The organism is Moraxella sp. ZY210820 (genome assembly GCF_030674635.1).
Classification (GTDB): domain Bacteria; phylum Pseudomonadota; class Gammaproteobacteria; order Pseudomonadales; family Moraxellaceae; genus Acinetobacter.
This window is the reverse complement of sequence record NZ_CP089978.1, coordinates 1,614,804-1,672,474: the sequence shown is the minus strand read 5'-3', so window position 1 is coordinate 1,672,474 and position 57,671 is coordinate 1,614,804. Positions and strand designations below refer to the sequence as shown.

The following is a 57,671-nucleotide window of genomic DNA, read 5'->3' as shown; positions in this document are numbered from 1 at the left end:
TTTGGCTTGCGTAATGTAACCGATAAAGATGCAGCTTTAGAAGCGATGTATCGTGTTCTTAAACCAGGTGGTCGTTTATTGGTGTTAGAATTTTCTAAACCTGTATTTGAGCCATTTGCAAAACTGTATGATGTTTATTCATTTACAGCATTGCCTGTGATGGGTAAATTAATCGCCAATGATGCGGATAGTTATCGTTACTTAGCAGAAAGTATTCGTATGCACCCTGACCAAGCCACATTAAAAATGATGATGGAGCAAGCTGGATTTATGAATTGTGATTATCATAATTTAACAGGTGGTGTGGTTGCCGTACATCGTGGTTTTAAACTGTAATTGGTGTGGTTTGAGTATGTGGTCAATTTTAGCTTTAGGTTTGGTGGAAAAAACTATCAATCGTGTGATTGATTTAGATGCCATTACACGTGTGCAATGTAATCAATTACAGGGTAAATTATTGCGTATTGTGATTGATATGCCCCAATTATCATTAGATGTACATTTTGATGATGGTAAAATTAGATTAGAGCCAACAGCCACAGGGCAGAGTGAAAAAAAGTCAATTTTTGAGCAACGCCCTTATGAACAAGCACAATATAGTCAAGTGGCGACAACGACTTTACATACGCAAAATTTAGTTGCATTATTTAAATTATTATTGAGTGATGAACAAAATGTAGGGAATATTCCTGTACAAGGCGATTATCAATTATTAATCAAACTCAAGCGTATTTTGCAACAAACGGAATTAGATTTAGCCAGTCATCTTACGCCATTTATGGGGGCAAGTGTGGCACATGAATTAGGTAAATTACAACGCATTCCTAAAAAATTATGGCAACAATCACAAAATACTGCTTTTGCGATACAAGATTATTTAAAAGAAGATAGTGGATTATTTGCTCCACGTTGGCAAATGGAACAAATTGCTCAGCAAACACGCCAACTTAATCAAGAAATTGACCGTTTAGAAGCTAAATTACAACAATTGAAATCACAAGTTGAGTTGCAGTCATGATGCCACATCTTAGTCGTTTATTAGAATTATGGCGGATTGTGGCACATTATCGCCTAGATACTTTGGTTAATGAGCAAGAATTACCACCTAAGGCACGTCATTTACTGAAAATTTTGCGTTTGCACCCTGCAACACGCATTAAAAATGAAAAAGACAATCCGCTTAAACTCAAATGTGCTTTGGAAGACATGGGTGTATTGGGGATTAAATTAGGTCAATTATTATCTACTCGCCGTGATTTAATTCCACCTGAAATTTTATCACAACTGGTACTATTGCAGGACCAAGTAAAGCCATTTGATAGTGAAGTGGCGAAACAACGTATCAGTCAAGCTTTAAAAGCGGATATTAACACGCTTTTTGCTCAGTTTGATGATGAACCATTGGCGGCTGCATCCGTTGCACAAGTACATACTGCTCGTTTGCATGATGGACGTGATGTTGTGGTCAAAGTTACTCGTCCAGATATTCGTGAACAACTCATTCAAGATTTTGAAATTTTGGCATGGTTGGGGCAGTTTTTAGAACAGCGTTTAGAAAGTGCTCGAGCATTACATTTATCAGAAATTATTCAAGATTATCGCACAACGATTTTAAATGAGTTAGATTTAACGTTAGAAGCTGATAACACACGGCGTATGCGACACTATTTTGAAGGTTCAAGTATGATGTATGTGCCTGAAATTTATATGGATAGTGTTGATGTAATGGTAGCAGAACGTATCACAGGTGTACCTATTTCCGATGTAGAAACCTTTGAACGTTTAGGCATGGATAGAGCCGATTTGGCGGAAAAAGGTTTAACGATTTTCTTTACCCAAGTGTTTAGAGATAACTTTTTCCATGCGGATATGCACCCTGGTAATGTCTTTGTGGATACGACCAATCCACAAAATCCACGTTATATCGCCCTTGATTGTGCGATTATGGGGGAATTATCCAAACATGACCAAATGACCGTTGCTCGTATGCTTTTAGCAGTGATGAATAGTAATTTCACACAATTAATACAAGTGGTACATCAAGCAGGGTGGATTCGTCCAGATACTGACCAAGATGCCTTAGCGCGTGAAATGCGAAGAACGGTTGGACCTATGGTGTCTAAGCCAATGCATGAGCTTGATTTTGCAGGTATTTTGCTACAAGTAATGGATATTGCACGCCGTTTCCGTTTAGAAATTCCACCACAATTAATGTTATTACTCAAAACCTTAGTGCATGTAGAAGGCTTGGGGACGGATTTATACCCACATTTAGATATTTGGAAACTGGCAAAACCAATTTTGACGGATTGGGTCAAACAACAAATGCACCCTGTAAAAAATATTAAAGAATTAGGACAACAAATTCCTGATTTATTGTTAGGCGTGCAAGATATTCCAAGTTTGATGATTGACAGCTTAAATGGTCTAAAAAATCAAACAGCGTGGCAGGATAGGCAATATCGTGAACTACAAGAAATTAAATTACAAATGCTTAATCAACAGCGTAAAAACTGGATTTTTGGGTGTTTAATTGCATTTAATTTATGTATTGCCATGATGACGGCTTGGTATATTTCTATTGTATTTATTGCATTAGCAGTGATTTTTGCAATTTGGCGTATTGTAAAATAAATGTTATTCTCAACTTAACTTCATAACTTATTGATATGATTTACATCGTTTAATTTCGTAAGTGCTTAAAATCTTCTGTTTTTTGTTCTGCAAAATGTTCAAGGGCTTGTATGGTGTCTTTTTAGAACTTCACTATTTCATAGTTATTAGATCTTTTTCCAGCCCCTATTTTGTGGGATTAAAAAAACATCAAACCTATAGTTCAATTAAAATAAAAACAGGACATTAGCGTATCGATAAAATTACGTTCACAAGGTAAAATGTTTTGCATATATCTCTTAATATTTGCCCATGTCTGTTCTATGGGATTGAGTTCTGGGGAATAAGGTGCTAGTGCTAAGACTTTATGCCCCAATTTCTGTGCCATTTCATGTAAAATATCCATTCTATGAAAGCGTGCATTATCTTGATTTGACAATTCAAGCTTGAAATTGTTGAACGAGAACGTCCCAATATGTTTGCGATTTTATTCAGCTTTATACCTTGTGCAAGCATTGACATTATCTTTTCTCATTCATTTATGCTAAAATGTGTGTAGGTGTTCATTTTTACTTTCTTTATTTGTGTGGTAACAATATTATAAGCAATTATGAACGCCTTTTCATTTGTTGCACTTAGATTGTATATTCAAGTTTAAAAAAACTTGACCACTACAAAGCAACTCAAGCGAATAAGGCTCATGATAATTATCATAGTGGATTAGGTTGGGGAGAAACTGAAGTAACGGTAAAAGTTCGTATTGATGGTGTAGATTACAATAGAAGATTAGATATTGCTGATACTGACAATTTTAGAGCCATTGAACATAAAACAGGTTATCAGTCTCGCACAGAAGATGTATTGTGGGAGCTGGAAAGAGATAAGGCTTTGGTTAAATCTGGTTGGAATATTGAATGGGTCTTTGAAGGAGAAGCTTCCAAACCTCTAATCGAAAACCTTAAAAAAGCAGGTATTAAAGTTAAATTTAAAAAATAGGTAAATATATGAAACCTCGCAACAAACGCCAACCATTAACTCCAGAGCAAAGAGCTGAACAGCTAGAATTATTTGATTCTTGGCTTTGGGATATGCCCAATGCCTTGGAGCGTTTTAAAAACAGAATGCCAAAAGAAATTCAAGATCAATTGGACTTCTCGATACAATCACTGGATATTGTTGAAAAACATCTTTTGGATAATTATGAAACCATTGAACAAATCAAAAATGAACCTTCTTATATCTTGGATGGTTACGCAGTCTATGTTGGTGAAACATTTAGACATTCACTAAGAGATAGACAGCCAAATCAATGGGAATTAATGTTGGAAGAGGATAATGTATTTTATTTATTACCAGTCATTAAAGTAAGATATTATACTGCTTGCCCACTCACATTATGTACTGCTTGTATAGATAGACGATGGGGAAATTATTGGTCTTGGATATTACAAAATCAATTAGATGAATCGTAATACCACTCCAACTTTTACCACTGATAGAAAACAGATATAATCTTAAACTAAAACTGTTCTAAATAAATACTATTTAGAACTATTTTAGACCTTATTTAATCTATATTTAGTTTATTTTCTACCTATCTACACCTTGACCTAACCCTTGCTCAGCCTCTCTAACTGCAAGATTAATTTCTGTTGTCTGTTGTTCTCGCTGTTCAATTTCTCGACTAACACTTGTAATTGTTTGTTCTGCTCCTGTGCGATGTTTAACTGCTCCAACTGCCACTTGTTTTCGTTCATCAACCACTCGATGAGCTTGTGTTGTTGCTTGGCTATATGTGCTTGTGCGTTGATGTCATATTGATGGCGTTCTAAACCTGCTATCAATCTTGTCTCAAAATTCGTCATAATCTCCTTTTTAATGAAAAAATTTCGTTAAACATATATGAAATGATTTAATCTATGCTAGAATGTTATAATATCGAATTGCATAGGATATTGATAAAATGACAGTTGATAAAATTGCATTTGCAGGTCAAATTGAACCTGAACATGTAGCTCAAATTGCAGAGCAGGGGTTTAAATCGGTAATTTGTAATCGACCTGATTTTGAAGGTGGCGAAGGGCAACCACAAAGTCAAGAAATTCAAGCAGAAGTTGAAAAATTAGGCATGACTTATGTTTATCAACCTATCGTTGCTGGACAAATTACTGAAAAAGATGTACGTCAATTTGCTGAATATTATAATCAGTTAGCAAAACCGATTTTAGTATTTTGTCGTACAGGTAATCGTTCTAACAATTTGTACCAATTAGCGGTGCAAATGGATTTATTAGACGATTAATAGATAAAATTCATAAATAAAAAAGAGCCTTTAGGCTCTTTTTTGCATAGGTTGTGGTAGTTTTAAACACAATTCTAATAAGGCACGTCGATAGACATCTTGTTTAAAATGTACCACCTGATTCAGTGGATACCAATAACTTACCCATTGCCATGCTTCAAATTCTGGTGTTGCAGAGGCATCCAGTTTAATATGTGCTGGCGATGAAATAAGTTTAAGTAAAAACCACTTTTGTTTTTGTCCAATACAGACATTATGTGAATTCATTTGCGAACGAATATAACGATAAGGTAATAGGTAACGTAACCAACCTTGCGTAGTAGCGAGAATTTCAACATGTTGGGGCAGTAACCCTATTTCTTCTTGCAATTCACGATAGAGTGCTTGTTCTGGTGTTTCACCATATTGAATGCCCCCTTGTGGAAATTGCCAAGCATCATGTCCTATACGTTTTGCCCAAAGCACTTGACCATATTCATTCGCCAAAATGATTCCGACATTGGGTCGGAAACCTTCGGCATCTATCATAAAAATTACCTAAAAATATCGTATTATCAAAGTGTTATAAAAAATAAACACAAACACTGTGTTTTGTTTTACAATAAGCACTGATTTTAAAGTTAAAGATAGGTCAATATTACCAATTTTTGCAGTAAAAAGGTAAAATCTTTACACTTTTTTTCCAATTTATTTTATTTTTTGAGAACGATTTAACGATGAAATTAGCATTATTTGATTTAGACCATACTTTACTCAATACCGATTCTGACCATTCATGGGGAGAATTTCTAGTCAATGAAGGTTTGGTTGATGCAGTACGTCATCGCCAAAAAAATGACCAATTTTATGAAGATTATAAAGCAGGGCAACTTGACCCAATTGCTTATAATGAATTTGTATTTGAGTTTTTACATCAGCATGATATGGCTTATTTACAGGAATTACATGAGCGTTTTATGCAAAAAGTGATTCGCCCACAGATGCGTAAACAAGGTTTTCAGGCGATTGAATATCATAAACAGCAAGGGCATACCATTTTAGGTATTACAGCAACGAGTGATTTTATTACCGTGCCAATTTTTAAAGCTTTTGGTATTGATGATGTGTTAGCCACCAATGCTGAAATTATTGATGGGCAATATACGGGGAAGGTTGCAGGCGTACCATGTTATCAACGTGGTAAATTAGAACGTTTGGAAATGTGGCTTAATGGTCGTGAAATTGAAGAAAGCTGGGCATATTCAGATTCGATTAATGACCGTTTTTTATTGGAATATGCGACACATGCGATTGCTGTTACGCCTGATGAAAAATTACAGGCTTTGGCAGAACAACAAGGCTGGGATATTCAAGATTGGCGGATTGTTTGAAAATGATACCGCTTGCTGAATAAGTTTATGCAGATTATTTAAAGGAACATAAACTATGAAAAAATACGTTATTCACCAAGAAAGAATGGCAAGCCTTGACCCTGCTCGCCGTGAACGTATCCAAAATCGTGTAAATAATACACTTGTTGCTATTCGCTTAGCTGAATTGCGTAAAAATGCTAAACTTAGCCAACAAGAACTGGCGAATAAAATTGGTATTTCTCAATCTGCGATTAGTCAAATTGAAAATACTGACAGTTTAGAACTCATAACTTTGTTTACTTATGTTGGGGCATTAGGTGGGAAATTACATTTATCCGTAGAAATGCCAAGTGGTGAAATACTTAATCTGACTTAAAAATATTAAGCATTATTATAAACATGAAATAGACCCCAAAAGTTAGATGAGCTTTTGGGGTCTATTTATTTTAAAGGTGATAGATGTTAATTAATAAACATCTCGTTTATAACGCTGATTTTGACGTAAATCATCAACCACAGTTGCACCTAAAACATCATGCAAGGCATTATCAACATCGGTTGCCATACCATCAATACTACCACAAACATAAATGACTGCACCACGCTCGATCCATGCTTTAAGCAAGTCCGCATTATCACGAATTTTATGCTGTACATAGACTTTTTCTGCTTGGTCTCGAGAGAATGCAACATCTAAATGTTGTAATACACCATTTGCTTGCCAAGTTTCTAACTGTTCACGATAGAAATAATCATGTGCTTGCTGACGTTCACCAAAAATTAACCAGTTTTCATGGTGTTGGCGTTGTTCACGAGCATGAATTAAACTCATTAAACCTGCAATACCAGTACCATTACCAATACAAATAATTGGACGTTCATCATCAATCAAGTGGAATGAGTTATTCGTACGAATATGAGCTGAAATGGTTTGTCCAAGTTCACAATGTGCGGTTAGCCAGCCAGAACCTAAGCCTAATTGACCAAGTTCATCTTTTTGTTGGCGTACTACTAAGCGTAACATTTGTGTTGTTTTATCAATTTGTGGGATATTGGCAATAGAATATTCACGTATTGGTAACATTGGTAATTGTTCAAGTAATTCATCGGCAGTTTTAAATTCATGAATTTCGCCTGTTAAATTACGATAACGTAGGGCATTACCTAATGGTGTGCTATCAAAAATAGGTTCATTGGCATCGGCACCATACTGTAATAAAAATTCATCAATACGTTTTTGTTCATTTTCAGGTTGAATTTCTAAAATATCGCCAGCTTGCCAAGATAAATTATCCGCATTACTCAGTTCAATATTAAATGCTAATTTGCCTTGAGTTTGTGGATTAAGTACTTGGCGTTGGCTTAATGTCCAATTATGAAATGCTTTATCTAATTGAATTTGTTCAAGATTGAGATGGCTTACTTCAGCCAAAGCTGTATTCCAACGTTGGATATCATCAGTATTAACATTATCCACTTCAATGGTATCAAATAATGATGTCGCACCACATTGTTTAAACCATTTATGTACTTCATGACCAAATACACAGAAGGTATCGGCATATTCTTTAGAGCCTAAAGCTAAAACAGCTACTTGTAAATGTGATAAATCAGGAGATTGTTTCATTAACCCATTGACAAAATTAACTGCTAAATCAGGTGCTTCACCTGTACCAAAAGTACTGGCAATGGCTAAAATACGATTTTGTTGTTGTAAATCTTCTAGCGTTAATTGTTGCATAGATTTTACATTAATCGTCTGACCTGCATTTTGTAAACTTCCCGCAGTTTGCCACGCTAATTGTTCTGCTGTACCTGATTGTGTCGCATAAACAATAAACCAATCTACTTTTTCACCATCAGCGACTTGAATTGGTGTACTTAAGGCTTGTTTTGCTTGTTCTGCCAAGATTTTTTGTTCACGGCGTTTAATATATAACATCCAACCTGTAATAAAGAATAATGGCATTGCCAATGATGCTAACATGGCAAAAAATTGATAAATACCACCAAAGAAACTACCACGATGTACGGGTAATAAACTACTCATGATTTTTTCATTGAGTGGCTTTGCTTCATAAATATCATGTTTAATGATTTTATTTTGTTCATAATCAAAAGTTACACTGTTTCTTGCACGTTCATGCTGTACGATTTTATCCGTATAGGAAAATTCAACTTTACCATTCGCTTGTTTTGGAATATTAAAAGTAATCGTTGAAAACTCACGTCCTAGTTGAGTCTGTGCATGATTCCATGTTAAATTTAAAGCTGATAAAATTTGTACATCATCTAGTGGGGGTAACTTTTCTTTAGTTTGTATTTGTTGAGCTTGTGGTTTTTTTAATTCTACACCAATCGCTTGGGCAAAACCTGCACGCCACCAACTATAAGACCAAGTTAGACCTGTAACCGCCATCACGAGATAAAAAATAACGACCCAAGTACCTACAACAGCGTGTAAATCCCATAAAAAATTACGTCCTTTGAGATTACGTTTAACGATAAACCATTGACGGAATGAATGTTTTTTAGGGAAACGTAAATATAAACCACTTAAAATAAAGAAAATCAGCATTAAAGTCGAAGCACCGACAATTTGCTTACCAATTTCACGGTCGCCGATTTTACCTACCGTGAGCCAACGATGTAATGATTGCACACCATTAAAAAAGCCACGCCCTTTAATTTCAGGTAAAACTTCAGCAGTATAAGGATTGACCATCATGGTATAACCACGACGTTCGCCTTCTTTGACAATATTGACTGATGATGATGCTTCAGGATTAATTGATACACTAATATGATTAATTTGAATATCTGGTTGTTGTTGTTTAAAATGTTGATAGAGTTGTTCAGGTGTGAGTTTAGGTCGGTTTTCAACTTGTACCACGTAACTGTCGTGATTAATCCATTTTAAAATTTGTTGGTCATAGGAATAAATTGCTCCTGTAACTCCGACAATTGACAGAATAAATCCTGCCGTAATACCCATAAACCAATGTAGTTGAAAAAGAATATTCTTAAACATGAAATTATTCACAAACATAAATGAAATTGTGTTATTATAATGCAAAATGATGATGAATTAAATAGTGATTACAAAAATATTGATAGTTATTATCATTATTTTTTAAATCATCAGCAATAAAAACGGAAATGTTTATGTTCATTCCCGCTTAAAATAACTTAAAATACTAATCCCATAAATAATAAACTTGCACCTAAAGCTAAATAACTAAAAATACCAACAGTTTCTTGACGTTGTTTTTGTGCTTGAATGTCTGCAATCACGATATAAACAAAACCTAAAGCAATACCAAAGGACGATATATTTACGAGTGTTAATAAATGATTACGTCCAAGTAATAACATCATAGTACAAATGATGAAAATGATAGAAATAATTTGTATTGGTGGTTGCTGTGGTGATTGATTAAACCAATGTTGAATACGTTTAGGTGCTAAATCCATATCATTCATTGATTCAAGCAATTTAATCGTAGAAAGCATAAAACCATTAATACCGCTTAAAATTGCACCAATCATAGCAAGAGCAAGAATAACCATACCCCATGAACCAATTTGATTGCGAATACCTTCGCCAGTTGCCCACATTGAACTGTGAATTGCTGAATAATCAAAATTAAAATTAAGTGCGGTCAAATAATTTACTAAAATATAGCAGAAAAAACCTGAAATAAGTGATAAATAAACAATATATTTGGTTTTACGTTGTGAATCACGAATATTTTTAGCGATATGTGGCGTCGTTTCAAAACCAACATACGCCCAAGGTACAACGGCTAACACGGCTAACCATGATGTACTATTTAAAAATGATAATTCTGTGGAAATATTAGGTAAATATTGACTGTGTGTATCAGCATTAAAAATAGACAAGGTGGTTAGAGAAACAATTGCAATGACCATCAAGAGTGAAATAATCAGTTGTATTGATGCACCAGCTCGTAAACCTTTATAATTAACGAGAGCAAATAAAGCCAAAGTAATTAAAGATGCCAATAATTCATTGAGATAAACGTCCCAACCATTTATTTGATATAAGTGTATGATATTCCAATCATTAGGTAGTAAAGTACGCAATAATAATACAATTGCTGAGGCATTTAGGGCAATAATAGCAATATAACCCGCCAAAACTGCCCAGCTATAAATGCGTGCGTGTGTAATGCCTACATATTTTTTTACCCATGCCACCGCACCGCCTGTGTGTGATGATTCTTTATTCATCAAACGGATATAGGAATGAGCCACCAAAATAATTAATGCTGTTCCTAAAGCAAATGCGAATAATGAGCCAAGAAAATTAGTTTTATTTAAAAATAAATCTCCTGGCATGACAAACGCACCCCAACCAATCATTGACCCTAGACTGATGGCGATGGCTTGAGTGGGAGAAATGGCGTGTTTACTCATATTTATTCCTTTGGCTGATGGGCTATATGGTTTATGATGATGGGGTAGTGCTAAAAATAGGTGAGTGATATTCACTCACCTAAGGGAACAAAAATATTAAGCAGCTTGTTCAAAATATGGCTTTGTTCCATTGACTGTAGCACGACGCATGATACGATGAGCATCACCATAGTCAAATAAGGCTTTATGTTGTGTGCAACGATTATCCCAAATTGCTACATCACCTTCTTGCCATTGCCAACGTACCGTAAATTCTTCACGCACCGAATGTTGGAATAAATAATCTAAAATTTCACGGCTTTCTTCAGTAGAAATACCTTCGATATAATCAGTAAAACCTTCGCTGACAAATAAACCTTTACGACCTGTATCTGGGTGAGTGCGTACGACAGGGTGAGTAACAGGCGGATTTTTAGCAATAATCGCTTCTAATTTTGCTTTTTCTTCTTCGCCTTGAGCAAAACGTTCTTCAGGGAATGACAAACGAATATCATGTACTGCATTTAAACCATCAATACGTTGTTTCCATTCATCATCTAAAGCATCATAAGCTGCGGTAGAAGTTGCCCACAATGTATCGCCGCCTACTGGTGGAATTTTAATCGCATGTAAGACACAACCTAAAGGTGGCGTTTCAGAAAATGTTACATCGGTATGCCATAATTCATTATCACGCAAATCAAGCTGATGACTATCCAGTACAATAATTTCTGGTACACCTTCAACGGTAGGGAAAATTGGGTGAATGTGTAGTGAGCCAAAACTTTTAGCTAAAGCCACTTGTGATGTAGGCTCAAGCTGTTGGTTGCGGAAAAAAATCACATGATGTTGTAATAACAATTGCTGAATTTCTGCTAATTGTTCTGGTGTTGCTTCATTTAAGTTAATACCAGAAATCACAGCACCAATATGTTGTTTAATGGGTTGAACTTGTAAGGTGTTTGACATGATGTTTATCCTGTTGGGTTATAAAATTTTGTTGTAATAAATATAGCAGGATAAAAATAACTTGTTAAATAATAAAACTATCATTATTTATATTGATTTAGTATATAAATTAAACTCATAAACTAATGCATTAATCATGCTAAAGAATTTAGATAGAAAATATCCCCCAAATCATTGAATATTTGGGGGATAATGGTTGATAATCAGCTTAATTTATGGTTTATTTACTGCTTTTTGCAATAACTACACTAATGATAAATGCCACAATTGCAGGTAAAATCCAACCTAAGCCAGAACTATATAACGGTAAAATATTGCTTAATTGAGTATCTAATTGCATGATAAATGCTTCTTTTGAGCCTTCAAACATACCGTGTAAGGTTTTCCAACCATCAATAATTGCAAAAAGTGATGTTACCGCAATAGTTAAAACATAAACAATGCGTTTGCCATCAAATAGTTTATCTAAGAATGCTAAAGCGATAATAGCAATAGTTAATGGATAAAGCAACATTAATGCAGGAATTGAGAATTTGATGATATTTGCTAAACCAAAATTCGCAATAGTAAATGAAATTAAAGTAAAAATAATCACCCATTGATGATATGATAATTTGGGTACTAAACGGTTAAAATATTCACCACAAGCGGTAATTAAACCAACTGATGTAGATAGACACGCTAAGAATACAATTACTGCTAATATAGATTTACCTAATGCACCGAAGTAAAAATCTGCACTGCCCGATAATACTTTTGCACCACTGTCTAATGTACCTAATACGCTAACGCTATTTGCACCCATATAACCAATCAACACATAAACAATTGCTAGACAGCCTGCTGCCACTAAGCCTGCACGAGTGGTTAAACTTAACACTTGTTTGTTATCGGTTACGCCCATATTGCGAATGGCTTCAATGACAATAATGGCAAATACTAATGAAGCTAATGCGTCCATCGTACCGTAACCTTCAATCACACCTTTGGTTAAAGCACCTGCTTGATAAGCTTCTGCTGGTGCTTGTAATTCACCCATTGGTGAAATCAAGGCATAACCTGTTAAAACTAAAATGGTTACTAATAATACAGGTGTTAAGATTTTACCAATACGATCGACTAATTTACCTGGAGAAACTGAAAGCCAATAAGACAAAGCAAAAAAGCCAATAGCATAGACAAATAATGCAGTTTTTTGTGAACTTTCATCAACTTCACCTAAAAATGGTAATACACCAATTTCAAATGAAACGGTTGCGGTACGTGGGGTAGCGAAGAATGGGCCAATCGCCAAATATAACATCACGGCGAACCATATGCCATACCATGGGGCAACACGAGAAGCGAGTTGTTGTACATCACGAGAGCCAGAATAGGCAATAGCGATGACTCCAAGTAAAGGTAAGCCTACACCTGTTAATAAAAATCCTGTTAAAGCTGCGGCGATATTCTCGCCTGCTTGTTGTCCCATACCTGCTGGGAAAATTAAGTTACCCGCACCAAAAAATAGAGCGAACAGCATTAAACCTGTTGCAATAAATGCTGTACGATAAGAAGTCGATTGAGACATTGAATGCCCTCTTAAATTTTTAGCGATAGCGAATATAGACATCATATGTGTTAATACTGCTATGTTGCTGTGAATATGTTCTCAACGCTATACGAATTGTTTTTAAATAAAATCAATCACTTACAATCATTTAAAAATGATAAGATACATATAAAGTTGATGTGAAAAAACCTTAAAATAAATATGATTATTTTCAACAATTTATAGACATGAGTTGAGTGTTCAATGTGAATAATATTACATAATAACTATACAAAACACAATATTTATACCATAAAAAGCGTGAAATTATGAAAATATTTTTACAAGTTTAAATCTATATTGGTAATCTTAAGAAATATGATGTTAGGTTAGAGCCAGATTATAATTTCCCGTCCGATTTATAAGGATAAGATTTTACTCTTATCCTTATTAACAGATTAAATCTTAACGTTTACGATCAAATCGTGGACGATTATCTTCAAACTTACGTTTTGGACGTTCATCAAAATTGTGTTCACGACGTTCAGCACGATTATCATCAAACTTACGTCTTGGACGTTCATCAAAATTGCGTTCACGACGTTCAGCACGATTATCATCAAACTTACGTCTTGGACGTTCATCAAAATTGCGTTCATGGCGTTCAGCACGATTATCATTAAACTTACGTCTTGGACGTTCATCAAAATTGCGTTCACGACGTTTAGCACGATTATCATCAAACTTACGTCTTGGACGGTCGTCAAAACTACGCTCACAACGTTTAGATGATTGTTCAGTTTCAGGCAAGCCTAAGTATTTACCTGTTGGACTATAACGAGTTAATGGGCGGTTTTCGCTGACAAGATTTGTTTCATCAACAATGACTCTAGGTGTTGCACGGCGTTGTTCTACACGTCTTGCTTTCATCGGGTTATCTAACATTTTATCAATACGGCGTTTTTCTTCTTCACTAAATACTGCCGTTTGACGTGCAGATAAATTTACTGATTTAGCAAGCTGGTCAATGGCAAGCTGGTCAAGCTCTAACCAACGACCTGTGCGTAATTCTCGTGGTAAATTGATAATACCATAACGAGTACGCAATAAACGGCTCACTTTTAAACCTTGCGATTCAAATAAACGGCGGACTTCACGGTTACGTCCTTCTTTTACCACCACTTGATACCAACGGTTAATGCCTTCGCCACCTAAATCGGCAAAACTTTCAAATTTCGCAAAACCATCTTCAAGTTCTACGCCACGCAATAAAGTTTGACGGATTTGTTGTGTTACATCGCCCATCACACGCACGGCATATTGGCGTTCAATGCCATTTGATGGGTGCATTAAACGATTGGCTAATTCGCCATCATTGGTAAATAATAATAAACCAGAACTATTAATATCTAAACGTCCGACCATCACCCAACGGTCTTGAGAAATGGTTGGTAAATGGTCAAATACCGTTGGACGACCTTCAGGGTCATGGCGTGAACAAATTTCGCCCTCAGGTTTGTAGTAAATGACGACACGGCGACGTGTATCACGTTCTTTACCAAATTGGATTTTACGACCGTCTAAGCGTAATTCATCGCCAACTTCAACACGTTCGCCTAAAGTTGCCACACGACCGTTAATACTAACACGTCCTTCGCTGATCATTTGTTCCATAGCACGGCGTGAGCCTAAGCCAACACGTGCCAATACTTTTTGTAGTTTTTCAGTCATCTTTGTTACCTAATATCACTTTACGCTATTATAGTGGATTTTCGCTAGAATTGCTTGAGAAACTTTCACTATTTTTTACACGCTCTACGCCATCAAGTGTAATATTCAACTGTAAAAAATCTCGAGCTAACCAGTATCGTCCTGTATAATATTGTTTTACTTCAGCACGGATATGTCCCATATTGCTAATTTCACTTTCCACATCTTCAAAAGCTAAATAACGCCCACTAAAGTGGGTTAAAGCCAAATAGGGAATGTGCTGATGTTGTGCAAACTGAGCGATTTGTTTACTACTGCTATGTTTGGGGTCAAAAGCATTCTCCGTGCGAGATTTAATTTTTTCAGCAATATCATGGGTATAAGTTGCTTCATGCACTAGTAATTGAATATCTGATACATAAGGGGTGAGTAAATCAGGTTGGTCATTATCTCCTGCGATGATGATATTTAAACGCTCAGTTTTTTGTTCACAATAATCATCAGCGAGTAAAATTTCACCATTGTCTAAGGTAACATCAAAACCATGTTGTAATTTGCCCCAAATTGCACTTGGTTGGATATTTTTGGCTAATAATTTATCGCTGTGCAATTTATTGTAATGTAAAGTTTGTGAAATTTTAAACCCCATACACGCAATACGATGTGAAAGGGCAATGGCTTGAATATCAACATGATGATGGTCGCTTATTGCTAATTGAAAGCCATCAAAGCTTTCATGATGAAGATAATCAATTTCAAAATGGCGATGGGCGTGGGTTAGTTGTAAACTTATTTCCACAAAAGTTTGTACATCTTTAGGGCAAATAATGGTGAGTGGTGCGGTACGCCGATTCATAGCCATACTCGATAATAAACCTAATAGGCCATAACAATGGTCGCCGTGTGCATGGGTAATGCAAATCACGCTTAAATCCATCAGCGATAATGATGTTTTTAAAATTTGATGTTGTGTTGCTTCGCCACAATCCACTAAAATCCATGGTGTTTTTTTGCTTTTACTATGCGTATTGATGAGTGAAACTGCAATGGCTGATACATTACGATATTTGCTTGGTGTACCTGCAGATGTGCCTAAAAACTGAACTTGTAGCATGATGGATATTCCATTCTAATTCATTATAAATGATTAATTTGTATGATAAAAAATGCTCTATAAATTGAGCTTAATGTTTAATCTCATTGATATTTTCAAAAGCAGTCGTAAATTCTGCTGTTTCGCTTAAAGGTGGCAAATCGGCTAAACTGGTAACACCGAAGGCATTTAAAAATGTAGGTGTGGTAATCAGTAGTGCAGGGCGACCAGCAATTTCACGATAGCCTGATTCTTTAATCCAATTCCAGTCAAATAACGTGCGTAAAATTTGGCTGTTGTTACTCACGCCACGAATTTGTTCAATATCTGAACGAGTAACAGGCTGATGATAAGCAATTACTGCTAAAATTTCTAAAAGTGCTGGCGAGAGTTTAATTTGGCGTTCAGGTTGTGCTTGTACAATGGCTTGACGATATTTTTCTCGCACTTGAAAACGAAAACCTTGTGCCGTTTCAATTAGTTCAATCGAGCGACCGTGTTGCATTAATGCCACTTGTTGTATAAATTGGCGTAATTGTGTGCTACTAAAACGCTGACCTAAGGCTTGTTTCAAACGTGCTAAACTTACAGGCATTTCACTAGCAAAAATAATTGCTTCAATTTGTAATAAAACATCATGAATATCAATAACTTCTGCACCGTTTTTATCAGTAATATTGTTGTTCATTGTTCTACCTCTGAAATGGTTAATGTTTGTTCAATACCATCATGTACAATCTGAATTTTTTGCTGACGAGTGAGTTCTAAAACCGCCATAAATGTAACCACTAAGCCCATTTTACCTTGTTTGGCATTGAGTAATTGGTAAAAATTAAGGGTTTGATATTGTTGAATTTGTTCTATGATAAAATTTATTTTATCTTCAAGGGAAATTTGTTCAGGTGCAATGGTATGTACAATTGCTTCAGGACGATTAAACACACAAATTAATGCATCTTGTAATAATTGGATATTAAAACCAGAACGCTGTTGTTCAACATCGCCCAATAAAACTTGGGTTTCAAAAGTATCTCGCCCTAAAATTGAGCATTGACCTAAACGTTCAGCCGCTTGTTTAATGCGTAAATAATGCTCTAAACGATTGATTAATTCTTGTTTAGGGTCTTTTTCAATGGTTAAGGTTTGTGGTTTTGGTAACAGTAAACGTGATTTTAAGTCAGCTAATAGGGCAGCCATGACCATATAATCGGCAGTTAGTTCGATGTTGAGCGATTTCATACTGTCGATATAATGTAAATATTGCGTGGCAATCGGTGCAATATCGAGTTGTAATAAATCAAAACCGTTTTTACGAATCAGATAAATCAAAAAATCCAAAGGTCCTTCAAACCGTTCTAATAATACAGCAAAGGCTTCAGGGGGAATATATAAATCATCAGGAATTTCGGTTTGCCATTCATCTAATACACGAATAGTTGGTGTTGATGATTGCATTGCTGATTGGATTTCAGGTTGTGCCACGACTTGCAAATCACTCGTAAAAATGGAAAAATACTCGATTATTTTATGCTATTCTCAATAGACATTAAGTTATTGATTTTATGTAAGGGCGAATTGCAATTCGCCCCTACAAGTTTTAATTAACGTTAATTCGAAGTATTCTAAAATATAACCATTTGATATTTAAGAGTAGATAGATTAAATTGATGAGCAGTAGGTAGGGTGCGTACCACGCACCTTTTTATAACTTTTCATCAAAATGGTGCGTAATACGCACCCTACGTATTCTTTTATTTTCAATTGGTTATAAATATATAGAACCAAACTGCTGATTATTTAAAAGTAATCAATATATTGTCAAAAGATGTTGAGAATGCTATTTATTTTAACATATTATAGAAGGAATATCATGCAAATTTTACGCTTAAAATTATGTAATTTGGCTTCATTAGCAGGAGAACAAGAAATTGATTTTCAGCAACAACCGTTAAAATCAGCAGGTTTAATTGCCATTACAGGACGGACTGGTGCAGGGAAATCAACCTTACTTGATGCGATGTGTTTGGCATTATACGACCAAATTCCACGTTTTAAAGGCTCAACACATGGTACGACTGATGATTTTAGTAAATCTAGCGATACCCGACAGATTTTAACACGTGGTACAGGTTTTGGTTATGCTGAATTGGAATTTATTGGCATAGACCAAAAGCGTTATATTAGCCGTACTGAAATGAGTCGTGTGCGTAAAAAAGCGACTGAAAAATTAAAAGCTAATAGTCGTAGTTTAATGTGTGTTGATGATGATTATCGAGTATTAGCGACTAAAACCAAAGAGTGTGAGCAACTCATTGTTGAAAAAACAGGGTTGAATTTTGAACAATTTACACGAGCGGTTTTATTGGCACAATCTGAAGTAAGTGCATTTTTAAAAGCCAAAGATGACGAACGTGCTCAATTATTGGAGCATTTAACAGGCTCGCATATTTTTAAAAAAATTGGGCAGATGGCGTATGAACAACAAAAAAATGCCAAATCAGCTTATGAACAGGCCCAACAATTAACAGGTATGGTTGAATTATTAGCACCTGAAGAATTTCAACAAAAACAAGAACAATATCAGCAGGTTAAAATAAAATTGCAACAGTTACAACAACAGATTGAGCAAATCAATCAACAACAAAAACAACATTTAGATTATCAACAATTGCAAGCTGAACAACATGATTATCAACAGCAATTAATTGATTTAAAACAACAAAATGTCGAGCAACAACAGCAACGTTTAAATGAGTTACAAGCCTATCAACACATTGCAGGCGAATGGCAATTATGGCAAGCATCGGAATTGACCATTCAGCGTTTACATGGCGAGATTGCACAAGTACAACAACATATTAATACACATCAACAGTCGTTACAGCAGGCTCAATTTGCTTATCAACAAGCAGTAGTACAGCAACAGCAGTTACAACCTGCATTAGAACAACAACTGATTGATATTGATGTGGTATTAGATAAACATCAACGTATGGAGCAGTTGCGAGCAGATTTTAAACAAAAACGTCAAGAATTAACGCTTTTAACAGAGCAACAAGCCGATGATGAACGACAATTACAGCAATTAAATCAACAATATATAGCAGGGCAACAACAGCAACAGGATTATGAAAAAAATATACAATCGTTAAATTATTTACAACAAGAACCAAGTGCATTTTTAGCATTATTAACTGAATATCAGCAATATAATCAAAAGTTTGTAAAATTATTAGCACAGTATGATGAAAAATTGACATCGCCTGTGGATTGGTGGAAAAGTTATCAACAATTACAGCAAAATTTGCATGAGTTTCAACAAAAGTATGAGAGCTTAGAGCGTTTACAACAGCAACAAACGCAACATTACCAACAGATGAGCCAAGTCAATCAACAGAGACAGGCTTTGCAAACTGTTTTGCAACAATGGCAATCTTTAGAGAAAGAGCAACAACAACTCGCTACACTCAAACAGCAAGTTGATGAATTAACACAACATTTGCAACAAGAACAGCAATCAGAACAACAGCGTCAGCAAGATTATCAACGTATAGAACAGCAATGGCAAACTGCATGGGATATTTTACAGCAACAAAAACTTATTCATAGTCAAGATGTGAAATATTTGCGTAGTCAGTTGCAAGAACATCAGCCGTGTATGGTATGTGGTAGTGAACATCATCCTTGGCGTGAAAACTTACAACAAAATTTATTAACATTGCAACAACAGCAAGAACAAGATTATGCACAACAAAAACAGCAAGCATGGGATTTATGGCAACAACAGCAACAGCAAAGCTTGGCGATACAACATCAATTACAACATCATCAGCACAATTTACAGCAATTAGAACAGCAGTATCAACAACATCAAGCAGAATTGACTGTTCAAATACAGCAAGATAAATCTTTAAGTAATGATATGTTGTTAGATGATACGATTGATGAGCAATTATCACAAAAATTACAACACAACCAATATCAATTACAAAAGGTTGAACAGGACTTATCGCAGTTAGAAGGTATAATTGAGCAGTATCATCGCTTACAAAATAAACTCAATCGTGAACATGAATTAGAACAACAATATCGTATTTTACAAATGATTGATGATAAAATTGTACACAAATTATCATCTGAATATCAATCACAATGGAAAAATCAGCATTTAGCTTGTATTGAACAATGGTCTGCCGATTTACAACAACAAATCGATTATGAGCAAAAATTGGCGGAATTACAGCTAAAGCAAACTGATGTATTAAAACAGCAACATTTATTACAACAAAAAAATGAATATTATCAAAAAGATAAAGAAAAATTACAGCAATTGATAGAGCAAGTTAAACAGCAAGGACAGCAACTTAAAACTGAAAATGAACAGATATTTAGCAAGTATCAGAGAGAAGATCAACAAGAATTAGAAAAGCCATTGTTGTGGAAACAGCGTATTTTGGCTGATGTAGAACAGTTAAAAATACATGTGCAACAATCGTTACAATCTCAACAACAAGCAGAGCATCAATATGAAAAATATCAGCAACACTTGCAATTATTGGAGCAACAATTAGTTGAACACCAGCAACAGCAACAAGTGAGCCGTATTAAAATTAATCAATGGCAACAACATCATAAATTTGATGATGGTTGGTTGATACAATTATCGCAAAATCATCAAATTCATGATGAATTAATATTACTAAAACAAACAGTTGAACAACATATACAGCACCTAACAACTGTGCATAGTAAATTAGAGTTGATACAGCAAAAAATGCAAGCTATTGATATTAAAGAACTTGGTGATTTTGCCGAATTAACATCAATTATACAACAACTTCATGACGAGCAAACGCAATATCAACAGCAGTCTGATGAATTGGGTAGTATTTTAAAATTACAACAATCACAACAGGAAAAATATCAAATTTATCAACAACAATTTATACAAGCTGAGCAAGAATATATGCGTTGGAATCGTATTCATCAGTTGATTGGTATTCGTGATGGTGGAGAATTTCAACGTATCGCACAGCAATATTATTTAGATATTTTATTGCAATATGCGAATTATCAACTAGCTCAATTAACACAACGTTATGAATTATGCCGTATTAATGAAAGTTTGAGTTTGTCTATTATTGACCATGACATGAATGATGAGCAACGTGGTGTTTTATCACTTTCGGGTGGGGAAAGCTTTTTAGTGTCATTATCTTTGGCATTAGGTATTGCTCACATGGCATCACATCATTTGAAATTGGAAACCTTATTTATTGATGAAGGTTTTGGCACACTAGACCAAGAATCATTACATATAGTCATGGATACACTTGATCGTTTGCAAGGGCAAGGGCGTAAAGTGATTTTAATCTCGCATATTCAAGAAATTCATGAGCGTATTCCTGTACAAATTAAGGTTGCAACCTGTGGTGAAGGTAAAAGTAAGCTAAATATTGTCTAATTAATAGACAAGCATCTATATAATGATGATAAAATACTTGTGTTTTTAAACGGTTGTATTAAAATATAAAATCATGTCATCTGATGAGTTTATAAATCATGAATGCACCTATATTTACAGAAATATCACCACCGAAATGGTTAAAAGGTGGTCATTTTGATACTGTTTATGCAAAAGCCTTGCAAGCGGAACGCCCTGATTATCGCCGTGAACTATTGGCAGATAGTACAGGAAAAACATTAGTTGCGTATGATTTTGTTGATGCAGATGATAAAGATGCACCTTTAGTGGTGTTATTTCATGGATTGGAAGGTAGTAGTGAAAGTCATTATGCCATTGCATTAATGCACGCTGTGAAACGTTTGGGATGGCATGGTGTGGTAGCACATTTTCGTGGTTGCGGTGGTGTATCGAATACGGCAGGTATTGCCTATCACTCAGGTGATAGTCATGAAGTAGGGTATATGCTAGGTTTACTCAATCAACGTTATGATAAAATTTATGCGGTTGGTGTGTCTTTAGGCGGTAATGTGCTAGCTAAATATTTAGGTGAGCAAGGGAATGAAGCAATTAGTAAAATAAATGTGGTAGTCAGTGCACCTTTAGATTTGATTGATGCATCAAAACGGATGTCGAAAGGATTGAGTAAACGAATTTATATTCCTTATTTTTTACGTACTTTACGTCCTAAAATTTTGAGTGAGGCAGAATATCATGACCCAGAGTTAGTAGAAAAAGTCATGAAAAGTAAAACCTTGACTGAGTTTGATACTTATTTTACAGCACCTAAACATGGATTTAGTAGCCCTGAAGATTATTATCGCCGTAGTTCTGCAAAGCCTTATTTAAAATATATTCAATATCCGACTTTAGTGATTAATGCTATCAATGATCCATTTATGACACCAAAAAGTTTACCTAAAGCACATGAAGTGTCATCAGCAGTACAATTATTACAGCCGAAACGTGGAGGGCATTTAGGTTTTGTGTCTGGCAAAGGTAAGGGTAATATTGATTGGTTACCTGACACGATTTTGCATTTCTTTCAACATTATCATCAATAAGGCTAATGAATATTTAGCCTTTTGCTAATTGTAAATAATGCTGGTGTTGAATAATAAGTTGCTCGTATAGCTGAGTTGTATCTTGGTTGTTTAAAATGACATCATCTGCTAGGGCTAATCTTTGTTGGCGTGAAAATTGTGTATTGATAATTTGTTTAATCTGTTCTAACGTTTGATGATCTCGTTGGCTAGCACGTTGTAATTGTGTTTGTTCATCAACATCAATGAGTAGAGTACGATGTACTAATAAATGTTGTTGTGTTTCAAATAGCAAAGGTGAAACTAGAATATGATAAGCACTTATTGTTGTCTGTTGTAATTGCTCGATAATAGATTGGCGAATGATAGGGTGAGTAATTTGTTCAAGTTGTTTTTTTGCGTCTGGGTTATTAAAAATATGTTTTCTTAAAGCAAGACGATTGAGTTCGCCTTGTTCTGTTAAAACCCAGTCACCAAATTGTTGCTGAATTTGTGTTAGAGCAGGTTGCCCAAGGGCAACGATTTCTCGAGCAACAATATCGGCATCGACGACATAAATTCCTTGTTGTTCAAACCATTGGCTGGCAGTCGTTTTACCGCTACCAATGCCACCTGTTAAACCAATGATTAATTTTTGATGACTCATTTGATAAATAAGCCTAAATAAGATGCCATAATTTGATTACCCCATAATAAAGCAATCCATGCAGCAATAGCAATATATGGGCCAAAAGCAAAAGGACGACTTTCTTTATAAATAGCAAATAAGATACCACCTACAATTGAACCTAATACTGCTGAAGTAAAAATAATAAAGGGTAATAAGCCAGTACCTAGCCACGCACCCACTGCAGCGAGTAATTTAAAATCACCATGCCCCATGCCTTGTTTACTTGTAATCAGTTTGAAAATAACACATACTGACCAAAGAGATAAGAAACCGATTAAAGTTCCCCAAATGGCTTGAGCTGGAGAGATAAATAATCCAAAACTATTTACAGCAAGTCCCAAACCAAGTAATGGATAAACCAAACGGTCTGGTAATAATTGTGTATCAAAATCAATACCAATCAGTGCGATTAATATCCATGTAAAAATCACACCTGCAATCATTGTTAATGATAAGCCAAAATTATAAACTACTACGAGAGAAGCAAGCATAGTAGCTAACTCTACAAATGGATAGCGTGCAGAAATAGGATTTTTACAGCCACTACATTTACCACGTAATAAAACAGCCCAGCTAATCACAGGAATATTTTCATACCAACGAATACGATGTTGGCATTTAGGGCAGGTTGAGGCAGGAACACTTAAGGTAAATTTTTCTTGTTCAGGATAAGGTTGGTCTGGATTTTGGAAATAATGAATTTCTTCTTTCCATTCATTTTCCATGATTTTAGGTAGACGATAAATCACTACATTTAAAAAGCTACCTACACATAAACTCAAAATGCCTACAACTACATAAAGTAGTGCAGGCATTTCGGTAAATAATAGGATTAAGTTTTGCATTAAATTACAGAACCCATGTTGAAAATTGGTAAGTACATCGCAATAACCAAGCCACCAATTAACACACCAAGAATAGCCATAATCAGTGGTTCCATCATAGAGGTTAAACCATCTACAGCCGTATCTACTTCATTTTCAAAGTGTGTTGCAACTTTATCTAACATAGCATCTAATGCACCTGATTCTTCACCAATCGCAACCATTTGAATTGCCATTGCAGGGAACTTATCTGCATTACGCATGGCAAATTGTAATTGCTGACCTGACGCAACATCATCACGAATTTTCATAACCGCTTGTTCATAAATAACGTTATTTGTTGCACCAGCAGTAGATTCTAAAGCATCAATTAAAGGTACACCTGCAGCAAAAGTGGTCGCTAAAGTACGGCTATAACGTGCAATGATAGCTTTATAAATGATATCTCCAAAGATAGGTGCTTTAAGCGATGCTTTATCAAGCAAATCACGGAATTTTTGACTTTTTTCCTTAGCTTTTGTGAATATAAAAATAGTGATTGCTATACCCATAATCAATACAAACCACCATTGCTGCATCCATTTAGACATATTCACTACTAACTGAGTAAATGCAGGTAATTCTGCACCAAAACCTTCAAATAGTTCTTGGAAAACAGGAATTACTTTTACCATCAAAATAATTGTTACAATAATTGCTACTGCAATAACAGTAATGGGATATTTCATTGCACTTTTAATTTTTTGCTTTAAAAGCTCACTTTTTTCTTTATAAAGTGCCACTCGATCCAACATGGTTTCTAAAGCACCAGATTGTTCACCTGATTCAACAAGGGAGCAGAATAAGCGGTCAAAATATTGTGGATATTTTTTTAATGCACCAGCGAAAGTATTACCCCCCTCAACCTCACCTTTAATACCTAGCACCACTTCACGCATTGCAGGATTATCTAAACCTTCAGCTACAATTTCAAAGCTTTGCACTAGAGGTACACCTGCTTTCATCATAGTTGCTAATTGACGTGTGAAAATTGTAATATCAAGTGTTTTAATTTTTGGCTTAAAAAATTTATCTAAAGGATTCGGACGCTTTTCTCGAATACTATCAACAGTAATACCTTGTTTACGTAGTGTTGCTTTAGCAAGTGCCATATTTTTTGCAGGGAATTCCCCTTTAATTTTTACACCTTTACGATCAACACCGACATAGGCAAACATTGGCATCATTTCGGCTTTTTTAACAGACATAATCAATTATCCTTTTATGTTTTATTCAGCAGTTACACGGCTAATTTCTTGTAAGGTTGTAACACCTTGCATGACTTTAAGTAAACCAGAACGGCGTAAATTATTAAAGCCAGCAGCTTCAGAAGCTTCTGCAATTTCAATTGCATTACCATCACGCATAATAATTTTGGAAATTTCAGGAGTCACTTTCATCACTTCATACACACCAACACGTCCTTTAAAGCCTTCACGACATTCAGAGCATCCCACTGGTTCAAATAGTTTAAATTCTGGATTATCTAACTCTTCAGCTTTAAAACCAAGTTCGAGTAAACTAGGGCGCATATTTTCAACATCAGCTTTAGGCATTTCTTTTTTACATTGAGAACAGAGTCGGCGTGCAAGTCGCTGTGCAATCACCAAGTTTACTGAAGTGGCAATGTTAAATGATGGTACACCCATATTACGTAGACGTGTCAAGGTTTCAGGAGCACTGTTGGTGTGTAGGGTGGACATTACCATGTGTCCTGTTTGTGCAGCTTTAATTGCAATTTCAGCAGTCTCTAAATCACGAATCTCACCGACCATGACTACATCAGGGTCTTGACGTAAGAATGATTTGAGTGCTGCAGCGAATGTTAAGCCAACTTTAGGATTAACGTTTACTTGGTTAATGCCTTGTAAGTTGATTTCCACAGGATCTTCAGCTGTTGATATATTAGTATCTTCAGTATTTAAAATATTTAAACCAGTATAGAGAGAAACAGTTTTACCAGAACCTGTAGGACCTGTAATTAATAACATACCTTGAGGTTTTTCAAGTGCTTCTAAAAATAGTGCTTTTTGATCAGGTTCATAACCAAGTGCATCAATACCTAACATGGCACTTGATGGGTCAAGGATACGTAGTACTAATTTCTCACCAAATAAGGTTGGTAATGAGTTTACACGAAAATCAATTGCTTTGGTTTTTGATAATTTAAGCTTAATACGTCCATCTTGTGGAATACGTTTTTCAGAAATGTCCATTTGTGACATAACTTTTAGACGAGCAGCTAAACGTCCTGCTAATTGTAATGGAGGATTAGCAATTTGTCTTAATACACCATCTATACGATAACGTACACGATATACTTTTTCATAAGGTTCAAAGTGTAAGTCAGAAGCACCCATACGAATCGCATCGACTAGGAGTTTATTAATATATTTTACAATAGGTGCTGAATCCTCATCTCCACTATCATCATCTTGCTCTTCTTCTGAACTACTAGCTTCTACATCAAGATCCATATCATCATCAGAAAAAGTAAAATTATCTTCAGCATTATAAAGCTGACCAATTACTTTTTCTAATTTATCATGTTCGACAATAATTGATTCGACATTGAGCTTACTACTAAAGCGAATTGCATCAAAAGCTTCAATATTAGTTGGGTTACTGGTTGCAACATATAAGATATTACCACGTTGTAATAGAGGTAATATTTTGTATTTTGTAATGACTTTTTCTTCTACAATACCTGTAGGAACAACAGAAGTATTATATAAAGAAATATCAAATAATGGCTCACCAAAATCATTAGAAATCGCTTGTGCAATTTGAATAGGTTTAATACGATGATTTTCTATTAAGTATGGTACAATGTCCGTTTGTGCTTTACGAGAAGCTTCAATTGAACTTTGCATATTTTCAGGCGTAATAAGCTCTTCTTCAACAAGACGTCGAAGAAAGCCTGTAAATTTAAAATTTCCTTGAGCAGACATATGTTGCGACACCTAAATGTTTCATTTTGGAAATGTAATATTAGTTGTATATTGTAAATGATTTAAACTATTGTGAAAATACAAAAAAGAGAAATTAAGCATATTTTTTGTTAAAAATGTAGATAATGTAACTTTTTATAGTGTAATTTCACTATATATTTTTATATTAGAGAAAAATATGCTAAAAATTATTTACTATTTAGTAAAAAACCACTATCAATAGATAGTGGTTTTTATATAAATTTGGCGTCCCTACGGGGATTCGAACCCCGGTTACCGCCGTGAAAGGGCGATGTCCTAGGCCTCTAGACGATAGGGACATTTGACTTGGTGTATATTAATGATTTTCTAAGATGTTGTCAAGTACATATGGTGATAGTTTGTTTAAAATATGACAAAATAATTCAGCCGTTTTTTGTGTATCGTATAAAGCAGAGTGAGCTTCACTATTATCAAACTCAATACCTGCAACTTGGCAAGATTTAGCAAGTACAGTTTGACCAAACATTAATGCACTTAATGTAACAGTATCAAATACAGAAAATTGATGAAATGGACTTTGATTTTTAAGTTTAGTACGAGCAATCGCAGCTTGTAAAAAGCTTAAATCAAAATGTGCATTATGTCCAACTAAAATGGTCTTAATGCATTGTTGTGCTTTGCGAACTTCATTTAATTCTTTGAATATACGTTTAAAAGCAGATTTTTCATCTTCTGCCATTGCCATACGAATAGGATTGAAGGGATCAATCCCTGTAAAGCGTAAACTTTCTTGATTAAGATTTGCACCTTCAAATGGTTGTAAATGTGCATGAATCGCAGAACTAGGTACAAATTGACCTTGTTTATCATAGATAATTGGAATACAAGCAATTTCTAATAATGCATCTTTTTGGGCATTAAAACCCGCTGTTTCAACATCAACAACAACAGGTAAATAACCACGAAAACGTTGAGCAATTGGAGAGATATCGGCTTGTATCTCCGATTTTTCAGTCATTGTGTTATTTAAATGAGATGTGTCTTGGCTCATTGTTTTTTCCAATTTAATGTTTGTCCTGCATAAAGCGGAATAATACTTTGCCCATCTAAATAGTCAAATTTTTCAGGAATAGTAAATTCTGTTTTCACTAGCGTAATTGTACTAGTATTGCGTGGTAAGCCATAGAAATCTGCACCAAAATGGCTAGCAAATCCTTCTAACTTATCCAATTTACCAGCATCATCGAAAGCCTGAGCGTAGAGTTCAATAGCAGTTGGAGCAGAGTAACAACCAGCACAACCACACGCATTTTCTTTAGCATTTTGAGCATGTGGGGCTGAATCTGTACCTAAGAAAAATTTAGGATTACCACTTGTTGCGACTTCAATTAAACGTTGCTGATGGTTTTGACGTTTTAAAATTGGTAAACAATAAAAATGTGGTTTAACACCACCAACTAATAAATGATTACGGTTAAATAATAAATGTTGTGGGGTAATGGTTGCAACCACATTTGCACCTTGTTCCCAAACAAAATCTGCGGCATCTGCTGTAGTAATATGTTCCATTACTACTTTAAGCTGTGGAAATTGTTTTAATAATGGGCTAAGTACTTCATCTAAAAAATATTTTTCACGGTCAAAAATATCAACATGATTGTGTGTTACTTCACCGTGCATTAATAATGGTACACCTAGCTCTGCCATTTTTTCAATGACAGGATAAACTTTTATGATGTTTTTAACACCATTTTCAGAATTTGTAGTTGCTCCAGCAGGGTATAGCTTAATGGCATTTACGGTTGTAGATTGGCTAATATCAATGACATCTTGAGTTGTTGTTTGGTCCGTAAAATAAAGCACCATTCTAGGGTCAAATGGATTACCTTCGGGTATATGAGCGATAATTCGCTCACGATAAGCTTCAGCTTCAGCCACAGTTTTCACTGGTGGAACTAGATTAGGCATACAAATAGCACGAGAAAATTGTTTGGCTAAATCAGGGACGGTACGTTTAAGTGCTAAACCATCTCTTAAATGTGCGTGCCAATCATCAGGTTGTAAAAGAGTAATCATTTGCATAGCCTAACCTTTGGAATGATATTTATTATGCGATATTATACTGTAAGTTATTTGTTTTGCAAAATATTCTATTAATCTAAAATAGAAAAGCATGATGATTATTCACCATGCTTAATCTATTAATTAGATGTGGTTTCAATTAGAAACGATACGCACCACCTAAAGTGAATGATTTGATCTCAAAATCACTTTCAATACCAAAATCAGAACTATCTAATTTTTTACGGGTAAATTCTGCACCAAGTTCAATATTATTTACAGGAACATATTTTACACCAACCCCAAAGCCATAGCCATGTAGGTCTTCTTTTGCATTTACATTTGGTTCATCATCTTTAAGATGTACATATTCATAGCTTGCTTTTACATAAGGAAGAAATTTCTCATGAAAACCTGCATAACCTAAGCGGTAGGCAACAGAAGCAGAATAACGTTGCTCTATTTTAATAGATGGAACATTAATTCGTGGAGAAGTTACGCCAGCTTTCACATCAAAGCTACTAACCAAGTCATTTTTATGTACGATACCATAAGAACCAACAACATTAGCATCAGTGATACGTTTATTTTGTGTACCAATTTGATATTCAAATACATCAAGTTCCATACCAACACTTACACCACTAAAGTTAGTATTGGCAAAAGCTGGGGCAGAACAAGCTATAGCAAGTACTAAAATAGATAATTTTTTCATCATTAAATTCCTTAAATAAGAAATAGTTAAATATTATTTATTATATTATAGTTAATATGATGTATTGTACATTTTTTGTAAATAAAAATACCACTAGAATTCTAGTGGTATTTTGTCATACCTATCAAGTGATTAGAAACGATAAGTTAAACCTACATTGATGTTGTGTCCATCACGCTCTGTTTTAATGCTATCAGCACTACGGTCAAGTTTACTATCAATATATTCTACACCTGCTTCAATATTTGGAGTAAACTTATATTTTGCACCTACACCCCAGCCAAAACCTTTAACATTTACATCACCATTATTGACACCATTGACAGTGCCTTCTAATTTAGCAACATTATAGTTCACTTTGGCATAAGGCATAAAGTTTTCATTTAAACCCGTATAACCTAAAGCATAACCTACGCTATAAGATTGTTTTTGTTCAACTTTAATATTATTGCTATCTACAATATCTACTGAACCTAAACCAACTTTTGCATCAATCGTACTGACTAAATTATTTGGGTGTGCAAAGCCATAAGAACCAACTAAATTTGCTCCAACTTCATTATCACCAGTAAATTTGATGTTGCTTTCTGATACATCGTGTTTGTTAATGCTTGCTTCAACGCCAAGACCAAAACCAGCAAAATTTCCAGCGAAAGCAGGGCTAGCTAAAGTTGCAGATGTTAAAGCGATAAGTGCAATTTTTTTCATGATAATTTCTCCGTTAGGAACTTTGGTTAAGATAGATAGAGTATCTATCGTTTCGTTGAAGTCATTTTAGGGAAAAAATATCAGAAAACTAAGGAGAAAATGTAACAAAATATTTAATCGATGTTTTAAAATAAGAAAAATCACTCATAATTCAGTGATTTTTCCTAAAAGTTAGTCCAGATTGTAACAATTCATGTAATAAATTCAAAAATTATTGAGAAATTTCTAAAATTTTCTTAAATAATTCTTTATGCTGTGGGCTGATTTGCATATGTTGTAGAACAGATAATTGGCTCATATCGCCTTGAATTTTGATTTTGCCCATCATAAAACCCATCATAGCCGCTGTCATATCACGTTCAAAAAAGATTTTACGTAATAATTCTTCGCTTAAATTGAGCGTGGTGGTGGCATTAGGGTGTAAACCTTGTACGATTTGCCCATCAGCCAGACTTAATTCGGTTATGCCTTGTGAACCATTGGTAATCAAGTTTATTTTTAAGGCTTTAATATCATTACTAATATTTAAATCACCTGCTTGCGTGGTTAATTCTGCCACTTGATTAAACCAATCTTGACTTAAAAATTGTGCCATGTTGATTCTCTTTAATCTGCCATAAAGCCTAAATTGACCACATCGAGACGATTTTTTTGTTGTTCTGGGTCTTTAAAATCAAATTCACGTTGGCTATCCAACGCTTCAAAGTCGAACAATTCACGGTCAGCCAGTTGCGATGGTGAAACATTTTGTAATGCACCAAAGATACTATGCAAACGTTTTGGGTGTTGTTTATCCCATTCACGTAACATATCATTGATAATCGCACGTTGTAAATTTTCTTGTGAGCCACACAAATTACATGGAATAATTGGGAATTTGCGTAATTCTGCATATTTAATAATATCTTTTTCTTCCACATAAGCCAGTGGGCGAATGAGAATATTTTTCTTATCTGAAGATAATAACTTTGGAGGCATTGCCTTTAAGCTACCGCCGTGAAATAAATTTAAGAAAAATGTAGCTAAAATATCATCACGATGATGTCCTAACGCCACTTTAGTTGCACCAATTTCTTGGGCAAAACCGTATAATGAACCACGTCTTAAACGAGAACACACCGCACAATAAGTTTTGCCTTCAGGTGTTAAACGTTTGGTAATACTATAAGTATCTTTTTCTAAAATATAATAAGGAATGTTATTTTCAGTCAAATACTTAGGTAAAACATCTTCAGGGAAATTCGGTTGTTTTTGGTCTAAATTGACTGCCACAACATCGAAGTTAATCGGTGCGATACGTTTAAATTGCAATAAAATATCTAATAAGGTATAGCTATCTTTACCACCAGAAATACAGACCATGACTTTATCGCCATCTTCAATCATATTAAAATCACGAATGGCGTGTCCCACCTGACGGCGTAATTTTTTCAATAATCGATAATAGGTTGAACTGGTTGGCAATTCAGGTTTAAATTGAAAGGCTTGTTCTGGTTCTACTGGTGAATACATAGGCTAGACCTTTTTAGTCAAAAAGATGTGCTATTATATTGAAATTATAATAAATAATCTAGGAGTTTTTTTGTACGGTTTTTTGCCATCGATTTAGACGTTTGCCTTGTTCTAAAGCATAATTTTTTTGTTGAGCAATATCATAAACCGCTTGAATGCGTTGCTTTGGTTTTGGGTGGCTTAAAATCCAAGTGGGTAGATTGTCAAGTTGTTCCATTTTTTCTAATTCTCGGAACGCATCAAGCATACCACCTACCGAACCATAGTAAAGATGTAGCATTTCAACCGCTTTAGCATCGGCTTGTTCTTCTAACTGACGGCTATAACGTAAACTATCGAGCTGAGTAACAGTCATTGATGCTTGATTGCCACCTGTAATGCTACTTATCACAAGACTAAATAATAAACCACGAGAACTACCACGCAATACATCACGATGTTGCACATGAGCCATTTCATGTGCAAGAATGCCAACAATCGCTTCTTCATTCGGCATTTTATTGAGCAAACCCTGATGAAACACAATATGCCCACCAAAAGTGGCATAGGCGTTAATGTCATCACTTGGGCTAATATAAATTTTGACGATATTGGCAGGTAAATCCATTTTTATCGCTAAATCATCAGCGATTTTTTGGAGTTCTGCATTTGGTTTGGCATTATCGACCATCATTTCACCGACCGAGCCAAACCAACGTTGTTCACGTTCTACATCAATCGCATAGGGTAAACTAAATACGATTGCTTCTATTGTCAAATAAATTCCTAAAATGATGATGGCAAAATATCGCAACATTCGCCATAAATCCTTGCTTGGTGATTCATGGGGAATATTGGGATTTTTGCTTTCATCAAATTCAGGAATTTCAAACTGCATGATGATATTTTCCTGCCGTACCGTAGGCTAAAACTTCAACTGTGCCAACAGCACCGCTATTTTGTGGGCTATTAATATCATCTAAACTGGAGGTTTCCAATTTTAAGTTAAAGATAACATTTGCCCCTTGCCGATGAGCTTCTTCTTTCATGCGTAAAATGGCTTCACGTCTGGCACGGTCTAGCAAGGTTTCATAGGTACGCACATTACCGCCCAAAAAGTTAGCCAACCATGCCAATAATCGTCGAAAATAATCACTTGAAACCACTACACTGCCTTTGACTAAACGCTGTTCACGAAATTCTGCAGGTGGGCGTTTGACCGATACCACAATAATATGGCGTAGAGCTTTTTCACGCTCTAAAATACTGGCATAATGCTTTTTTTCCAGATGATTACCTATAAAATAAGCCACCACCAATAAAATGAGTGGTAAAATAAATTTGATAAAAATCACTAGCCAATCAAAAAGAATACTATCCATGATTTACTCCGATTCATGCAATATTCAATCATTAACGTGATGGAAATGGAGATTGAATTGGTGCTTGTTCGAGTACCACAGCCGTACCATAGGCAAAAATTTCTGCCGCCCCTGCCGTGACCGATGATGTAGAATAACGCACATTCAATACCGCATTTGCCCCCAGTTGGCGAGCTTGCTCCATCATACGTTGTGTAGCTTCTTCACGAGATTCATTGAGCAATTCGGTATAGCCTTTTAATTCGCCACCGACTAAATTTTTCAGTCCTGCCATAAAATCTCGTCCAGCGTGTTTAGAGCGTACAGTTGAACCTTGTACTAAACCTAAATGCTTGATAATACGACAATCTGGTACATATTCAAGATTGGTTAATAGCATGATATGACTCCCATTCATTTATTTAGAATAATCAAATTGTTTAAATTAGTCTCGTTTAAAATAACATAAATTCAGACAATAAAAAAGAGCAAAATTGCTCTTTTAAATTTTATAGTTTTCTCGCTGCACCAACAGTTTCATTTAAATGTTTACGCACAGTTTCAAAAGGAAATTGTTTGGTATTCATACGTTTAGGTAAAACATAAGCCCCTTGCTGACCTTTTACATTAAAATTAATCAACATAAAGTCATCAACGTCATACCATTCATGTACATCTTTCCATGAAATTGTAGCAACACCTTCTTGCATACCTACTCGCTGACGCATCACAATACCTGTTGGCTGTACGCCTAAACGAATTCCTGTAATTTCAGGAACTGGATATTGTGCCATTTGGCGTTTGACATACCATTCTAAACCAAATTTTTTACCAAGATAAAACATTACTACCAAAACAATCGCTACCCAACAAAATACGGTAGAATAATTTTTAAGTAAAATAATGCCTAAAATCGATAGGGCAACTACACCACCCATAATGCCCCACATTAATGGCGTAAATTTATTACTTGAACGCCAAATTTTTAATTGTGCATCACGTTGTTCCTGTTCTGAAATTTCATAAGGAACTGGATTCATTGTATAGGCATAAACTGCTTTGTTACTCATGGTTTTACATATAAAATTAGAAAAATTAGATGGATTGTAACATTAAATTGCACCAATGTTAATGTTTTATTCAAAATAAATAGAGTATATTGCTAATACAATATACTCTATTTATATTTTAGGGCGTTAATGCAATTTTATAATGCAGGAATACGCAATACTTGACCTACAAAAATTTCATTCGGGTCTTTGAGCATTGGTTTGTTTGCTTCAAAAATCACAGGATATTTATTGGCATCGCCATAAAATTGTTTAGCAATTTTTGATAAATTATCGCCTGATTTTACTGTATAGAATTGGCTTTCAGGTTCAGGTGTCGCTACTGTCATTTGGTCATCAACACGAGCAACGTGATCAATATTACCAACTGCTAAAATGATTTTTTCACGGTCAGCTTGAGATTGCACTTCACCACGAAGAGTTGCTAAATCACTTTCGCTATTGTAGCTTACAGATAAACCACTGATATTTAGACCTAAAGATTGTACATGAGCCAAAAGTTTATTGGCAATTTCTTGTGCAGATGGTTCTACTGGGGTTGCTGGAGCAGGTTGTTCTACAGGTTCAGCCGTATTTTTCTTACCGATACCTTTTACAAAATCAAAAAATCCCATAATATTTCTCACTGATTAGGGGTAAACATAGTTTATATTTTAACTGATTTTTTATAGATAGAATGATGTAAATCTGTAGGTTTTAATAGGTGTTTTGTATCTATAAGGGGAGTGGGAATATGTTTTTTGTGGGTGGATAAGTTAAAAATCCATTTAAATCATGATATTAGCGTGGTTCAATGACTTGATGATTTAATGCTACAGTATTTGCTTTTTTAATTAATTTTTGGTCAAAAGTATAAAATGCTGAACATTGATAACTTTGTACCAAATGCAAGGCGTCAGCAAAATCCATACCATTGATATAATGGGATAATGCTTGTTCTAATAAAGGCTGTTTTTCAATGCTAATGTTATTTAGGCGACATAAAGCCATTAAAGCACGATAAATGTCGTCTTTGCTTAATTTATAACGTGATGATAATACCCAAACCGTTTCCAGAATAACTGTTAGAGAAATAAAACAATCTTGTTTCAATAATTGCACGGCAATTAGATGTTGCTTGTAATCTTCATTAATATACTCATTTTTAAAGAAAAATCTTACCAAGATATTGGTATCTAGGGCATTCATTTGTCATCACTCTCATCAAATAAAGTGATATGGTCTTCTACTCTAAAATCAAATAATGAACCTTCTAAAGCATCAGATTGCTCTTTGCTTAACACAAACATTCCAGCAATTTGTTCAATTAATTTCTCATCTTCTGAAGTCAATTTACTAGACTTTTTAGGTTGTACTAAAAAGCCATTATCTTGTGGTGTAATCTCAAAATCAGTTGTATCATGGCAACCAATTGATTCTAATAGTTTTTTATGAATCGGTAAATACACATAATCTGCATTAAAACTTATTGCATTCATTTGTTACTCCTTGGAATAAAATGGGCATAATTGATTATACCCATTTTATTTTGATAATTAAACGATTATTTTAAATAATCCTTTAATTTCTTCGCCTGCTCATCAGCATTACCAATATAAGTTGCTGGCGTTAATTCTGCCAAGCGTTTACGGTCAGTTTCTGCTACTTGAGATAATTCATCACTATTAACAAAATTCACCATCATTTCACGGGTCATGGCTTGTCCACGTGTTAATGCTTTGAGTTTTTCATATGGTTTTTCTACATTGTAGCGTCTCATTACCGTTTGAATTGGCTCGGCTAAAACCTCTTGAGCATTATCTAAATCTTCTGCTAAACGTTGTTCGTTTAATTCTAATTTACCAATGCCTTTTAAACACGCTTCAAAGGCAATTAAACTTTGGGCAAAACCAACGCCCATATTACGCAATACAGTACTATCAGTTAAATCACGTTGCCAACGACTAATTGGTAATTTCTCACCCAAATGAGCCAATACTGCATTAGCAATGCCTAAATTACCTTCTGAATTTTCAAAATCAATCGGATTAACTTTATGTGGCATGGTTGATGAACCAACTTCCCCTTCTTTGAGTTTTTGTTTGAAATAACCGAGAGAAATATATCCCCATACATCACGGTTAAAATCGATTAAAATAGTATTATAACGGCGTAAGCTATCAAATAATTCTGCCATATAATCGTGTGGTTCAATTTGTGTGGTATAAGGATTAAAAGTTAATCCCAAACTTTCTACAAAACTTTGTGAATGTTTTGCCCAGTTAATATTAGGATATGCCGATAAATGAGCATTATAATTACCAACAGCTCCATTAATTTTGCCGAGTAATTCAACATTTTTAAATTGTTGAATCTGACGATATAAACGATACGCCACATTTGCCATTTCTTTACCTAAAGTGGTTGGGCTGGCAGTTTGTCCGTGCGTGCGAGACAGCATAGGCACATCGCTATATTTTTCGGCTAAATTTGCGATATTATCAATAATGGCTTGCATTGATTGAATTAAAATATCACGCCCTGATTTTAACATTAAAGCGTGCGATAAATTGTTAATATCTTCTGAAGTACACGCAAAATGAATAAACTCACCTGCATTTTTTAATTCATCAATATCAGCAATTTGCTCTTTTAAAAAATATTCAACTGCTTTAACATCGTGATTGGTGGTACGTTCGATTTCTTTAATACGTTGTGCATTGTCAAGCGAGAAATTATCAATAATCGCATTTAATTTAGCATTGGTTTCTGCAGAAAATGGTTGAATTTCATTAATTTCAGGGTGATTAGCAAGAGCTTGCAACCAACGAATTTCAACTGTTATACGAGCATGGATTAAACCAAATTCAGATAAAAAAGGACGTAAGGCATCACATTTAGATGCGTAACGACCATCGAGTGGAGAGAGTGCGGTTAAAGTATTCATATGATATCCTAATGATAAAAATCGATTGTTATTATTATAACAAAATTATTATCGGCTGGTTAAATTAAGAAAATTAAAAAATAAAAATTTAGATGACATAACCTGTCACTATGTTGCGTTATTCTGTTGTGGATAGCTTAAGAACGAGTTGTAGCCCTATAGAAGGTTCAATGTCTAGGGCTTGGCAATACCACACAAATTCAACAACATCGAGACGGCGATCGCCTTCTTCGACACGTTGTACATAAGAGTGTGGGCGATTGAGGCGTTCGGCGAGTTGTCGCATGGTAAGATTATGGTTTAAGCGTTCTTGTTTTAACCAAGTGCGTAGTGTAACCATTTCTGGGCTATAGATACTTTTTGTCATGACATATATGTACGATAGTTTGACAAATTACCCAAAATGAGTACAATATATTTAAATGTATAAGTTTTATATTTATATGTTAAAATATTTAAGTGTTCCATAAAAATGGATAGTTTTATGAGTGAAAATGTAAATGAAAAATTAGCTTATCGTTTGGCAGATATGTTGTCTATGCTTTATGCAGGGGAATTATTAAGAATTGATGAGTTGGTTGAAAAATATAGTGTCAGTAAACGTACAATTCAGCGGGACATTGCTCGATTAGAGTTTTTAGATTTGGTTTATGAACAGCAAGGTTATCGTTTAAATAAAAATATGCTTGGCATGAATTTAGGATTTTCAGATGTGTATGCGTTTGCACAAATATCGGGGATTGAGTATTTATATCCAAAATTGGATTATGCTTTATTGCATGAAATAAATACTGCAAATATTTATGATGTCAAAGTTGCTGATTTTGAAGATAGCCGAATGTTAGAACGGCAAATGAAGACATTAAAACAAGCAATTCAGGCAAATTATTGTGTGCAGTTTGATTATAAACAAAAATCACGCCAAGTTGAGCCATATAAATTAGTACATCATTTGGGTTGTTGGTATTTGGCAGGTGTGGAACAAGGGCAAATCAAAACCTATCATATCAGCCGTATGAGCCATTTAGTGCCAACAAAAATTGCATTTACTCAACGGGAAAATATCTTACGAGAAATTGAGCAAGATGATAGTATTTGGTTTGGTCAGCAGAAAATCGAGGTTGTGATACAAGTTAGTACACAAGTTGCACAATATTTTAAGCAACGTCAATTATTACCTAAGCAAAATATAGTGAGAGAAATGGTCGATGGTACGTTGCTTTTATCCTGTCAAATTGGGCATAAATTGCAGTTGTTTCCAATCGTACGTTGGTGGATTCCATATCTTAAAATTGTCAGTCCAAGTGAATGGCAAGATGAGTTGGAAAGTGGGTTGAAATTTTATCTTGAAAATAAACTGGAGTAAGTGATGGAAGAAAAATCTATTTTTGAGGTCGTTGTTATTGCAACTATGAGTGCAGGTAAATCGACTGTGATTAATGCTTTAATTGGGCAGGAGTTATTACATTCAGCGAATCAAGCAACAACTGCAACAATTACACGCATTCATGATAAAGATGGCTTACCTAATTTTATTGGTAGAGCTTATTCTTATCAAAATGAATTGTTATTTGAACAAAATGTTGATGCTGAAACTTTAAAAAGTTGGAATGCTGATTCACAAATTAAACTGATTGATTTAATGGGTGATATTCAAGGGCTATATAATGATAAGGCTGAATTAGTTATTTATGATACACCAGGTCCAAATAATAGCCAAGATGATAATCATGAAGCACTCACTATGCAAGTTATTAATGATGGTAACTACGGTCTTATTCTGTATATTTTAAATGCGACTCAAATAGGAGTAAATGATGACCGCTCGTTATTGGAAAAAATAAAAGTGGCATTAGATAAAGATTCACATAAAGAAATTGTTTTTTTATTAAACAAAGCAGATTGTCTTGATGAAGAAAAAGGCGAGTCGCTAGAAACAGTAGTTAAAAATACTCAAGAATATTTACTTAATATTGGGTTTAAGAAACCTATTATTATTCCTACAGCTGCTCATTATGCGTTAATCGCACAAAAAGTTTTAAGAAATATACCATTAATGCGTTCTGAAAGAGTAGTTTTGACTAATTTATTAGAGAGTTCAAGTAATCAAATGATGATTTCCTCAATGATGCCGAATGATTTAAAATTGAAAGTCTTTAATAAATTGAATAATGTAAAAACTTCTGGTAAAGTCAAAGTAAATGGCATGACTATTGGTAAAAAACAGCTAGAAAAAGCGATGTTTAGAACAGGTTTTGGTGTGGTTCAATATGTGCTACAGCAAAAGTTATCTCAGTCTTTTTATCCCTTTAAATCATCTTAATTACACATTGGGTAAAGATGTTATTGAAATTGGCAAAATCTCGTTATTGGAGTTGAAACAATGAGTTATCAAATTCGTATTGAACACAATCCGTTTACGATTGAAACGGTTTTTAAAATTCGTCATTCAGATGAAGCAGAATGGCAACAACCAGCTATTAATTCATCATTAGCTAATTATGCTAATAAACGCTTACAACTGTGGGTAGAAAACTTCTTTGAAGAAGTGGATAAAAATGAGTTTAATGAATATGGTCAATTTGATGTTATTTTCCAAGGCGTAGAAGCGGATTATCTTGATATTCAAGCCTCTGCTGAAAAAGCAAAAGAAAAAGGAATTCATATTAACTTATCTTGGGAGCAAGCAGAAGAACCTTCTGCCCGTCTAGAGAATATTAAAGAACTCATGCAAGAAGCAAAAAATAATCCTATTTTTGCTGAAAATATCAATAATAGCCAAGAAATACAAAGTAATTTTGAAGCTGCGTTAAATCGTGATTTTGATGTGTATGTGGCTGCAACAATGAGTGCAGGTAAATCAACATTCATTAATGCGATGTTGGGTTGTGAATTGTTGCCAAATGCAAATGAAGCAACAACAGCGACTATTGCCCAAATTGTGGATAATGATACTATGCCACAGGGGGAGTTTTTCGGCGAACGTTATAATAAACAAGGTGAACTGGTTCATGAAAAGCAAATAGTCACTTTAGAAACTCTAAAAGAATGGAATGCTTTGGCGGATACCAAGTTGATTAAGCTGGAAGGTAATGTTATTGGTGTAAAAGAACGAGAAGATGTTCGCTTGGTCATTAGTGATACACCAGGACCTAATAATAGCCAAGATAGAAGCCATTGGGAAACGACCCAAAAATATATTCAAGATTCTCAACGTAATCCATTAATTTTATATATTTTAAATGGTACACAATTAGGCACCAATGATGATAAAAATGTATTGTCGATGATTGGTGAAATTATGCAAAAAGGAGGTAAACAAAGTAAAGACCGTTTTATTTTTGTAGTGAATAAAATGGATGGTTTTGATTTTGAAAAAGAAACCACGCCAGAAAAAGTGCTAGAAAATGTGCGTGCTTATTTAAGAAGTAATGGTATTGAAGAGCCTCAAGTTTATCCTGTGTCTGCACTGAATGCAGGTTTATTAAGACAGCGTCAAGATGGTAAAGCATTGACTCGTACCGAACAGCAATCATTAAGTGCTTGGGAATATTTATGCTTACCAGATGGTGATTATCAGGGAATTGATTTTGTAGAATATATGCCTCTTACCAGTAGTTCAAAAGCACATTTGGCCACGCGTAAACTTATGCCTGCGGAACATCGTACTGGTATTCCTTCGATTGAAGTGATGATTGATGAATATATCAATAAGTACAATTTACCAAATCGTGTGAATCGTGCGTATATGGCATTGAAAACAGCGATTGAAATTAGTTCAAATGAACAAGCCTTGATTGCATCTTTAAACCTTAATCGTGATGAGTTAGATAAGGTTGCAGAGATTTTATCTAATCTAAAAAATAGTGAAAGCATTAAAAATAATGCAAAAGGTAAGATTGATCGTTTATTAAATGATGATAAACTTCTATACTCATCTGATATTATTCAACAAATTGATGAGCAAGAGGCATCAATTCGTACCATGTTACGAGAGTTTAGCAATCAATTTTATGGTAAACAAAGTAAAAATGTGGGGCAAGGTAAATTAGATACTCTTGAGAGAGATATTCATTTTAAATATGATAGTCTTACTAATATTTTTGACAATTTAGTTAAAGAAACGCAAAAATATGCCAAAATTAAATTGAAAGAAATTTTTGAAGAGTTTAATAATGAATTGTTTGCAGGACAAGAGTTTAGTGGATTGCCTTTACCTGTATTAGATGGTCTAAAACATCGCATGGCTAGTTTTGAAATTTCATTATCGGGTAGTGAAATTAAAACAAATATTCAGACAAAAACGAAGAAGGTACGCACAGAAACTAAAAGTGATGCAACTTGGTATAAACCTTGGACATGGTTGAGTACAAAAGAGGTTGATGTATATGAAGCTTATACAATTGAAGAAGAGTATGTGATTTTGGAAGAGCTGTTTAGTACCCGAGAGCCTGCAATTCGTCAGCAGTTTGATGGATTAATACGTTCTGCTAAAGAAAAAATTCAAGCTGATACTGAAAAGTATGTAGCACAGTTTAAAGATTTTCTGACTGAAGAGTTTGATAAGGTAATGAAAGAAATCTTGACAGATTTAGCGCAAAAGACTCAAGATAAAGCAGCACTTGAAGCTGAGATTGAAGTTGCGAATCAAAAATTAGCAGAAATCCAGCAATTTAAGCAAAAACTTGACCAAATTATTGCATTGTAAAGGTGAAAATATGAAAACACAATTTTTGAATAATCTTAAAAATGGGCAGATTTCTGCCCAACAAAATCAAGCAGAATTACAACAGCTTGCAGATACTGACTTTGTTCCAATCGAGGAACATATTAAGGCTGAATTGAAAAGCAAGGTTTATTGGGTCAGTGATTATTTTTATACAAAACTTAATGTGTTAAATTACCATTTTTCAAAAGAATTATGTGAACATATTATTGAAGTAAAGCATAAACTACAAAACACGGGCGAAAAGGGTTTTGATATTATGAATTTAAGTCAATCAACAGTAGCATTATCTCAATCATCACAGCAACAAACAATGTCTGTAGATTTGAGTAATTATCAAGTGAAAGATTCATTAAATACTCATTTACAACAGAAAAATATGTCTGCGGTGCGTGCATTTTTAATGAGTGAGTTGAATAATCAGCGTGTAAGTATTGAATATCTGATTCAAACAGTATTTTTTGTAGAAAATAAGTTACCTGAAGTGTTTGAAGAGTATAAAACCAGTGCTTTTATTGCCGAGATAAATCAAGATGAAAGTTCGTGGAATGCTTATTATTTTGATAAACAGCAAAATGATTTAAATCAAAATTTTGCTATAGAACGTTTTATGCATCTTATTAATGTACGCGAAACGTTGATGAAAAATGGCGATTCACAGTTTCAACAAATTGAAGCAAGTCCAATCAAACCAGAGCAAACAGCATTACCAAAAGTTGATTCTCAGCAAAAAGAATCATCAAATCAAAATACAACACATACAGCTCCATCTGACCAAGACAAAGGTAGTAATTGGCGTGTATGGGCAGCTATTATCGTGGCTGGTGGTGTAGCATTAATTACTTTGTACAAGTTGTTAAAGTAGAGGTGTAGAATGAATCAGCAAATGTTAAAAAGTGAAGAAATACAAATTCGTCAAAATGCATTAGCAACTTTGCAAAATGGACATGAGTTGCTAAATAAAAGTTATTTGGCAAATATGGGACAATTTGAAATACAATCTTTGGAACATTCTCCAAAAGATAAAACGCAATTTGCAACTGATGTGCGTATATTTAAAATTGAACGAATTGTATTAGAAAATAAGCAGTCAGTATTGGAAAGTATGACTGCTGCTTATACTGCACTTGGTACAGCGGGTTACTCAGTATTCTTGCTATTACAAGGAACAGGTACTCAAACCAATGTATATCTTGGTGTGCGTGGGCAGGCAGGTAAAATTCAAGGTAATACGATTGCTAATTTGGTAGAAAAAACCTTTAAAGGGCATTTTTCTGGTAGTCAATTGAATATGCTGAAAGGTGTACAAAGCGAAGCTATCATTAAGCAATTAACAGCACAAACGGATTGTGCCGTTACAGCTGTAACAGGTGTTCCTTCTTTGTCAGTACAAGAGCGTGAACATTTTATGCAAGGCTTGGAGCATTTTATTGATGCAGCTGAAGGGCGTGAATATACTGCCATGATTTTAGCAGAGCCTGTAGGTAGCCAGCAATTAGATATGATACAAGCAGGCTATGAGATAACAGCAACGCATTTATCTCCATTGCAAAAGCAAACGCTATCTTTTGGTGAGAATGAAAGTGATAGTGTAGGCTTAAGTATTAGTCAGGGTATTAGTCAGGCTCTTGGTGTGAGTTTGGGTTTAACTGAAACACATGGGACATCAGAAAGCACAACTAGCACTATTACTAATGGCACATCAGAAAGTCGTAGCAATACGGTTACTCATGGTACATCAGATAGCACATCTGGTAAATCTACATTGGGGAAAATTGGTACTTTGGGGTTAGCAGGTATTGGCTTAGCAATAGGTGGTCCAGCAGGTGGATTACTTGCCTTAGCAGGCAATACTTTATTTGACACACATAGTAAAAGTACATCGTATTCAAATAGTACAGGTACAACAACTGGCACATCCTATTCTGAAAGTACGGGTACAACAACAGGTACTTCCTATAGCACCGCCCAATCAAAAACGACAACTGATACCCACACAACAAGCACTAATGATACAAGAAGTCTTAATAAAACTACAGGTACAAACCGCCAAGTCACCCTGGAAATGACGGATAAGCAAATTGAACAAATGCTTAAAAAAATTGATCAGCAATTAGAGCGTGTCAATGAAGCTCGTCGTTACGGGGCATGGCAAACAGCGGCTTATTTTGTAGGAGACAGTATTGCTTCATCACAGTCACTTGCAAGTATTTTTTTAGGATTAATGCGTGGTGCCAAGTCTAATAGCGAAAATTTTGCCTTAACGACTTGGGATAGCGAAGAGCAAAAATCTAAAAATATTTTGCAATGGTTAGGCAATTTATCGCACCCACGCCTAAAAGCAGATGCTTATAAACAATTAGATGTGAGTTATTTGACACCAGCGATATTAGTTTCAGGTAAGGAAATGGCAATGCAATTGGCTTTACCACGTCGTTCAACTTCTACTGTAACAGTGGTGGAAGCTGTACCGTTTGGTCGCCGCATTCAAAGTACAAACTTGTTTAATTCATCGCCAAATCGTACAATTGAACTTGGGCAAATTCATCATTTATGGACAGATTTACCACAAAAAGTAACGCTTGATGTGGATAAATTATCAGGACATTTATTTATTACAGGAGCAACAGGCTCTGGTAAGAGTAATACGGTTTATCATTTATTAAATGAACTCAATAAGCAAGAGATTAAATTTTTAATTATTGAGCCTGCCAAAGGTGAATACAAACATGTTTTTGGTAATCGTTCCGATGTTAAAGTATTTGGCACCAATCCAAATATGAGCGATTTACTAAAAATCAACCCATTTAAATTCCCAAGTACAGGTCATAATCCAATTCATGTACTCGAACATATTGACCGTTTGATTGAAATTTTTAGTATGTGTTGGTCGATGTATGATGCAATGCCAGCCATGCTAAAACAAGCACTATTAAAGGCTTATGAATTAAGTGGTTGGGATTTGGATAATTCTGTCAATTATTATGATAATGCTTTATTCCCAAGTTTTGTTGATTTATTGCAATGCTTGGAAAGCGAAATTGAAAAGTCTAATTATTCTGCCGAAGTAAAGAGTAATTATAAAGGTGCGTTGATTACTCGTGTTGCGTCATTAACAACAGGGCTAAATAAGCAATTATTTAGTGCTGATGAAATTGATGATAACATTTTATTTGATGAAAATGTGATTGTTGATTTGAGTCGTGTCGGTTCACAAGAAACCAAATCTTTGATTATGGGGATTTTGGTATTGCGTTTAAATGAGTACCGTATGGTGAATGCAGTTCAAATGAATACACCACTTAAGCATATCACAGTTTTGGAAGAGGCTCATAATTTATTAAAAAATCATACCACTCATAGCGAACATGGTTCCAATATTGCAAGTAAATCGGTAGAATTATTAAGCAATGCGATTGCTGAAATGCGAACTTTTGGTGAAGGGTTTATTATTGCTGACCAATCGCCAAATGAGGTGGATATTTCCGCCATTCGTAATACTAATACCAAAATAATCATGCGATTACCTGATGAAGCTGATTATCAGTTAATTGGTAAAGCATCAGGACTAACAGATGAACAATTACCTGAAATTGCCAAATTACCGCAAGGTGTGGCTGTCATTTATCAAAATGATTGGTTAGAGCCTATTTTGTGTAAGGTGTCGCATTATCATCAATTAAATGAAACGTATTATTACCAAAAATCAATTAATGAATATTTGGATATTAAAGTCTTTAACCAAAATTTAGCAAGGTTGATTTTTAATGCTGAGAATGTTGATTTGATGTTTTTAGAGAAAAACATTGATAAAGTTGTTTTATCAAGTAAATATAAGATTTCTTTAAAAACAGCTATTAAAAAAGTACAGAAAAACCAACCAATTTCAATTTGGTCAAATGAAGTAGATAAAACCAATTTGTTATTATCAATCATTGGTATGCGAGAGAATATTATTGAGATATTCGCTCAGAATAAATCAATAAATTCTTTTAGTTATGATTTAAATGGGATATTAGTTCGCTATTTTGATAATATTAATGAACAAGTCATTGTATTATTAAAAGATGAATTAACTAATATGTTTCGTAAAGTGAAAGGGCTATGATATGATAGAAAGTTTAGTAGCTACTGTAAAAGAACTGCCAAAAACACTTGAACAATCAACAGGTGATTTTTTGGAGCGTTTTGGTAAAGATGAAAAATGGGTTGAATCTATTGATGATACTGTAGAGTTTGTTAAAGAATCTACCACTGTTGAAAAAAAGACTATTTCAACAGAGTATGAAAATATAGATTTGACTGATTCTTCTCAGTATCTTGATAGTGAATCATCCCAACTAACTCCATTATCAGATGAAATGAAGGATACCTTAAAAGAAGAAGGTTATTCTGATAATGTTATTGAAAAAATTGGTAGTGAAGAAGAAGCTAAAATTTACCTAGATGCTGATGTAGAGCCAACAGTGATTAATGGTAAAGATGTTTTAGTTAAAACAAACATAGATTTGGAACAAAAAGATGGCTTTGGTCAAACCAATTTGGAGCGTATGCAACAAGGTAAAGCCCCATTAGATCAAAATGGTAAACCTTATGAACTACATCATATTGGTCAAAATAAAGATTCGCCTTTAGCTGAATTGACGCAACAAGAGCATCGTGGCAAAGGCAATGATACGATTTTGCATGATAAGCAAAAAGAGAGCGAGATAGACAGACAAGAGTTTTCCAAAGAAAAAGCTGAACATTGGAAAGCAAGAGCTATGCAATCAACAACTAATCAGTAATGAGAGGCAAACATGAATGATTTAAAGCAATTTTTAGACCAAAATAAGGCGATTTATAAGCCTGTCAATGATGAGGATATTGTCCAAGCTGAGGTAGAGCTTTCTGTTACGTTCAGTGATGAATATAAGCAATATTTAAAACATATAGGCTTATTTTCTTATGAATCGATTGAAACTTATGGTCTTGGTTTGCCAAATGACTCTTATTTAAATATTGTAAAGAGTACGAAAGAGTTTCGACAAGAATCGAGATTTCAAGATTCATTTGTACCACTATGTGAAATTGGTGATGGACATTATTATATTTATGATAATAATGAATCCAATATTAAAGTGTGGGTTAGTCCAAATGGTGGAGTTTCAAAAAAGATAGGTAGTAATTTAGAAGAGTTTTTATTAAATTTAATAAAAAATTTAGTATAACTCAACATCATTTTTAACAGACTAAGTTAAGTAGTTTTATCCTGTCGTTAAAGATTAAAAATATTGGGGAATTATAATTCCCCAATATTTTTACTTTGATACTGCAACCGAATCAATTCACGAATATCCATTAAAATTTTACCTTTACCAAATACAAATCCCCACGAGCTTCCGCCGAGTTGTCGCCATAAATGTGCAGATTGTAAACCTGCCATCAGCACCGCACGAATGCGATTGGCTTGCTGTTTATCCTGCAACGACTCCGCTACGCCTTTGACCATAATGCGTGGTTTTAGCGTACTCGCTGTGTCTGTATAACATTCCGCCATATTGCCTAATAAACTATTGTGTAAATAATTATAATCAAAAAAAGCGAGTTGGCGAATAGTGTGCTGTTGCATTTGTTCAATGCGTTGTACAAATTCACTACGATGATAGATTTTCTTTTCTAATTGTAATAAAGCAAGGGCATAAACTGTTGGATAATTAGTCTGATTAATATTAGGGAGTTTGGATTTTGGTGCAGTACTAAACGGTTTGGTAATACTATCTTCCAATGCCTTTAATCCGAGTGATAAATGCGATAAGTTTTGGAAATAGAGTAATGGATTTTTATTATCAATCTGACTTGGGCGAATATTTAAACTCGCTTGTACTGAGTGAATAAAATAAGAATGTGCTTTATGTTCGCTATGTGCCACCAACTCGCCATAAGCGAGTAAATGTGCAATTTGAGCTGATTGAAATACACCAGCTAACGCTAAAGTACGTTGTTGGCGTTCGCTCAAAGTGATTTGATTTTGAAATGGCACATTAAACATGATGATATTCCATTATGCTAAATAGCTTGGTAAAGGGGCATTAGTCTGTTGAATAATCCCACCACCCAAGCATATTTCATCAATATAAAATACGCATGATTGCCCAGCTGTTGCGGCTCGTTGTGGCTCATCAAAAACCACACGCACCCCACCATTATCATGTTGATAAATCGTACAATATTGGTCAGGCTGACGATAACGGGTTTTAGCAGTACAGCGTAAACCTTGCTCTGGAATAGCCTGTTCGCCTGCCACCCAATCGACTGTTTGTGTAGTGAGTTCCGTACTTTGCATCAATGGATTGTCATGTCCTTGACCGACTACAAGACGATTATTGGCTAAATCTTTATGCAAGACAAACCAAGCACCTTCTTGAGCGTTTTTCATACCGCCAATGCCAATACCGCCACGTTGCCCAAGCGTATAGTACATTAAACCATTATGCTCACCGATGACTTGCCCATTTTCCAGTACAATTTCGCCTTGTTGTGCAGGCAAATATTGTTTTAAGAAATCATAAAAACGGCGTTCACCAATAAAACAAATACCTGTACTATCTTTCTTTTTCGCTGTGGCTAAATCATATTTTTCAGCGATTTTACGCACTTCTGGCTTTTCCAATTCACCGACAGGGAATAAGGTTTTATTGATTTCTCGACCGTGTACCGCATGTAAAAAATAGCTTTGGTCTTTATTATTATCTAAACCACGCAATAATGGAGCATAGGCTTCGCCACGACTATTGTACATTGTTTCGCCACGTCTTGCATAATGTCCTGTAGCGATAAAATCTGCACCTAAACCAAATTTTGGATTAGTGGCATAATCTAAAAAGGCACGGAATTTAATTTCTTTATTGCACAAAATATCAGGGTTTGGCGTGCGTCCTGCAGAATACTCTGCTAAAAAATATTCAAATACTCTATCCCAATATTCTGCTGAAAAATTGGCAGTATGTAAATGTACGCCTAATTTATCTGCAACCGCTTGGGCATCGGCTAAATCTTCCAATGCTGTACAATATTCCGTGCCATCATCTTCTTCCCAATTTTTCATAAACAAGCCTTCGACTTGATAGCCTTGTTCTAACAATAGGGCAACAGAAACCGAGCTATCAACACCGCCCGACATACCGACAATAACACGTTTTGACATCATTTTTCTCTAAATTTAAACTTGTTGTAATAAAGGTTGTGGGATTAAAAACTGTTCATTAATAATACTTAATGGTAGTTTTTGACCCGATTGATAATCACGAATACATTGCATAACCAAAGGACTGCGTGCTTGTCCTGATTGTTCAATTTCATCAGCAGTGAGCCAATGTACCGCAGTAATATCAGGATCTAAAGCATTTTGACTTTGTTCGATGACTTGACCAATAAAGCAAAAACGATAATAAGTACGGTCAAATGTATTAGGTGGTGTATAGGTATAAATACCTAATAAATCAGTAATTTGAACGTGCCAAGCCGTTTCTTCTAAGGTCTCTCGTACGCAGGCTTGAATTAAACTTTCGCCTGCTTCAATGTGTCCTGCTGGTTGGTTAAATACTTGTGAACCACGTTCTTTAGCGTATTCCTCAACCATCAAAAAACGATTATTTTGCTCTACAACAATCGCAACTGTAACATGAGCCAACCACATGATAAACTCCTTAGATTAGCTTTAGTGATGATGTTTGTGTTTATCACTATGAAATTGTTCATTATGACGAAAGCGTAAATAATTATCAAACTGTTCACAATATTCATCATAATTATCTTCAAGCATGAGTTGAAATTGCTGTAATAGATAATTCATCACTTCAGCTTTGGCATTTCGCATTTCATCGCCATTGGCAAAATTATTGGCGGCTACCCAAGTATTAAAACGTGCGGTAGCAAAAAGCATAGAAGCACTGACTTGTCCACGCAATTCGGCAGGGTTAAAATCAACAGGTGGTGGATTTAAACCTTGATGGGCAGTTTGTGGGCGACAAAAATCATTAGCTTGTTTGATAAATTCATCGGCACGTTCAAAAAAGATTGCATTTTGTGCTTCTTGTTCGGTAATATCGGTTGCGTGGATTTTATCGGTCATAATCGTATTAAATATGTTGAACAATAGGGTATTATACAACAAAATTTATTGCGATGGCTGTTCCATCGGAATTTTAACTAAAATTTTTACCCCTTGTTGATGATATATTTTTTCTGCCAATGCTTGCATTTTATCCAATGTTATGTGTTCTGTTATATTTGGCATTTGTTCAATATATCGACCATCGGCATAACGTTGATAGCTTAAAATTAAACGATTCAGCCATGTTTCAGGTATGTTTAGGCGTTCTTGTTCTTGTTTTTGCAATGTCGCTTTTATGTGTTGTATATCTTGTTCGGTCATTAGATTCGCTAAATTGCTTAAAACTTGTTCTGCTTGTTCAATCATTTGCTGACTTTTTTCGGGGGAAGTGCTAAATTTTAACTCACTTTCAATCTGATGTGATTGTGGATTGAGTGTACTTTCAAAACTTAAACGATAAATGCCTAATTGTTCATCACGCAACACATTTTTTAATTTTTGACTGACAATTGATTTTAACGCAGACACCATCATCGCATCTTGTCCTTGCCAAGTATAGGGCGAGTTTATCCACATTTGAATCTCATGTTTTGGTTCGTTGTGGCTTGCCAAATAGAGAATTTCTCGCTCCGCCTTTGGTGAGAATTTTATCATTTTTGCAGATGTTTGTTGCCGTTCAATCGGTGCAAAATATTGTTGAATGAGCGTTTTCATGATTAATTCATCAGTATTATTGACAATATAATGTACAGTGGGCGTGCGTTGAATTTTTATCCATTGTTGCTGTAAATTATCAGCGTTTAACTGTTGGATTTCTTGCAATGATGGTAAAATATCATCGCCATCGTGTCCAAAACGCAGTTGTGCAATTTGTTGTTGCTGTTTTATATTAGCATTTTGTTGATGAAAACTATGCTCAAGTTGTTGTTTTATCTCATTTAAATCATAATTTTCTAATTTACTATTTTGTAGAGTATAATAAAAATTAAACAATTGGTCTATATTTTTTGTTGGGGTATGTCCAATAAATTTTAATTGTTCAGCTTGATAATCCATGTCAAAACTGATTTGATATTGCTTTTTCCACGCCAGCCATTGTTGATTTGTCCATGCTAATGGTGGATTTTGTTCCATGATTTGACTGGCAATTTGAGCTTGCCAACGATTTAAATCTTGTCGTTGAAAGCCTGCTTGACTAATGGCTTGCCAATAGGTTTTATCTTGAGCAATGGGTGTTTTAAGCCAAACTACGCTATCGCCATTGCTTAATTTCCATTCAAATATTTTCAATTTTGGCTGATAATATTGTTTTATAATTTTACCATGTCGTGCCGACTGTTTAGGTAATTCCACATGACTTACCACTTTAACCGTTTGCGGTTTAGCGATATTTTTTTGAGCAATATGCTGTTTTAATTGTTCAAATTCATCAAGGGTAAAATTGTTAATGTAATACTGATAGGGAGCTTGATATTGCACAATTTGATCGCCACTTTTGAACCATTGTTCTACTTGATGTTGTACATCATCAACTGTAATTTCATCAAGCAAAGGCTGGCTACGTTGGGCAAGTTCTCGTTGTGTAAGATAAGGCTTATCACTGAATAATGTATTGTTCATCACTTGTACCCAACTTTCAAAATCTCGGTCTTCTGTATGTTTTTTGGCTTTATCCAGTTGTGTTTGTATGCTTTGTTTGCTGGAATTTAACTCATCAGTGGTGATAGGAAATTGTTTTAAACGCTCGATTTCGGTGAGTATCTGAGCTAATCCATCACGATGAGCAGTTTTATCAACACTCGCAAAAAAGCCTAATGCAACACTGATTTTACCAATATCAGCTTTGCGAATGGATATATTTTTAATCAGTGAAGATGAATAATGTTCTTGCTGATTTTTTAAGCGTTGAGTAATCCAATCCAATGCAATACGGTCAATCAAACGTTGTTTGCGGGCAGTTTCATGATATTCTCGGTGCAATTTTTCATCAAAACGCAAAATATAGGCGATTTGACTGACTCCACTTTGTTCATCATGTAGTTGATGAAAGCGAATCTGTGGTTTAAGTAATGGCTCATAATAATCTCTATGGGGAAGCTGTTTCGCTGGCAGATGAGCAAATTGTTGTTCGATAATTTTTTGTACATCTGCAACTGCGACATCGCCAATAATCATTAAATGCATATTATTGGGTGCATACCATGTTTGGTAAAATTGTTGTAATTCCTTAGCGGGTAAATGCTTGATGTTATGTTCATTTCCAATAGGTTGATGACGTTCATAACGAGAATGGATACGTACAGATTGTGTCCGCTGAACATTCATACGACTGGCAACGCCCTGATTTCCACGCCATTCTTCTAAAATAATTTGACGTTCTTTATCTAAATCTTGCTCGTTGATATGTGCATGAAATAGCATTTGTTGCAATACACTGAGACTTTTTTCGAGTCCAAAATGCGATGGTGGAGAGAGCATATAAGTTGTACTTTCGTGATTGGTTACCGCATTGTAGTGTTTGGCACGAATCCATTGATTTTCATGAAGATAGGGCATGATGCCATTTGGATATTGTTCAGTAGCACGAAATACTAAATGCTCAACCATGTGAGCGACACCTGCTTGATGTACGTGTTCATCAATCGCTCCTGCGTGGACTTTCATACGAATATCTAGGCGGTTTTTATGCTGATGGAGCGGTAAAATTGTGTAACGTAAGCCATTAGCCAGTTGCCCCGATGTAGGTTGGCTAATTTCTGCCCATACAGATAGGCTATAAAATGGTAAGCTCAGGAGTATAAGTTTAATCAGATTATTCATTCATATTCTCATAAATCAAAGGCTTATTGATTTTACAATAAGCCTATATATCATCAAGCATAAAAGTTTAGAAATTATATGCTACACCAAGCCAAAAATTACGCCCCATTTGGTAACTTACACTTGATGTACTTGAAGTTCCACGATAAGTTGCTATTTTCTTATCGAAAACATTATTTATATCTAAAGTCAATTCTAGGCTTTGATTTTTAAAGGTTGGTTGTTTATAAGTAAAACGCATATTGTAATTAATATGGTCATTAAATTTGGTTTTTTCATACAATGTAGCACGTCCTACATAATCCGCACAAATATTAGCATCATAAAGTGGGCATTCTTGTTGTGTGGTGCTGTAACCCGTATAACCTGCACGATAATCTAAGCGGTGTCCCCAAGTTAAATTTAACTTAGGAAAAGTCATATCAATATCGGCAGTTAAACTCCAAGGAGTATTGTAATCCATTGCGGGTAAATCTTCACGGTTAATCAATTTACCTTCATGAATGGCTTTTAATTCATCTTGAGCATCGGTGGTATCATAGTCATTGGCGGTATTTTGTTTATGCTTAGACCATTGAGCAGATAATGACCAATTTAAATCCATACTGTCAAAAGTAATAGGTGTATGTGGACGGGCTGTTAAAGAAATAGTATCCGATTTAGACCAACCGCTATTGTCCATGATTTGTTCGCCATTTTCATTGCGTGTTTGCGAGCGAGCAAATGATTTTTTAGAATCACGATTAACCCATTTTAAAGTCCACAGTGAATTACCTAATTTTTGAGCGATACCAACATTGATTTCATCGCTATAAGGTGTTGCTAAACCTGTAACATCATGGCTATATTTACTGTTACTGCGTTCTGTAGTTGCACCATCGACCCAATCAGATAAAGTACCATTATGTAGAGTACGATTTTGTCGAGTATAAGTACTAATCCCTTTTTTGAGAGCGTATGAATAGAAACTATTTGAATGATAACGATTCCAACCACCAAATAAGCGAGTATTTTCGTTGTCAAAAATATCAGCAGTAAATGAGAAACGTGGTGAAATTGTGGTGTTTTTCATAAAGTCATCATAGGCAATACGCACGCCTGAAGTGAGTTCAACACGTCCTAATTTAGAAACATTTTCTAAATAACCAGCATAACGATTCATATGAGCAGATACTTGACGAGCAGGATAAAGTAAACGCACGGCACTATATTGTTCGCCTGTGATACAGCCATCATCTTTGGTTTGGCAGATAACTGCCGTATTCCAAATCATATTACCGCCAAGTGATGTCTCGTTAAAACGTTGATATTTTACATCATCACGATAGTATTCCCAACCTGCTTTAAGATGATGTTCACTCGCCCATAAATTGAACGGAGACAATTCATAATCTTGTTTGGCAGTAAATGATTTTTTATCAGTCGCATATTTACCATGACCACCTTGTAAACCTGTTTGTTGTCTTGGTGATGATAAACCAGTTGCCCAAGTAATGACTGAAGATGTTTGTGTACCAAAACGATGATACCAAGGATAATAATGGTCAGCTTCATTGATAACGGTATTTTCATCTTGCTGATAACCAAGCGTGGTTTTGACTTTCCCCCAATCAGCAATATGATTCCAATCCATATTAATACGATACCCACCCCCTGTATTTTCAAAACCGCCATCTTTAATGCCACGTCTAAAAGTTGATGTTGAATGTGGAGCATACATTGCGGTTGCAGAGAGCGTATCGCCACCATCAAATTTATACAGTCCTTTAATGAGATAAGTTTCATTTAAACGTTGTTGGTTACGCCAAGCATTCGCCCAACTTTGATAGGTTGGAATCTCAGATTCTTGACGATTGTATGAAAATAATACACTTGCTTTGTCTGTTAAGGGTTGGTTATAACTTGCGGAATAGAAATTTTTGGTAAATCTAGGTTGATAATAAATAAAATCAGCTTGTTCAAAATTTTCACGAATTTTTTCATCGATATGAAAACTGGTCCAACTATCCCGAGTACTACGCCAAGAAATACGTCCAGATGGTCGTGTAAAATCAGGGTCTTTAATTTTCGCATCAATTACACCACCTGTAAAATTACCATATTTAGCGGAAATATTACTATCAAATACTTCAACTGAATCAATTAAATTACTGTCAATCCACAATGATTGATCGCCACCAGCAGGTAAATCCCACGCATTATTGCCCGATACTAAGTCGCCTAATTTACCTGCTGTACCACTGGTTGCTAGTGGGTCGATGTTATTATTGTTGGATAAGCCATCAATCATAAAGTTATTGTTATAAAATTTTTCGCCGTGAAATGAAACAGTTTCAGGCTCTAATTCACCACCTGCTGTACTGGTATTGGTAGTATTTGAAAATTGTACAGCAGGATTACTTCTTAAAAGTTCAGTTAATGAACCATTTCTGGTTGGTAATTTAGCAATTTGTTCAGCAGTTAAAGTTTGTGTTCCCATTTTTTGACTAAATGGCGTAGCAATAACTTCTATTGTAGTCATGTCTTCAGCTTGAACAGCAGTTTCAGATGTATTTGCATAGCTTGCAGTGCATAAAATTTGCATAATAAGCAAGGCAATAAGACGTTTTTTCATAATAAAACCATGATAAAAGGGAGTAAGAGGAAATAATGAATCGTGAATTATCGAATATTATACATAAAAATAAACTAAATAAACAATATAATGATAGTAATTATTATTTATTTATTTAAATGATTGATTAAAATTTAAGTGTAATATATTGATAATATTAATATTTTATGTGATTATTTATAATTTATAGTATCTCATAGATTTAACATTTTTGTATTTAATATGGGTTCGGCTTAATGATTTATATAACCTATTGAAAGTAAAACAATAAGTAGGGTTGAGTAGCGATTAAAGCTACGCAAGATGCACCATTTCGATGAAAACTTGTAAAAGGTATGTGGTACGCATCTTACCTTCATCTATGTAATTCATATTTTATTGAATATCAAATAGTTATATTTTATAAAACTCCAAACTCACATTATTTATGCTAAGATTTGCAGTTATTTGGATAGTGGATTAGAATAGTGAAATTTATGAGAAGAGAAATTAACTATGCGTTTACATGTTCCATTTATGTTATTGACTACAGCCTTGATAGGATTAAACTCTCCTGTCATGGCTCATGAAGTTGCTCAACAGCAGTACAATATGGTTTCTATTCAAGCGAGTGTGAGTCGTCAAATTGCTAATGATGAAATGCAAGCAACTTTATCGATTGAAAAAACACATAAATCTCCAAGTGAATTAGCCAATCAAATTAATCAATTGATGAACTTTGCGATAGCAACAGCAAAGAAATATCCAACGGTAAAAATTAAAACAGGGCAACAAAGCACCACTCCGATTTATGATGATAACAATCGCAAAATTAAAGATTGGCGTGCTTATGCAAATGTACAGTTAGAAAGCCAAGATATAGAAGCAACCAGTAAACTGATTGCTGAATTACAACAACATTTTCAGCTTGAAAATGTCAATTTTAGTGTATCTGAACAACAGCGTAAAAAAGTAGAAGATGAATTGTTATTAGAAGTGAGTAAAAACTTTCAACATCGTGCTAATCTTATTCGTCAAGCGTGGAATAAATCAAGCTATGATTTAGTTAGTTTTAATGTGGATACGCACAATCAATATATTGCTGTACCGATGATGGCGATGGCATCATCAGCACGTCAGAAAACCATAGCAGATACACAAGAGATGAATGTAGGGGAAAGTACCATTAGTATGAATGCACATGGACAAATTCAGCTTAAATAATAGGCATAGTTGTACAGATAAAGGTAAAATCAATGAGGTTTTACCTTTATTTTTACTTTTAGACTTGATGATATTTTTCAACTAACATTGCATCGCCATAACTAAAGAAACGATATTTTTGTTCAATAGCATGATGATAGGCTTGTAAAATATGCTCTCGTGTGGATAGGGCTGAAACCAACATTAACAATGTCGATTCAGGTAGATGGAAATTGGTAATTAAACTATCAATTACGCCAAATTGATAACTTGGATAAATAAAAATTTGTGTATCACCAGACCAAGCTTTAAGTTGTCCGCCGTGTGCTTGATAAGCACTTTCTACTGCTCGAGTGGCTGTTGTACCTACGGCAATGACACGCTTACCATTATTTTTAGCGTGTAAAATGGTTTCCACGCTTTGCTCAGGTACATCACACCATTCACTATGCATAATATGTTGTTGAATATTGGTGGTGCGTACAGGCATAAATGTACCTGCACCAACATGAAGAGTAACAAAAGCAAATTGAACGCCTTGGTTTTGTAATTTTGTTAATAGTGGTTCATCAAAATGCAAACTTGCGGTTGGAGCAGCAGCACTTGCTAATTTTTCAGGAGAATGAAATACAGTTTGATAACGTTGATTATCGGTATCATCTGCTTCACGGTTAAAATAAGGTGGAATTGGTAATTGTCCAAAATGCTCTAAAACGTTTAAAATATCATCATCAAAATCAACAATAAATAAATTTTCGTGGCGACCTTGTACTGTTAAGCGAATCATGCCTGCAATAAAAATTTCCGTGCCTGCTTTAGGTGCATTACTGGCTTTGATATGACAATAAGCAGTGCGTGAGTTTTGCAAACGTTCAACTAAAATCTCAACTGCTCCACCTGAGGCACGTTTGCCTTTTAAGCGTGCTTTCATGACTTTGGT

Annotated in this window: 53 protein-coding genes, 1 tRNA gene and 1 pseudogene (2 of these 55 cut by a window edge); 17 read left to right on the top strand and 38 right to left on the bottom strand. The window is 34.9% G+C overall.

Features of this window, described 5'->3' with window-relative positions; all coding sequences use genetic code 11:
• The 3 genes in view from ubiE to LU301_RS08270 are tightly spaced (at most 16 nt apart) and all read left to right on the top strand, a layout consistent with a single transcriptional unit that may run on beyond the window.
• Nucleotides 1-336, top strand: partial view of a bifunctional demethylmenaquinone methyltransferase/2-methoxy-6-polyprenyl-1,4-benzoquinol methylase UbiE gene (ubiE, locus tag LU301_RS08280; RefSeq protein WP_305269694.1) — the final stretch only. 531 nt of this gene lie to the left of the window's left edge; 336 of the gene's 867 nt are visible here — the last part of the coding sequence; the start codon falls outside the window, past its left edge; its stop codon occupies nt 334-336.
• Between the two features lie 16 nt (nt 337-352).
• The gene (locus LU301_RS08275) at nt 353-1,018 is read left to right on the top strand and encodes a ubiquinone biosynthesis accessory factor UbiJ (RefSeq protein WP_305269691.1); all 666 of its coding nucleotides are present in this window, start codon (nt 353-355) and stop codon (nt 1,016-1,018) included.
• A complete protein-coding gene (locus LU301_RS08270) occupies nt 1,015-2,634 on the top strand; it encodes an ABC1 kinase family protein (RefSeq protein WP_305269688.1) in 1,620 nt (539 codons plus the stop codon). The genes LU301_RS08275 and LU301_RS08270 overlap by 4 nt, the downstream gene beginning before the upstream one ends.
• A 202-nt stretch (nt 2,635-2,836) precedes the next feature.
• On the opposite strand, the gene LU301_RS08265 is transcribed toward LU301_RS08270, so the two are convergent.
• Nucleotides 2,837-3,052, bottom strand: a complete 216-nt coding sequence (locus LU301_RS08265) for a transposase (protein ID WP_305269685.1) — start codon at nt 3,050-3,052, stop codon at nt 2,837-2,839.
• A 565-nt stretch (nt 3,053-3,617) separates the two neighbouring features.
• Between LU301_RS08265 and LU301_RS08260 the strand changes: the two genes are divergently transcribed.
• Entirely contained in the window at nt 3,618-4,085 is a 468-nt protein-coding gene (locus LU301_RS08260) for a hypothetical protein (protein ID WP_305269683.1), read from the top strand.
• A 118-nt stretch (nt 4,086-4,203) separates the two neighbouring features.
• Here the strand turns inward: LU301_RS08260 and LU301_RS08255 are convergent, their stop codons facing one another.
• On the bottom strand, nt 4,204-4,377 hold the full coding sequence (locus LU301_RS08255; RefSeq protein WP_305269681.1) for a hypothetical protein: 174 nt from the start codon (nt 4,375-4,377) through the stop codon (nt 4,204-4,206).
• 199 nt (nt 4,378-4,576) lie between these two features.
• Here LU301_RS08255 and LU301_RS08250 point away from each other — a divergent pair, with 199 nt between their 5' ends.
• A complete protein-coding gene (locus LU301_RS08250; protein WP_305269679.1) occupies nt 4,577-4,915 on the top strand; it encodes a protein tyrosine phosphatase family protein in 339 nt (112 codons plus the stop codon).
• 30 nt (nt 4,916-4,945) lie between these two features.
• Here the strand turns inward: LU301_RS08250 and LU301_RS08245 are convergent, their stop codons facing one another.
• A complete protein-coding gene (locus LU301_RS08245) occupies nt 4,946-5,443 on the bottom strand; it encodes an RNA pyrophosphohydrolase (RefSeq protein ID WP_305269675.1) in 498 nt (165 codons plus the stop codon).
• Between the two features lie 188 nt (nt 5,444-5,631).
• On the opposite strand from LU301_RS08245, the gene LU301_RS08240 reads away from it, so the two are divergent.
• Both LU301_RS08240 and LU301_RS08235 read left to right on the top strand, forming a co-directional pair.
• Nucleotides 5,632-6,285, top strand: a complete 654-nt coding sequence (locus LU301_RS08240; protein ID WP_305269671.1) for an HAD family hydrolase — start codon at nt 5,632-5,634, stop codon at nt 6,283-6,285.
• Between the two features lie 55 nt (nt 6,286-6,340).
• Nucleotides 6,341-6,643 carry a helix-turn-helix domain-containing protein gene (locus LU301_RS08235; RefSeq protein WP_305269666.1) on the top strand — a complete coding sequence of 101 codons (303 nt, stop codon included), beginning with the start codon at nt 6,341-6,343 and terminating at the stop codon, nt 6,641-6,643.
• 90 nt (nt 6,644-6,733) lie between these two features.
• Here the strand turns inward: LU301_RS08235 and LU301_RS08230 are convergent, their stop codons facing one another.
• The 8 genes and pseudogenes from LU301_RS08230 to LU301_RS08195 form a co-directional block, all read right to left on the bottom strand.
• Nucleotides 6,734-9,298, bottom strand: coding sequence for a PepSY domain-containing protein (locus tag LU301_RS08230; protein ID WP_305269664.1), 2,565 nt, complete (start codon nt 9,296-9,298; stop codon nt 6,734-6,736).
• A 158-nt stretch (nt 9,299-9,456) separates the two neighbouring features.
• On the bottom strand, nt 9,457-10,707 hold the full coding sequence (locus LU301_RS08225) for an APC family permease (protein WP_305269662.1): 1,251 nt from the start codon (nt 10,705-10,707) through the stop codon (nt 9,457-9,459).
• Nucleotides 10,708-10,803: 96 nt separating this feature from the next.
• Nucleotides 10,804-11,655, bottom strand: coding sequence for a taurine dioxygenase (tauD, locus tag LU301_RS08220; RefSeq protein WP_305269660.1), 852 nt, complete (start codon nt 11,653-11,655; stop codon nt 10,804-10,806).
• A 220-nt stretch (nt 11,656-11,875) separates the two neighbouring features.
• Entirely contained in the window at nt 11,876-13,225 is a 1,350-nt protein-coding gene (gene brnQ / locus LU301_RS08215) for a branched-chain amino acid transport system II carrier protein (protein ID WP_305269658.1), read from the bottom strand.
• A gap of 876 nt (nt 13,226-14,101) precedes the next feature.
• A pseudogene (rluB, locus tag LU301_RS12080) lies at nt 14,102-14,917 on the bottom strand (23S rRNA pseudouridine(2605) synthase RluB); the annotation flags it as partial.
• 28 nt (nt 14,918-14,945) lie between these two features.
• A complete protein-coding gene (locus tag LU301_RS08205) occupies nt 14,946-16,010 on the bottom strand; it encodes an MBL fold metallo-hydrolase (protein ID WP_305269653.1) in 1,065 nt (354 codons plus the stop codon).
• A 70-nt stretch (nt 16,011-16,080) separates the two neighbouring features.
• Entirely contained in the window at nt 16,081-16,677 is a 597-nt protein-coding gene (gene scpB, locus LU301_RS08200) for an SMC-Scp complex subunit ScpB (RefSeq protein ID WP_305269650.1), read from the bottom strand.
• Entirely contained in the window at nt 16,674-17,444 is a 771-nt protein-coding gene (locus LU301_RS08195) for a segregation and condensation protein A (RefSeq protein ID WP_305274031.1), read from the bottom strand. The genes scpB and LU301_RS08195 overlap by 4 nt, the downstream gene beginning before the upstream one ends.
• 415 nt (nt 17,445-17,859) lie before the next feature.
• Between LU301_RS08195 and LU301_RS08190 the strand changes: the two genes are divergently transcribed.
• Together LU301_RS08190 and LU301_RS08185 are read left to right on the top strand one after the other, a co-directional pair.
• Nucleotides 17,860-21,453, top strand: a complete 3,594-nt coding sequence (locus tag LU301_RS08190; protein WP_305269647.1) for an AAA family ATPase — start codon at nt 17,860-17,862, stop codon at nt 21,451-21,453.
• A 98-nt stretch (nt 21,454-21,551) separates the two neighbouring features.
• The gene (locus tag LU301_RS08185; RefSeq protein WP_305269645.1) at nt 21,552-22,517 is read left to right on the top strand and encodes a YheT family hydrolase; all 966 of its coding nucleotides are present in this window, start codon (nt 21,552-21,554) and stop codon (nt 22,515-22,517) included.
• A 13-nt stretch (nt 22,518-22,530) separates the two neighbouring features.
• On the opposite strand, the gene coaE is transcribed toward LU301_RS08185, so the two are convergent.
• The 20 genes from coaE to LU301_RS08085 form a co-directional block, all read right to left on the bottom strand.
• Nucleotides 22,531-23,142 carry a dephospho-CoA kinase gene (gene coaE, locus LU301_RS08180; RefSeq protein WP_305269642.1) on the bottom strand — a complete coding sequence of 204 codons (612 nt, stop codon included), beginning with the start codon at nt 23,140-23,142 and terminating at the stop codon, nt 22,531-22,533.
• Nucleotides 23,139-24,011 carry a prepilin peptidase gene (locus LU301_RS08175; RefSeq protein WP_305269640.1) on the bottom strand — a complete coding sequence of 291 codons (873 nt, stop codon included), beginning with the start codon at nt 24,009-24,011 and terminating at the stop codon, nt 23,139-23,141. Before LU301_RS08175 ends, coaE begins: the two co-directional genes overlap by 4 nt.
• Complete coding sequence (locus tag LU301_RS08170) at nt 24,011-25,237, bottom strand: type II secretion system F family protein (protein ID WP_305269638.1); 1,227 nt, start codon at nt 25,235-25,237, stop codon at nt 24,011-24,013. The genes LU301_RS08175 and LU301_RS08170 overlap by 1 nt, the downstream gene beginning before the upstream one ends.
• A 21-nt stretch (nt 25,238-25,258) precedes the next feature.
• Nucleotides 25,259-26,980, bottom strand: coding sequence for a type IV-A pilus assembly ATPase PilB (gene pilB / locus LU301_RS08165; protein ID WP_305269636.1), 1,722 nt, complete (start codon nt 26,978-26,980; stop codon nt 25,259-25,261).
• Nucleotides 26,981-27,224: 244 nt separating this feature from the next.
• A tRNA-Glu gene (locus LU301_RS08160) sits at nt 27,225-27,300 on the bottom strand.
• A 17-nt stretch (nt 27,301-27,317) separates the two neighbouring features.
• Complete coding sequence (gene rnt, locus LU301_RS08155; protein ID WP_305274029.1) at nt 27,318-27,980, bottom strand: ribonuclease T; 663 nt, start codon at nt 27,978-27,980, stop codon at nt 27,318-27,320.
• Between the two features lie 29 nt (nt 27,981-28,009).
• Nucleotides 28,010-29,044, bottom strand: coding sequence for a dihydroorotase (pyrC, locus tag LU301_RS08150; RefSeq protein ID WP_305269633.1), 1,035 nt, complete (start codon nt 29,042-29,044; stop codon nt 28,010-28,012).
• Between the two features lie 139 nt (nt 29,045-29,183).
• Nucleotides 29,184-29,738 carry a porin family protein gene (locus LU301_RS08145; protein WP_305269631.1) on the bottom strand — a complete coding sequence of 185 codons (555 nt, stop codon included), beginning with the start codon at nt 29,736-29,738 and terminating at the stop codon, nt 29,184-29,186.
• A 132-nt stretch (nt 29,739-29,870) separates the two neighbouring features.
• On the bottom strand, nt 29,871-30,446 hold the full coding sequence (locus LU301_RS08140) for a porin family protein (RefSeq protein ID WP_305269628.1): 576 nt from the start codon (nt 30,444-30,446) through the stop codon (nt 29,871-29,873).
• Between the two features lie 211 nt (nt 30,447-30,657).
• Entirely contained in the window at nt 30,658-31,041 is a 384-nt protein-coding gene (locus tag LU301_RS08135) for an SCP2 sterol-binding domain-containing protein (protein ID WP_305269627.1), read from the bottom strand.
• Between the two features lie 11 nt (nt 31,042-31,052).
• Entirely contained in the window at nt 31,053-31,958 is a 906-nt protein-coding gene (ttcA, locus tag LU301_RS08130; RefSeq protein ID WP_305269624.1) for a tRNA 2-thiocytidine(32) synthetase TtcA, read from the bottom strand.
• A gap of 58 nt (nt 31,959-32,016) precedes the next feature.
• Nucleotides 32,017-32,835: a M48 family metallopeptidase gene (locus tag LU301_RS08125; RefSeq protein ID WP_305269621.1), complete on the bottom strand. Its 819-nt coding sequence runs from the start codon at nt 32,833-32,835 to the stop codon at nt 32,017-32,019.
• Nucleotides 32,825-33,319 (bottom strand): YbjQ family protein, encoded by a 495-nt coding sequence (locus tag LU301_RS08120; protein ID WP_305269618.1) that lies wholly within the window; start codon nt 33,317-33,319, stop codon nt 32,825-32,827. The genes LU301_RS08125 and LU301_RS08120 overlap by 11 nt, the downstream gene beginning before the upstream one ends.
• Before the next feature lie 31 nt (nt 33,320-33,350).
• Complete coding sequence (locus LU301_RS08115) at nt 33,351-33,698, bottom strand: YbjQ family protein (RefSeq protein ID WP_305269615.1); 348 nt, start codon at nt 33,696-33,698, stop codon at nt 33,351-33,353.
• Nucleotides 33,699-33,807: 109 nt separating this feature from the next.
• A complete protein-coding gene (locus LU301_RS08110) occupies nt 33,808-34,368 on the bottom strand; it encodes a hypothetical protein (RefSeq protein WP_305269613.1) in 561 nt (186 codons plus the stop codon).
• Nucleotides 34,369-34,505: 137 nt separating this feature from the next.
• Nucleotides 34,506-34,982, bottom strand: a complete 477-nt coding sequence (gene lysM, locus LU301_RS08105; RefSeq protein ID WP_305269611.1) for a peptidoglycan-binding protein LysM — start codon at nt 34,980-34,982, stop codon at nt 34,506-34,508.
• 166 nt (nt 34,983-35,148) lie between these two features.
• A complete protein-coding gene (locus tag LU301_RS08100) occupies nt 35,149-35,556 on the bottom strand; it encodes a type II toxin-antitoxin system VapC family toxin (protein WP_305269609.1) in 408 nt (135 codons plus the stop codon).
• Entirely contained in the window at nt 35,553-35,846 is a 294-nt protein-coding gene (locus LU301_RS08095; RefSeq protein ID WP_305269608.1) for a hypothetical protein, read from the bottom strand. The genes LU301_RS08100 and LU301_RS08095 overlap by 4 nt, the downstream gene beginning before the upstream one ends.
• Before the next feature lie 65 nt (nt 35,847-35,911).
• Nucleotides 35,912-37,294 carry an adenylosuccinate lyase gene (gene purB / locus LU301_RS08090; RefSeq protein ID WP_305269606.1) on the bottom strand — a complete coding sequence of 461 codons (1,383 nt, stop codon included), beginning with the start codon at nt 37,292-37,294 and terminating at the stop codon, nt 35,912-35,914.
• Between the two features lie 118 nt (nt 37,295-37,412).
• On the bottom strand, nt 37,413-37,661 hold the full coding sequence (locus tag LU301_RS08085; RefSeq protein ID WP_305269604.1) for a helix-turn-helix domain-containing protein: 249 nt from the start codon (nt 37,659-37,661) through the stop codon (nt 37,413-37,415).
• A 117-nt stretch (nt 37,662-37,778) separates the two neighbouring features.
• Here LU301_RS08085 and LU301_RS08080 point away from each other — a divergent pair, with 117 nt between their 5' ends.
• The 7 genes from LU301_RS08080 to LU301_RS08050 are packed head-to-tail and all read left to right on the top strand — an operon-like array spanning nt 37,779 to nt 47,230.
• Nucleotides 37,779-38,660, top strand: coding sequence for a helix-turn-helix transcriptional regulator (locus LU301_RS08080; protein WP_305269601.1), 882 nt, complete (start codon nt 37,779-37,781; stop codon nt 38,658-38,660).
• 3 nt (nt 38,661-38,663) lie between these two features.
• Nucleotides 38,664-39,617, top strand: coding sequence for a dynamin family protein (locus tag LU301_RS08075; RefSeq protein ID WP_305269599.1), 954 nt, complete (start codon nt 38,664-38,666; stop codon nt 39,615-39,617).
• Nucleotides 39,618-39,677: 60 nt separating this feature from the next.
• Nucleotides 39,678-42,002, top strand: a complete 2,325-nt coding sequence (locus LU301_RS08070) for a dynamin family protein (protein ID WP_305269597.1) — start codon at nt 39,678-39,680, stop codon at nt 42,000-42,002.
• Between the two features lie 10 nt (nt 42,003-42,012).
• Nucleotides 42,013-42,885 carry a hypothetical protein gene (locus tag LU301_RS08065; protein ID WP_305269596.1) on the top strand — a complete coding sequence of 291 codons (873 nt, stop codon included), beginning with the start codon at nt 42,013-42,015 and terminating at the stop codon, nt 42,883-42,885.
• Nucleotides 42,886-42,894: 9 nt separating this feature from the next.
• Complete coding sequence (locus LU301_RS08060; RefSeq protein ID WP_305269595.1) at nt 42,895-46,128, top strand: ATPase, T2SS/T4P/T4SS family; 3,234 nt, start codon at nt 42,895-42,897, stop codon at nt 46,126-46,128.
• Nucleotide 46,129: 1 nt separating this feature from the next.
• Nucleotides 46,130-46,807, top strand: a complete 678-nt coding sequence (locus LU301_RS08055) for an HNH/ENDO VII family nuclease (RefSeq protein ID WP_305269593.1) — start codon at nt 46,130-46,132, stop codon at nt 46,805-46,807.
• 12 nt (nt 46,808-46,819) lie between these two features.
• Nucleotides 46,820-47,230, top strand: coding sequence for an SMI1/KNR4 family protein (locus tag LU301_RS08050; RefSeq protein WP_305269591.1), 411 nt, complete (start codon nt 46,820-46,822; stop codon nt 47,228-47,230).
• A 71-nt stretch (nt 47,231-47,301) separates the two neighbouring features.
• Here the strand turns inward: LU301_RS08050 and LU301_RS08045 are convergent, their stop codons facing one another.
• The 6 genes from LU301_RS08045 to LU301_RS08020 form a co-directional block, all read right to left on the bottom strand.
• On the bottom strand, nt 47,302-48,051 hold the full coding sequence (locus tag LU301_RS08045) for a lysogenization protein HflD (protein ID WP_305269590.1): 750 nt from the start codon (nt 48,049-48,051) through the stop codon (nt 47,302-47,304).
• Between the two features lie 12 nt (nt 48,052-48,063).
• A complete protein-coding gene (gene mnmA, locus LU301_RS08040; protein ID WP_305269588.1) occupies nt 48,064-49,206 on the bottom strand; it encodes a tRNA 2-thiouridine(34) synthase MnmA in 1,143 nt (380 codons plus the stop codon).
• Nucleotides 49,207-49,221: 15 nt separating this feature from the next.
• Nucleotides 49,222-49,698, bottom strand: coding sequence for an NUDIX hydrolase (locus LU301_RS08035; RefSeq protein WP_305269585.1), 477 nt, complete (start codon nt 49,696-49,698; stop codon nt 49,222-49,224).
• A 21-nt stretch (nt 49,699-49,719) separates the two neighbouring features.
• Complete coding sequence (locus tag LU301_RS08030) at nt 49,720-50,133, bottom strand: DUF3144 domain-containing protein (protein ID WP_305269583.1); 414 nt, start codon at nt 50,131-50,133, stop codon at nt 49,720-49,722.
• Nucleotides 50,134-50,178: 45 nt separating this feature from the next.
• Complete coding sequence (locus LU301_RS08025) at nt 50,179-52,935, bottom strand: M16 family metallopeptidase (protein ID WP_305269581.1); 2,757 nt, start codon at nt 52,933-52,935, stop codon at nt 50,179-50,181.
• A gap of 67 nt (nt 52,936-53,002) precedes the next feature.
• The gene (locus LU301_RS08020) at nt 53,003-55,549 is read right to left on the bottom strand and encodes a TonB-dependent receptor plug domain-containing protein (protein ID WP_305269578.1); all 2,547 of its coding nucleotides are present in this window, start codon (nt 55,547-55,549) and stop codon (nt 53,003-53,005) included.
• A gap of 495 nt (nt 55,550-56,044) precedes the next feature.
• Here LU301_RS08020 and LU301_RS08015 point away from each other — a divergent pair, with 495 nt between their 5' ends.
• Nucleotides 56,045-56,752, top strand: a complete 708-nt coding sequence (locus LU301_RS08015; RefSeq protein WP_305269576.1) for an SIMPL domain-containing protein — start codon at nt 56,045-56,047, stop codon at nt 56,750-56,752.
• 58 nt (nt 56,753-56,810) lie between these two features.
• Here the strand turns inward: LU301_RS08015 and queA are convergent, their stop codons facing one another.
• Nucleotides 56,811-57,671: the 3' portion of a tRNA preQ1(34) S-adenosylmethionine ribosyltransferase-isomerase QueA gene (queA, locus tag LU301_RS08010; protein WP_305269573.1), read on the bottom strand. It continues 180 nt past the right edge of the window; the window shows 861 of its 1,041 coding nt (coding positions 181-1,041); its start codon lies beyond the right edge, outside the window — the gene reads right to left on this strand; the stop codon is at nt 56,811-56,813.

Coding starts and splice junctions, on each gene's coding strand:
- LU301_RS08275 (WP_305269691.1), top strand. CDS start 353: ATGTGGTCAATTTTAGCTTTAGGTTTGGTGGAAAAAACTATCAATCGT.
- LU301_RS08270 (WP_305269688.1), top strand. CDS start 1,015: ATGATGCCACATCTTAGTCGTTTATTAGAATTATGGCGGATTGTGGCA.
- LU301_RS08260 (WP_305269683.1), top strand. CDS start 3,618: ATGAAACCTCGCAACAAACGCCAACCATTAACTCCAGAGCAAAGAGCT.
- LU301_RS08250 (WP_305269679.1), top strand. CDS start 4,577: ATGACAGTTGATAAAATTGCATTTGCAGGTCAAATTGAACCTGAACAT.
- LU301_RS08245 (WP_305269675.1), bottom strand. CDS start 5,443: ATGATAGATGCCGAAGGTTTCCGACCCAATGTCGGAATCATTTTGGCG.
- LU301_RS08240 (WP_305269671.1), top strand. CDS start 5,632: ATGAAATTAGCATTATTTGATTTAGACCATACTTTACTCAATACCGAT.
- LU301_RS08235 (WP_305269666.1), top strand. CDS start 6,341: ATGAAAAAATACGTTATTCACCAAGAAAGAATGGCAAGCCTTGACCCT.
- LU301_RS08230 (WP_305269664.1), bottom strand. CDS start 9,298: ATGTTTAAGAATATTCTTTTTCAACTACATTGGTTTATGGGTATTACG.
- LU301_RS08225 (WP_305269662.1), bottom strand. CDS start 10,707: ATGAGTAAACACGCCATTTCTCCCACTCAAGCCATCGCCATCAGTCTA.
- tauD (WP_305269660.1), bottom strand. CDS start 11,655: ATGTCAAACACCTTACAAGTTCAACCCATTAAACAACATATTGGTGCT.
- brnQ (WP_305269658.1), bottom strand. CDS start 13,225: ATGTCTCAATCGACTTCTTATCGTACAGCATTTATTGCAACAGGTTTA.
- LU301_RS08205 (WP_305269653.1), bottom strand. CDS start 16,010: ATGCTACAAGTTCAGTTTTTAGGCACATCTGCAGGTACACCAAGCAAA.
- scpB (WP_305269650.1), bottom strand. CDS start 16,677: ATGAACAACAATATTACTGATAAAAACGGTGCAGAAGTTATTGATATT.
- LU301_RS08195 (WP_305274031.1), bottom strand. CDS start 17,444: ATGCAATCATCAACACCAACTATTCGTGTATTAGATGAATGGCAAACC.
- LU301_RS08190 (WP_305269647.1), top strand. CDS start 17,860: ATGCAAATTTTACGCTTAAAATTATGTAATTTGGCTTCATTAGCAGGA.
- LU301_RS08185 (WP_305269645.1), top strand. CDS start 21,552: ATGAATGCACCTATATTTACAGAAATATCACCACCGAAATGGTTAAAA.
- coaE (WP_305269642.1), bottom strand. CDS start 23,142: ATGAGTCATCAAAAATTAATCATTGGTTTAACAGGTGGCATTGGTAGC.
- LU301_RS08175 (WP_305269640.1), bottom strand. CDS start 24,011: ATGCAAAACTTAATCCTATTATTTACCGAAATGCCTGCACTACTTTAT.
- LU301_RS08170 (WP_305269638.1), bottom strand. CDS start 25,237: ATGTCTGTTAAAAAAGCCGAAATGATGCCAATGTTTGCCTATGTCGGT.
- pilB (WP_305269636.1), bottom strand. CDS start 26,980: ATGTCTGCTCAAGGAAATTTTAAATTTACAGGCTTTCTTCGACGTCTT.
- rnt (WP_305274029.1), bottom strand. CDS start 27,980: ATGACTGAAAAATCGGAGATACAAGCCGATATCTCTCCAATTGCTCAA.
- pyrC (WP_305269633.1), bottom strand. CDS start 29,044: ATGCAAATGATTACTCTTTTACAACCTGATGATTGGCACGCACATTTA.
- LU301_RS08145 (WP_305269631.1), bottom strand. CDS start 29,738: ATGAAAAAATTATCTATTTTAGTACTTGCTATAGCTTGTTCTGCCCCA.
- LU301_RS08140 (WP_305269628.1), bottom strand. CDS start 30,446: ATGAAAAAAATTGCACTTATCGCTTTAACATCTGCAACTTTAGCTAGC.
- LU301_RS08135 (WP_305269627.1), bottom strand. CDS start 31,041: ATGGCACAATTTTTAAGTCAAGATTGGTTTAATCAAGTGGCAGAATTA.
- ttcA (WP_305269624.1), bottom strand. CDS start 31,958: ATGTATTCACCAGTAGAACCAGAACAAGCCTTTCAATTTAAACCTGAA.
- LU301_RS08125 (WP_305269621.1), bottom strand. CDS start 32,835: ATGCAGTTTGAAATTCCTGAATTTGATGAAAGCAAAAATCCCAATATT.
- LU301_RS08120 (WP_305269618.1), bottom strand. CDS start 33,319: ATGGATAGTATTCTTTTTGATTGGCTAGTGATTTTTATCAAATTTATT.
- LU301_RS08115 (WP_305269615.1), bottom strand. CDS start 33,698: ATGCTATTAACCAATCTTGAATATGTACCAGATTGTCGTATTATCAAG.
- LU301_RS08110 (WP_305269613.1), bottom strand. CDS start 34,368: ATGAGTAACAAAGCAGTTTATGCCTATACAATGAATCCAGTTCCTTAT.
- lysM (WP_305269611.1), bottom strand. CDS start 34,982: ATGGGATTTTTTGATTTTGTAAAAGGTATCGGTAAGAAAAATACGGCT.
- LU301_RS08100 (WP_305269609.1), bottom strand. CDS start 35,556: ATGAATGCCCTAGATACCAATATCTTGGTAAGATTTTTCTTTAAAAAT.
- LU301_RS08095 (WP_305269608.1), bottom strand. CDS start 35,846: ATGAATGCAATAAGTTTTAATGCAGATTATGTGTATTTACCGATTCAT.
- purB (WP_305269606.1), bottom strand. CDS start 37,294: ATGAATACTTTAACCGCACTCTCTCCACTCGATGGTCGTTACGCATCT.
- LU301_RS08085 (WP_305269604.1), bottom strand. CDS start 37,661: ATGACAAAAAGTATCTATAGCCCAGAAATGGTTACACTACGCACTTGG.
- LU301_RS08080 (WP_305269601.1), top strand. CDS start 37,779: ATGAGTGAAAATGTAAATGAAAAATTAGCTTATCGTTTGGCAGATATG.
- LU301_RS08075 (WP_305269599.1), top strand. CDS start 38,664: ATGGAAGAAAAATCTATTTTTGAGGTCGTTGTTATTGCAACTATGAGT.
- LU301_RS08070 (WP_305269597.1), top strand. CDS start 39,678: ATGAGTTATCAAATTCGTATTGAACACAATCCGTTTACGATTGAAACG.
- LU301_RS08065 (WP_305269596.1), top strand. CDS start 42,013: ATGAAAACACAATTTTTGAATAATCTTAAAAATGGGCAGATTTCTGCC.
- LU301_RS08060 (WP_305269595.1), top strand. CDS start 42,895: ATGAATCAGCAAATGTTAAAAAGTGAAGAAATACAAATTCGTCAAAAT.
- LU301_RS08055 (WP_305269593.1), top strand. CDS start 46,130: ATGATAGAAAGTTTAGTAGCTACTGTAAAAGAACTGCCAAAAACACTT.
- LU301_RS08050 (WP_305269591.1), top strand. CDS start 46,820: ATGAATGATTTAAAGCAATTTTTAGACCAAAATAAGGCGATTTATAAG.
- LU301_RS08045 (WP_305269590.1), bottom strand. CDS start 48,051: ATGTTTAATGTGCCATTTCAAAATCAAATCACTTTGAGCGAACGCCAA.
- mnmA (WP_305269588.1), bottom strand. CDS start 49,206: ATGTCAAAACGTGTTATTGTCGGTATGTCGGGCGGTGTTGATAGCTCG.
- LU301_RS08035 (WP_305269585.1), bottom strand. CDS start 49,698: ATGTGGTTGGCTCATGTTACAGTTGCGATTGTTGTAGAGCAAAATAAT.
- LU301_RS08030 (WP_305269583.1), bottom strand. CDS start 50,133: ATGACCGATAAAATCCACGCAACCGATATTACCGAACAAGAAGCACAA.
- LU301_RS08025 (WP_305269581.1), bottom strand. CDS start 52,935: ATGAATAATCTGATTAAACTTATACTCCTGAGCTTACCATTTTATAGC.
- LU301_RS08020 (WP_305269578.1), bottom strand. CDS start 55,549: ATGAAAAAACGTCTTATTGCCTTGCTTATTATGCAAATTTTATGCACT.
- LU301_RS08015 (WP_305269576.1), top strand. CDS start 56,045: ATGCGTTTACATGTTCCATTTATGTTATTGACTACAGCCTTGATAGGA.